This is a genomic window from Paenibacillus sp. R14(2021), assembly GCF_019431355.1.
GTDB lineage: Bacteria > Bacillota > Bacilli > Paenibacillales > Paenibacillaceae > Paenibacillus_Z.
Genome location: NZ_CP080269.1, coordinates 5,659,865 through 5,710,000, shown reverse-complemented (window position 1 = coordinate 5,710,000; position 50,136 = coordinate 5,659,865). Strand labels below are relative to the sequence as shown.

Genomic DNA, 50,136 nt, shown 5'->3' with positions numbered 1-50,136 from the left:
GAATTTATAAGTCACCGAGGCTCCCATTGCACAGGCTGTCCTTCGCGCTGCGGCAGGTCCGATTGAGCTGCGTGTAAGAATTGGGCCGCATCTGCTCCAATGCTATCGGAGAATGAATAGAACACACCAGTATGGGTCATATCCCCCAATCAGCCAGGAGCAAACAGCTACTGCTCCTTCGGTTGAATGATCTGCTGCTGCGCAACAATCAACTCTTTCTGGTAATAAACGTTCAATCTGCTGCGCAAGCATCGATACAAAAACTGTTATCCACGCAGTGTTCTTCCCGGACAAAGCACCTCCGTACTCATCCACAAGGAGCCAGGCGACAAATGTACCTCCGTACAGTTATCGAGCGCAGCTTCACGGTACAACATGATTGGCTTCAGCATGGACTCTAAGACCGCATCCCGCTCCAGCACGTAGCTTTGGCTATGGAATACGCCCCCGTTCACTTCGGGTCAGGATGAACCTTCGTGAACGATTGATTCGTGACGTAATAATGGGCGCTTTGCTGTACATCCCAATGGAACTCCTACTTGTCGCCTGTATTCATAACGATCAGCTCGATGATTTCTCGGCCTGCGTTAAGTTCGATTTCGCCGGGGACCGTGCGGTATTGACCAGGAACCATCGTGACCACCCTCTCGGGACGCTATTATTGTATGGGATGATGAATCGTAACAAGCTTAGTTCCATCCGGAAATGTTGCTTCTACCTGTACCTCGTGGATCATGTCTGCAACGCCGGTCATCACCTGTCCGCGACTCAGTATCGTTGTGCCATGCTCCATCAGCTCAGCGACGGTCATGCCATTACGCGCGCCTTCCATAATCTCCGAAGTAATTAAGGCGATGCTTTCCGGATAATTCAGTTTCACACCCCGAAGCAGACGCCTGCGCGCCAGGTCGGCAGCAATTGTTATAAGAAGCTTCTCTTTCTCACGTTCTGTCAACTGCATAGAGGCACCTCTTCTCGTAGTTTCACATAGTTACCAGCATATATCCCTGCTTGTCAATCAGCTTGCAATGTGAGTTTATTGCTATGTAACACTTCCTAATTATAGCGGGAGCAAAGAAGCAAGTAAATCATTTGCGTCACATTTACTTACACGTTATGAAAGGTAATTCGCATTTCTTCTAAAAAGCTAACTTATCTGTGTCACATTATGTCGAAATCCGTTCCTTTAAGCATCTCTGATCCCCGTATAATCCAACATCTTCAATGCGTTTCAACCGCCTCGTTCTACTGGTCTTTCCTACTTTAATGTGATAGACTACTCAATATTGAAATTACCATTAGGAGGTACCAATATGGCTTCAAGCAAGATGCGTTCTGACATGATCAAAAAAGGTTTTGACCGCGCTCCGCACCGCAGTTTGCTGCGTGCAGCCGGCGTCAAGGAAGAAGATTTCGGCAAACCGTTCATCGCGGTCTGCAACTCGTATATCGACATCATTCCCGGTCACGTTCATCTTCAGGAGTTCGGAAAATTGGTTAAAGAAGCGATCCGCGAAGCCGGCGGCGTTCCCTTTGAATTCAACACAATTGGCGTCGACGACGGAATTGCAATGGGCCACATCGGCATGCGCTACTCCTTGGCTAGTCGCGAGATCATCGCGGATTCTGTCGAAACCGTCGTGAATGCGCACTGGTTTGACGGCATGGTATGTATTCCGAACTGCGACAAAATCACACCCGGCATGATCATGGGCGCGCTTCGCGTCAACATCCCTACGATACTTGTCAGCGGCGGACCGATGAAGGCCGGCAAAACGTCCGACGGTCGCCCGATCTCGCTTTCCAGCGTATTCGAAGGCGTAGGCGCCTTCCAAGCAGGCAAAATCGACGAAGCAAGCTTGACCGAGCTTGAACAATACGGCTGCCCGACTTGCGGCTCTTGCTCCGGCATGTTCACGGCCAACTCCATGAACTGTCTAGCTGAAGGCCTTGGACTTGCGCTTCCAGGCAACGGTACGATTCTGGCTGTATCCCCTGAGCGTAAAGAGTTCGTTAAACAAGCGGCGCGTCAGCTGATGAATTTGATTGAAATGGATTTGAAGCCGCGCGATATCGTGAAGAAAGAATCGATCGATAATGCTTTCGCGCTCGACATGGCGATGGGCGGTTCCACGAACACCGTACTCCATACGCTTGCGATTGCTCATGAAGCCGGCATCGAGTATCCGATTGAACGCATCAACGAAATTGCCGCGCGCGTACCGCATCTGGCCAAAATCGCGCCTGCATCCGATTACCACATAGAAGATGTGCACAATGCCGGCGGCGTGAGTGCCATTATCAACGAGCTCTTCAAAAAAGAAGGCGCGCTTAACGGCGACGTGCTTACCGTTACGGGCAAGACGCTTCGCGAGAACGTTGCCGGTCACGAGATTCAAGATACGGATGTTATTCATACGCTGGATAATCCGCACAGCCAGCGCGGCGGTCTTGCCGTTCTGTTCGGCAACCTCGCTCCGCGCGGCGCTATCATCAAAGTCGGCGCAGTCGACAAGTCTGTCGGCGGCTACCACAAAGGTCCGGCGATCTGCTTTGATTCTCAAGACGATGCGCTTCATGGCATTGCTAATGGTAAAGTCAAAGAAGGACATGTGGTCATCATCCGTTATGAAGGACCAAAGGGTGGACCCGGCATGCCGGAAATGCTTGCTCCGACCTCGCAAATCGTCGGTATGGGCCTTGGCGCCAAGGTCGGTCTCGTGACTGACGGCCGCTTCTCCGGCGCATCGCGCGGCATCAGTATCGGCCACGTTTCTCCTGAAGCTGCCGAGGGTGGACCAATTGCCTTCGTTCAAGACGGCGACATCGTCGAGCTTAATCTGAACAATAATGAAATGAACCTGCTGATCAGCGATGAGGAATTCGAAGCTCGCCGTGCGAACTGGCAAGGATTCGAATCCAAAATCAAAAAAGGCTACCTGGCTCGCTATTCTCACCTCGTTACAAACGCAAGCACTGGCGGCGTATTGAAGTTCAACTAATATTGCAGTAATAACATAATAGCGGAGTGCCGGAGGATTCATCCTCCATACGGCACTCCGCTTTTCTAGTAGTACCAACTTTTCCACTCGAACGATTATACTGCCAAGTTAGGAAAGTTTGGCCGCAAGCAAAATAGGCTGCGCGGCTTATTTCCAAACATATCCGGCTCCTGAGTAATCCCAATCCGATGCTGATCATCCAACATTCGGAATGGTTTGCGTGAGAACGCGCTATAGCAAGGGGGCTGCTGCTCACTTTGCTGCACTTCGGCAGATTGCAGAACGTGGACAAGAATGCGCGATTTCATCCCCTACGGCGGCTCCACATCGTCAACGGCTGTTGGCAAATGATCCGTATTACACTTAGATCGTATACATCGCAGCGTCTGCTGAAACAAACTTCAATGCACAAACCTGATAATCAAAACGAATCCCTATTTAGCGCAAAAAAAGCTGCTAGGGGGTAAACTCCCTGGCAGCATTTGAGTGGTCATGAGGCGCCGGCGGCATGTCGGCCCTGCGCTCCTGACGGATGCTATTCTCGAATGATTTGGTCGGCTTCCACTTCGAATGCGATTGCGCTTCTTGCGAATCACTGCCAAACCGTTGCCAGAAGTCGTCAATGGAGATGGCCATAATGCGCGGCTCCAAGCGCGACCCCTGTTCGGTCAGGCGTTGCTTGCCGGACGGATGAAGCACCCGCAGCAGCAATTTTAGATAAATCCGGGATGTCGTGTCAAACAATCCTTTCGGGATCTGCAGCACGCTGAAGCCAAACTGCTCCGCCCCCCGATTGATCATACTGACGCCGTACACGCCCTTTGCCTGTTGAACCGCTTTGTCTGTAGCAAGCTGCTGGGCAAGTTTTGGCATCCCCTTCTGAACTTCACGGATGAGCATAATGGCGAGATGCATCATCGATCGTGAATCGGTCATCATTTTCAGCAGCTTCTTGTTATCAAAATGAAGTTCAACAACCGCATCCTTAGCGGCGATGTTTTTCCCGTCCGGAAGCTCAAGCGTCTTGCCGTGGTAAGGCACCACCCGGTAATGGAACAGAGTATCCGCTCCGACTGATTTTACGCGGAACATGACGTGGAATAGACGCTCCCAGCCCATCCAGCAAGCGATCAGCGTCCGTTTCATCCAGCCGAAGGAACGTTTAACGGCTTTGTTACCGTCAGTTAGAGCAATCATATCCGTGATATGAACAAATTTATATCCCTTAGCCTGGCCTGCAGCCAGAAACGGCTCCAATGCAAGCAGCATATTGGCCGGTGCATCGATATCCGCACCAAAAGTAGCTCCGCAGTCATGCAGCAGGATAACCTCGCCTGGCCGGAGCTTCTTCATCATTCGCTTGTGAAGCCGTTCTGCTCCTACCCGCTTGCGCCAATCGCCAAACAATGCCGACCACAGTATAATTTGCAGGTATCCCAAGTTGGAAAAATCAAATAAATTCACAATTCCCCACGGCGGTCGATAATAAGCGGAACGCGAGCCCGTTGCTTTGCGTATTATTTCTGAAGTACGGTGAATTTGTTTCTTGACCGTGCTTGGACGCATGAGCCAATTGGATTTATGCACATAATTATGAATCCCGATGACATGACCTTCATCATGCATTCTTTTCAGCAATTCCGGGTGCCGCTCGGCATGAACGCCAACAACGAAGAACGTTGCCTTCGCATCATAGCGTTTTAATAAATCAAGCACCCGCGGCGTATACACGGGATCCGGTCCATCGTCAAACGTCAGCGCAATTTCACGGTTCGCGTGCCCATGCTTAAATACCCGAAATCCGAATGTTCGACTGATCAGCCCCGGTAAGAAAGCGTAAAACGTTAAAAAATAAAAGCCCCAAAGCAGGAAGTTTTCCATGTTCTGATTTCCCACCACCCCTAGTTTCAGTCCTTGTCCGTCTGCGGAAGAGGGAGTGCCATTGCTGCCTAATGCCAGATGCCTCCATCCATTGTACCATAGCCCCGGGGAAAACGGGTATCTAAGTTAAAGTAAACCTAAAGTCCCCATTCTTACGATGTTGCTAAGATAAGTTGGGAAACACTGTCATTATATAGTACAATTGTGAAGATCATTCTTCGTATACATTGAAAAGGAGCCTGTACATGCTTTCTTTTTACCGCAAATACTGGCGCACCGCTTTTGACATTGCACTAATCGTATTAACGGTGTATCTCATCATGTTCGCGTTCAGCTATTTATACCGGATCGCAACGCCAATCTTCTTGTCCTTCCTTATTTTCCTGTTTATCGAGCCGCCCGCCAGGTGGCTGTGCCGTCTGGGGATGAAGAAATCCATCGCTGCCGGTATCTCCGTTCTCGTCTTTACTCTTGTTATCGTTGGGGCATTCGTCGGTGCGGGATTCATCATTACGTCGCAGGTGACGACGCTTGCGGACAAGCTGCCGACTTACCAGAAAATACTGGTAGAGCAGTTTCAGGTGAATGCGAGCTTGCTGGAGCAAAAGGTAGATGGACTGCCGCCGGGTGTCGTCGACAAGTCGCAAGAAGTAATCGGCTACATTACTAACTGGGGTAAGAACCTCGCCGTGATGTTCCTAAAATCACTCGGCGGTTACCTGATGTCCTTCTCTACCTTTATCATTAACTTCTCTGTAGGAATCATTCTGGCTTATTTTCTCAGCTTGGAAATCAAGGAATGGAAGCAGGTTGCGAGGGAAAAGACGCCTAATACGTTCAAGAAAGCTTTCGTGTTTCTGCGGGATAATGTGTTTTCCGGCATCGCCGGTTATTTGAAGGCCCAGGGCAAACTTATCAGCATCACATTTGCTGTTATTTTCGTTTCGCTGCTTCTGCTTCGCGTTTCGAATGCGTTCTCGATCTCCCTGCTCGCTGCATTCTTCGACATACTGCCGCTGCTCGGCGTCGGCACCGTGTTTATTCCGTGGATTATTTACTTGTTCATCGTGGGGCAGACCTCGCTTGCGATTTGGTTGTCCGTGCTCTTCCTCGTCGTCGTGCTGACGCGTCAAATTCTAGAACCCAAAATCACGGGCGATACGCTCGGTGTATCGGCGTTCACCATGCTGGCTTTTATGATTATTTCCTTGTCCATCTTCGGCATCTCCGGCGTCATTCTTTCGCCGATCCTCATGATTCTTTTGAAGGCTTTATACGATCAGCGATATTTTCACCGCTGGATACACACCCCCAAAGGGGAATTCGAGACACCGTCCTCTCCAGTCAAGGAGCCGGATTCCATCCCATGATGGCTCCGGCTTCTTGCTTGTTCGTTTCCTCCGCAAGAATGTCCATTACACCTCGAAACAGCTTCGTCGCTTGATTGGACGTACCCGTACACCGATTCTCCGCAAGAACCGCTACCGCATAACGCGGCGCTTTCACCGGTCCGTAGCCGACAAACCATTGATTCAACCGTTCCCGGCTTCCCTGCATGATTTGCGCAGTACCTGATTTGCCCGCCACCTGCCAACTGCCTTCTTGAATGCTTTGGCCTGTTCCGTAAGCCACCACGGCTTCCATACCTTGCAAGATCGTTTCCGCCGTCCTGGGCAAAATTCGTCCATATTGAGCCTGCACCGTTTGCTTGGGCAGCTTCGCCATCAGCCTCCCATCGCCATAGCGGATCTCATGAACAAGGCGAGGTTCTCTTACGACGCCTTCGTTTAACAAGGTAACAACGAGATTCGCCGCCTGCAGCGGAGAGATCTTCACATCGCGCTGACCAATGCCCGTTTGCGCAAGCTGACCGCCATCGCGTACAGTAGGCGGAACGGCAAATATCGTGCCTGCCTCCTCCTCAGGCAGCAGTCGCAGCGGTTTGCCCAGCGGCGCAAAAGCGCCAGTACTTACCCAGCCTACTTGATAGCCGATGCCCAGCTTAGCTGCAGTCACCGTCAACTGACTCGCGCTCAGCCGCTCCGCCAGCGAAGCAAAGACGACATTGCAAGAGCCTGCAAGGGCATCCTGAAGCGTGACATCACCATGTCCGCCTCCTTTCCAGCAATGCAGACCGTAATGTCCGTAATTTCCGTTACAGCGGAAAATCTCCCGCTCGTCCGTAACATGTGCTTCCAAGGCCGCCGCCTCTGTTACAAGCTTGAAGATCGAACCCGGCGTTGCCGCACGAACCGCATGATTCGCAGTATCGCCTTGTTTGCTTTCAAGTGACCCGGTTGGAAGCTGTGGTCTGGAGATCATTGCGACGATATCCGCTGTTGCCGCATCCAACACTACTACTGCGCCTTCTTTCAGCCCGTGGGAATCGACGTAATGCTCCAATTGGTTTTGAATCGGCAGAGCCATCGTCGTGTGTACCTGAAGCGGATAAGAGGGATTATGGGGGCCTTGGAGCCGCCAATTCAACCCTTGAAGCGGCTTATCCGCTCCGTCCGTGAAGTAAGAGACCGATGTCGGGCCTGTCCCCTGCAGGAGCCTGTCAAGTGATCGCTCCAAGCCCGCGCCGCCTGTCTGATCCGTCAGCCTCATCTTATGCGCGGAGAGCCGATCGCGGTAATCGATCTGCAGTAGCTCGGGGTGCTGGCTCACATAACCAAGGGCATGCTTGGCACGGAACCCTGCCGGGTAACGGTTATGATAGGGCAGGATGCGTACACCATTCATGTGCAGCCTGTTCACCTTCGCCAGTTGAGCAGGGGATAGCTTCAGCGGCGAGCGTTCCCCTTCCCGCTTCCAAAAAGCCGGTTCCTTCAGTGTGTTCATCCACCGGAGGAGCCGCTCAGGCTCCAGCCCGAGCACGCCGGCCAGCCTATGCAGATCAGCCGAATCCCCGGCAAGCCGCGCCTTCGGCTGCAGCGGAAAGACCGCCAACGCTTCATAGGTTTCTCCCGTCAATGCCGTCCCCTCCCGGTCGAAGAAATCGCCTCGCCCGCTGTCCAGCACCAGCTCCCGTTCACGCTGTGCGACTGACTCCGCCTTCCAATTCGCGCTGCTCGCCTCAGCTGACGCAGACGGCATTAACTGAAGCCACGCAAGACGCAGCAGCAAGAACACCATCCCTCCGCTCAAGCCGATCAGCACAATAAATACGCGCCGCTGTCTATCTCTTCGCCGCTCCTTGCTCATGGGGGATACCTCCGTTTATTGTTTTCATTAGGCAGATCTCCCCATTATTCCCTTCACCTGCGCGCTCCAATCCCACGTGTACCACAGGCCAGCAGAAGCACAAATAAAGCCTCATGCAGGACATCGCCCGCATAAGGCTTTCAGGAATTAAAGCTGTCATCAGCGCGTATTGGAATGGCTGCAATCAAAAAAATCAAGGAGGAAATGCTGAAATACTTTCGCGACTAACGGAAGCTTCTCGTTAGAACGATAGATCAATCCGATTGTCCGCGTCACCTGAGGTGATTTCACCCTCACTTTCGACGGCTGAAGCTTTCCAGAACCGTGCAGCGCCATCTCCGGAAGCAAGCTAACGCCCATTCCGGCGGCAACGAGTCCGCGAATCGTATCCGTCTCCTGGCCTTCGAAGCCGATTTGCGGCGTAAAGCCTGCTTCTTTACACGCATCCCATACAATCGGACGCAGCGAGTAGCCGTCGCTGAACAATACGAACAGCTCATCCTTTAATTGAATCAAATCGATCACTTCTTCATGCGACAAGGGATGTCCAGGCGGCAATATCGCGAACAGCTCCTCCGTCAGCACGATTTGACCTGTGACGTGGGGATGCATCTCCGGATAAGGAGACACGAAAGCAAGGTCCACCTCGCCTTTCATGACGTCTTGGATGAGCGAAGGATACATGCCCTGCTTGAAGCGGAAGTTAACACTTGGATTTACCTTACGGAACGCGGAAACGACTTCCGGGATAAGCGATATGCCAAGGCTATGCGGAAATCCGAGCCTGATCTCACCGCTCTCTGGGTCGAGAAACTCTTTGATTTCCACGACCGCACGCTCCAGATCACCCAATATGACCTCAGCACGCTTCAGAAATAACGACCCGACAGGCGTGAGCTGCAGGTTGCGCCCCTTCTGCAGAAACAGCTTCGCGCCAAGCTCCTCTTCGAGCTGGTGGATCTGCCGGCTCACGGCGGACTGCGCCACATGAAGCTCCTCCGCCGCTTTCGTGACATGTTCCCGTTTGGCTACCTTTACGAAATAATATAATTGACGAAGCTCCATGGCGTCTCCTTTTCTTAGCGACCCCGCCCAACATTCTGTTCGGTCTTCGAACTATCTTCTATAGCCGCTGTTCGACTTCGAGCCCAGGAAATAATCGTTCGCATAACCCAGTACGAATCCAGCTAAGAGACCGCCGAAATGCGCCCATATCCCGATATTCGGAATGATGAACGTATATAAGATTCCGAATACTAGAATCGTATATACCGTCTTGCGGGAGTTAATATCCAATGACCGCTTCATAAGCGCAAGGAATAAATAGGCACCGAAAACCCCATAAATTGCGCCGGATGCGCCCGCTCCTGCCGTAGACGTGTCTACAATGGCGCTGAGCAGATTCCCGAAGATACCGCAAAGCAGATAAAAGACGGTGTACTTGATATGTCCCAGCATGCGTTCAAGCGGCGGCGCGAAGATCAGGATGCTGAACATGTTATAGAAGATATGCTGCAAATTGAGATGCAGGAACACTGCCGTCACGTATCTCCAAGGCTCATCGAGCGAGAAATAATTATCATACTTATCACTGTAGAAGTACCCAAACTCCATTAATTGCCCGTTCAAGAACGTATGATCCGCGAAATAGACGAGTACGTTGATCGCAATAATGGCAGCCGTGACCGGAAACATTCGCAAGTATTTGCCAAAGCTTTCATAGCGAAGAAAAATCATAGCGCTACTCCTTTCACACTCGTTATTGGACAATGCTATTTCAAAATGATTATAATAATTTGGTAAGTACATATCCCATATTAGGAGGCTGTTTAATTATGGCACAAGAACGTACAGGCGTTGCGACGCTTAAAGGCAATCCGATTACACTCCTTGGTCCTGAACTGAAGGTCGGCGATAAAGCACCTGATTTTCAACTGAACAAATCATTGGTTGAGGTCGTCTCCTTGCAAGACTTCGCTGGCAAAGTAAAACTCATCAGCGTTGTTCCTTCCATTGATACAGGTGTATGCGATGCCCAAACGCGCCGTTTCAACGAAGAAGCAAGCAAGTTCGGCGACAACGTTGCCATCTTGACCGTCAGCGTTGACCTTCCAATGGCGCAAGCCCGCTGGTGCGGAGCGGCAGGCGTTGACAAAGTCGTCCTGCTCTCCGACTACAAAAACAACAATTTCGGCGAAGCTTACGGCGTGCTGATCAAAGAGCTTCACCTTGATTTCCGCTCCATCTTCGTCGTAGACAGCAATGATACGATCCAATACATCGAAGTACTGGGCGAAATGACGGAACATCCGAACTACGAGAACGCGCTTAACGCCCTGAAAAAGCTTGTTTAAGGTATAACGGCGACGCAATGAACAAAAGCGAGGTAAGGGACCCCCTTCCTCGCTTTTTTCTCGTTATTATATGCCGCTCGTTTTATATTGAGCCAGCTTCTTATCGAGAGTCCGATAAATCTCAAGTATAATTCGATAATTGGAGCCTAGATCACCAAAGGATCCGCGCGACGCGGAATAGATATCAACCGCTGCCGTAACAGGGTTGACACTTATGACGGAAACGGTAATGTCCATGGTTCGTCCCGTAACGGTACGTCGTTCCATAACGATTTCACCAACGGACTGCACTTCGTGAAGTATCTTGTAGCCTTGCATTTTCTTAAGTGTGGAGACGACTTCTTCCCACGCTCTCTCGCGTGATAGTTTGTAATAATGGGATTTCAGCAACGGATCTTTCGCTTTATCGCCAGTCAACTCATGACTGCGCAGCAACCCGATTAGGGTCCGCTTCAACAAAGGTAATCTCCCCCTCCAACGTCTATGTACGCTAAGAGTTATCATAGCATAGTTTGCACAATAAAAAAAAGGGGTTGCCCCCTTTTCGTTACAGATAGTAACCCGCCATGCCGTCCGACTTGCTTGTTTCTGAACCCGCTCTCGCAGGTGGGTGGCCGCAGAAACGTTTTTGAGATCCCTCCAATGGAAGGCTTGTCAGCCGCGTTTCGATTTTAGTCTCCCTTAAAACAGCCATTGGTTCAAAACAAGTGATAAGCCGTAACGTACACCGCAGGATGTATTGCTATTATAGACGGATTATCTGTAAAAGTAAACGTGACGACTGCCGTTATTTAATGGAGGTTTGCCCGTCTTCTGTATTAGGGAGCAGAATGGCAGCATCTTCTTCAAGACGCTTGCGCTCTTCTTCCTCTGCTTCGGCTTCGGCGGCTTTCTCGGCTTGCATCTGAAGCTTGGTATAGATGCCGTAGAAATTCCAGAATGCAATTGCCGCCACGACACTGCCCGTGAAGAATGGCAAAAGGAACATGAGCTTCGCCGAGCTAATGCTGATACCGATTACTGCACCGCACAAAATAACCGTCATAAGTGAACGCAGCGGACGTCCAATTGTAATCAGAAGCGCGTTCTTAAGCAGCTGAAGCGTCTTCATATGGTAATGGACGAGCATGGAGAAGAAGTTAAGCAACGATACGCCTGCAAGCACGATTAAAGCGATAAACAAATACGAAATGATACCCATCGAACCCAGCTTCACAAGGTAAACCCGGAAATCTACAATCAAAATTACAAAGAGCACCGCGTACAAAATACCGCCGAGCATCGCCTGTACATAGCTTTCTTTGTAATTCTTGAAGAAAGTCTTCAGGAGCGGCGCATCCACTTCTCCCATGACCCATTTGCGTGCAACGCCAAACATGGCCGCTGTCGCAGGGAACAGGGTGAACGGAGCAATGACGCCTGACAGAATTAAATAACCTACGGCTTGTCCAGGTTCTTGAATGACAAAAATCGGGAATAACGCAAACAAGCAAGGAATCGAGCAAATGATCCAAAGCACGTTTGTCACCGATAAACGCATGATCCATTCCGAGATTTTGTAAAACCCACCCATCATGCCTTTCATTTCCATTGTTGCGAATCCTCCTAGCAAGCGATTTCATTCTGTCCTACATTAACTATAATCCAGGCCGCACGATAAGCCAACGCCCATTTTTGGGTTTCTAGGCCGTTGTCTAGACGGCTAAGACCCATATGCATACCATATAGTGTTCAGACCACCCAGCTTCATGATCTTCCAGACACCCGCTAAAGGAGGTCGCCGCTAGTGAGCAATGCAGGTCATGGTCATGGCTTCGTAACGTCATCCGCTATTATCCTCGTGTTATTCATTCTGCTAGTCATCGTAACCAAATGCTTCATCTACTGAGCAGGTTTTAAAAAACGGGGCTTCTATTTATCCGATTGCTCGGTTAAACAGAAGCCCCGGTGTGTTCGTTCATCCCTGTCTATTCGTCAGCAGATGGGCGGGGACGGCGAGGTGCGTCTCCACGGCCTTCATTACGGCCTCTGTATTGTCCATCACGGTCACGGTCACGGTTGTAACCGCCGCCGCTAGTGCTGCCGCTAGTGCTGCCGCTGCCAGCACCACGATTGCCGTAGCCTCCGCGATTGCCGCTGCTTTCGCCGCGTCCGCGAGGGCCGCTGCCGGAACGGTTACCGCCGCCGAATGGACCGCCGGAGAAACGGCGACCGCTCGTGCGAACATCCGGTCTGCGTTTCTTAGCACGGATCGGATCTTCCGGAGTCAGTTCGATGTTGACATCTTTCTTCTCACCGGTGATCAGCTTAATCGCAGCAGCGATCACGTTGACGGAGTCGTATTGCTCCAGCAATTGAATCGCAATTGCTTTGAACTCGTTAATCGACTCGTCATCCATGGCTTCAAGGATACGTTCAGCCGTTACGCGCTGTTTGCCTTCGATCGCTTCTGCAATGCTTGGAAGCGGCTTCTTGGCGATTTTGTGGCGCGTTACTTTCTCAATGAAATGCATATGATCCAATTCGCGAGGCGTTACGAAGGACCAAGCTGTTCCTTCTTTACCCGCACGGCCTGTACGGCCGATCCGGTGAACGTAGCTCTCTGGATCCTGCGGCAAGTCAAAGTTAATAACGTGGGTTACGCCGGATACGTCGAGACCGCGCGCAGCAACGTCCGTTGCTACCAGCACATCGATGCTGCCGTCGCGGAATTTACGCATAACGTTATCGCGCTGATTCTGGGACAAGTCGCCGTGCAGACCGTCCGCGGAATATCCACGCTTCTGCAGCGCTTCGCTCAGTTCATCTACGCGGCGTTTCGTACGTCCAAAGATGATGGCAAGCTCAGGCGATTCCATGTCAAGCAAACGGCTAAGCGCGTCGAACTTCTGGCGCTCATGCACTTCGATGTAAGCTTGATCAATTGTCGGTGCGCTTACTTGCGTTGGAATAACCGATACATGCTCAGGGTTCTTCAGGAACTGGTCAGCCAGCTTCCGAATGTTGGTTGGCATTGTTGCCGAGAAAAGCATCGTGTGACGGTTTTCAGGCACCAGAGAAAGAATGGACGTGATATCTTCCATGAAGCCCATATCGAGCATTTCATCCGCTTCATCCAAGATGACCGTTTGTACATCGTCGAGGCGGATCGTTTTGCGGTTGATATGATCCAGCAAACGTCCAGGCGTACCGATGATGATCTGCGGTTTTTTCTTCAATGCACGAATTTGTCTGCCGATTTCTTGGCCGCCGTAGATAGGCAGCGAACGCAAACCTTTGTAGCGAGTAAGCTTTCCGATTTCTTCCGAAACTTGGATGGCAAGCTCACGGGTCGGCGTCATGATCAGAGCGACAATACGCTCTTCCGTCACTGGAATCCGGTTAACGAGCGGAATTCCGAAAGCAGCCGTTTTACCCGTTCCCGTTTGAGCTTGACCGATTAAGTCGGTACCGGTAAGCGCAATTGGAATGGCTTTAGATTGGATTGGGGTAGATTCCTCAAATCCAAGTTCAGTAATGGCTTGAAGAACTTTAGTCTCCAGGCCGAATTCAGCAAATGTTTTCAAACTGTTTCAATCTCCTTCTATCTGCATCCTACAGAAAATATACAGTTCATTATAGCACAAAGGCAATTCAGAATACCAGTAAGGACTATTTACATATACTAATTCTTCTTCTATTGTTAATCTTGAACCCAGAAACTTTCGAGGAGAACCTGAAATGCGAACTTCCAAAATTGCCGCAACAACCTTGTTCAGTTCACTGCTCATTGCATTCGGCTTCAATCAAATATTGATCCCCCATAAGCTGATCAGCGGCGGCGTATCGGGCATTACCATGATAGCCGGCTATGCCTCCGGCCTCAACATTGGCTGGCTATATTTTATTCTAAACGTCCCGGTTTTAATCTGGGGATGGCGCGAGCTTGGCATGCGGTTTATCAGTTGGAGCCTAGTATCCGTAGTCGCTACAACGATTTTCATGCAGCTCATACCCGTTAGACCCATGGTCAGCGACTTGATGCTCGGAGCTGTTTTCGGCGGCGTTACGGTCGGCTTCGGAAGCGGCATTGCCCTCAGGGGCGGATCCTCTTCCGGGGGCTTCGACATTATTGCGGCCATCGTCACGCGGAAAAGGGATATTTCTATCGGCATGCTGATCTTCGTTCTGAACGGCACGGTCATCGCGGCGCTCGGTTTCTTGACGAAGAACTGGGACATCGCGCTCTACTCCCTGCTGTCCATTTTCACATCGGGAAAAATCATCGATCTTATTCACATCAAGCATGTCAAAATGACAGTTTTTATCGTAACGACGCAAACCGAGGCGATGCGCGCGGCCCTGATTCCTCTGTACCGGGGAGTGACCGTCATTCGCACTCGCGGCGGCTATACGAATGCGGAGAACGACATGCTTATGACGGTGACTACACGCTTCGAGCTGAACGAGCTCCGGAAAATCATTGCAGCCACCGACCCCAAGGCGTTCGTCAATATCGTCGAAACTGTTGGCGTTATGGGTGATTTTCGCAAACCGGTTCTATAGTCCTAACCTGCCGGAGTTCCCGTTAATTCGGGCGGCGGCAAACATGGAATTTCGTAAAGGAGCACTAGGTTTTTCAAGATGCTGCTGTTATAATATACATATCCCGTGCAATACAAAGTTTCGTGCCATACGTTTTACCCTCCATTTTAAGATGAAAGGGTGATGCTTCATGGATATGGAAACGGTCAGATTGTTGCAGATTGTGGAGAAGTTAGCACCAGAATTAGTGCCTTTCCTCACGGAGCGGGAATTGAATTTGAATATCGTGCTTCGGGATGGACTGGCAGTGCTGGAACCAGAAGACGCAATGGAAATCGTACAACACAGTATTTGCGAGCACCAAAGAGAAGTGCTTTTGCAATAGATGATGAGAGCGGGAACAACTTGTTGTTCTCGTTCTTTTTTTGTTTATACATAACTATGCGGACGGGACGAATCCTTGCATTTATTTTCACGATCCGGAAAAATAACGCTGTGCCTTCACCTGAAACTGATTTATAATTTTACTGACTTCGCATGCGGGGAGAGAGCATAATGGACGCAATTATTTCGACTTTATTACTGTTGTTTCATGTTTTGACAGGATCTACTTCCGGAGCCGGAACACAAACCGCCTCCACCCATCAACTGCTGGCCGACTTGTTAACCGCGCCGGCCGTTAAACTTCAGCCTGGCGCCCTCGCGCTCTCTGGAACCACGACCGACACAGGAAAACCGGCAGTTGCCCCGACGAACGGAAATACCGGCAATGCCTTCGTCAAGCATGACCCACAGCCTGACGCGCCCAAAGTCAAGGGCATTTACGTGACCGCGCACAGCGCAGGCGGTACCCGCATGGATTCGCTGCTCAAGCTGCTTGACGACACGGATCTCAACAGCATGGTCATCGATATCAAAGACGATAACGGTTATATTACGTACCCTACTGCGAACCCAGAGCTGCTCAAGCTCGGCAAACCGCAGAAGTATATTCGCGATATGCCCTTATTAATGGAACGGTTGAAGAAGCATAACGTGTATCCTATCGGCAGAATTGTCGTCTTCAAAGATACCGTGCTTGCCCGCAGTCATCCGGAACTGTCGTTCCGACGCAAGGACGGCTCGGTCTGGGCGAACGGTAAAGGCGACAGCTTCGTCAATGCCTACAAGAAGGAAGTATGGGACTATAACATTGCCGTCGCTAAAGAAGCTGCCAAAATGGGCTTCAAGGAAATTCAGTTCGACTATGTGCGGTTTCCCGAAGGTTTCGAGAAAAAGGCGGACTCCCTCATCTTCGACAAAACGAAAGCTTCCCGCGTGGATACGATTGCAGCCTTCGTCGACTATGCCAAGTCAAAGCTTGAGCCTCTAGGCGTGCGGGTGTCCGTCGATATCTTCGGTTATGCAGCATCGGTGCCTGCAGCGGAAGGCATCGGTCAGGATTTCGTAAAAATCTCCAAACATGTTGACGTGATCTCGCCGATGATCTATCCGAGCCATTACAGCACCGGCTGGTTCGGCGTGAAGGACCCGGATACGAACCCCTATGCGACGATTCAAGGCGCAATGAAGGATACGCACAAGAAACTGGATCCGATCGGTTCGTTCAAGCCGGTCATACGGCCATGGATTCAAGACTTTACGGCAAGCTGGCTCGGTAAAGGCCATTATATCAAATACGGCAAACCGCAAGTGGACGCTCAGATTAAAGCGCTTCAAGACGCCGGCGTACAGGAATACTTGCTATGGAACGCAAATAATCATTACACGGCTGATGCAAAATTCTAACGTCAGACCAAAAACGCTCTGCCAAGGAAGAATCTCTTCTCCCCCGGCAGAGCGTTTCTCATTGTTTAACTGCGCTGTTTGGATGCTAGCTGCAAGAAATACGATACCGTACGGTTCACCCGCTTCTGCACATCCGGCAATGCAGGCGTGCCGTCGCCATTGAATTGACGCTGCGCCCCGCCGATCGATATCCACTCCGGGCAGTTAATACCATGTAAGTTTCGAACAATCGTTTGCAGATGTTGTAAGGAACTGACCCCTACGGATCCGCCGGCAGCGCTTATCGAGAGCACCGCTTTGCCGTCAAATTGATCCGAACTTAAGTGGTCCAGCGCATTCTTCAACACGCCGCTCATGCTTCCGTGAAATTCCGGCGTGCTGAGCACGACCGCATCGCTGTGAAAGACCGCATCCTGCAGCTCCGACGTAAAGGGATGCATCTCCTCGATATCGTCGTTGTACAGCGGCAGCGGCTTCACGCGCAAATCGAACACCTCGGCCTCATGACCTTCAGCTCGCATTAAGGCTGCAATGTAATATGATAGCATGGCGCTTGTGGAATCGCGCCGAGTGGCTCCGGCTATGATTGTAATTCGCATGTGGAAAATCCCCCCGATTTAGTCACTTTACATACATTTTAGTATGTTTTGTTTATCGGGTCAATACCACTTTCACCATTATTTACTAAAGACCGACGCAGCCTCCGCGTTTACTGCTGCGGGATCAAATACCCCGAGCCTGCTTCCGTACGCTTCTTTTCTACAATGGCTACGGATTTCAAAATCGGCATTTTTATGTAATGTCTGGCGACATGGCTGTCCACGACGGAGAACGCCTTCTCGTCGGTCTCGGCAAGGAGAATCAGATGGGCTGAGGTGTCTTCCATTTCAATTTCAATCTTGTACAGAAACATTATTCGTACACGCTCCTCTTTCTTTTTCGTATTCACTGATTCACTGCCCGCTGCAGACCCTTTTGACAAAACGAAAGCCTTATTCAAGAGCAGGTCAGCCAGAAAGCAACATCCTGGTTTTCTCTTGGATAAGGCCCATGTTTACTTATAGCGATAAGCGAAGTGCCAAATTGTACAAGTCCATATTAAACGGCTTCTTCGTATTGACGACTGTGTCGATGTCCGTAAGAGTAAGCTCGCCTTTGATAATGCCGCAGGCTTTGCCGGAATCGCCTTCCATCAGCTTGCGAACCGCAAAATCGCCGAGCTGGCTCGCGAGCACCCGATCGTTATGCGTCGGCGATCCACCGCGTTGAATATGCCCGAGCACCGTCACCCGCGGCTCCATGCCACAGCGCATCGTGATGCCGCGGCCGATTTCGTCGCCTGAACCGGCGCCTTCGGCGACAACGATAATACTATGGCGTTTGCCGGACTGGAAGTTTTCTTCCATCCGCTTCGCGACCATATCGAGATCATAAGGAACTTCAGGAACGATAATCGTCTCGGCGCCGCTTGCAAGCCCCGCATAGAGTGCAATGTCGCCGCAATGACGGCCCATAACTTCCACGATCGAGGAGCGCTCATGCGAGGTCATCGTGTCGCGGAGCTTGTTGATGGCATCAACAACGATACTAACAGACGTGTCAAAACCGATCGTATAATCGGTGAACGGAATATCGTTATCGATCGTGCCTGGAAGACCCATCGTTTTGATGCCGAGCTTGGACAGCTTGTTCGCGCCTTGATAAGAGCCGTCTCCGCCAATAACGACAAGTCCGTCGATTCCGCGCTCGCGAAGCACGTCGGCGCCTTTCTGCTGGCCTTCAGGCGTCAGAAATTCCTTGCAGCGTGCCGTTTGAAGAATTGTGCCGCCGCGCTGAATAATGTCGCCTACGCTGCGCAGATCCATCTGGCGCAAATCATTATTAATCAGGCCTTGGTATCCGCGCTGTACGGCGTAAACATCAAGACCATGATATAGCCCGCTTCGGACAACTGCACGAACTGCGGCATTCATCCCTTGCGAATCTCCGCCGCTTGTTAGAACGGCAATCGACTTTACTGCTGACATACCTATCCACTCCTTATCTTATCTGTGTATGCATTGATTCAGTTCGAAGATTGACGCAAACGAATAACGACGCTGTTCCCCCAGAAGAATAAGCGCGTCAATGGACTTCTTCGCATAAGCCGTTTGGATACAAGCTGTACATCCTGCTGTCCGCGCACTTTGGGATCCGACAGGTACAAGGCCAGCAGTCCTTCTATAACCATGCGGTGAAATCTAGGTACGGGCAGTCTATTGACATCCTGCCGGGCACGCTCGACGATATCGCCGATTCGTTCGACAAGCTGGCTCTGACTGCTATAGTAATTACAGAAGTTCAAATCGCCTCCGATTCGATCTTCCTCCTGATCAATCAAATAATCGAGCATAATATGAAGGCCGCAAACATGCGGAAAATAAGCACTCCGGATTTCAAGTGCTTCCTCGGGCGAACAGCCCTCTACGGAAGCAGCGAGAAACAGCATGAACATCCCGAGCGTCGAACCGGTCGCAGCCGCAAACTCATTCCAATGCAGATGCGGCACGGTATATCCGTGCTTGCCCCACCATTCCAGCAAGGCGGGCTCGCGCTTTTCCTTCACAATATGTTTGTACACCTGCAAATCCCCGTACAGACCAACCAACTCCGACACATAGGGCTGGACGGCAGAATAAGAAGGCAGCTGCCGTATGGAGGCTTGGCAAGTGCGAACAAGCTCATGCAGATAACCCCCGTCGTCCCGTTCCGTCCGAAGCGCGTAATAATCTCGCAGCGGCGCATCGGGATCAACAGCATCCAGCATGGATTGATGCAGCAGCCGGAAATCATCCGGATCGAGCGACGTGCTGCGATCGCACAGATTGTCCAAATAATCGCTGATCGTTTGCAGGCATACAATTAGCGGAATCAAGATATGTCTGCTGTTTAAGTTGGCAGCCGCATAAATGCCGCCGCCCTCACAATGGAACTGCTTGCTAGTCATACTAGCGATCGCTTGTATGCGTAATTCATCGTCAGGAATACGTTCGGCGATGACTCTTAACCGCCCCAGCTCTGCACGCACTTCCGGCAACACATATTTGTATACCCTGTACATAAGGGTAACGGGTGTCTTTGGCACTTGGCGGGCCTGCGCTGAAATAAGCATTAGTGGGCGCCCTCCTTTATTCCACTCCGCTGCTCAGGAATGGCGCTTCGATTCGATCTCTTGATTCATGCGGTACCAGATATGCAGATCGTTGATCCGGCTGGCAAACTCCGCAATGTCCAAATTAATGTCGCAGGAGCGTTCGAAGTCTTCTTCCTCGAACAACTGCGCCTGTTTCGCATTAATAACGCGTTCAAATGCGATAACTCGGTCTGGAATGGACCCGCGGATGTCTTCCCATTGTGTCACAATGTACGTACGCTCCGCTTCACTGAAGGCTTCCCATTCCCGTTCGATCGTCGGGAGCGAGATTCCAAGCCGGTCATTCCAGGTAAAGTAATGATTCACGTCTCAAAACCTCCATCCAATAATGTACCATTTCATAGAGTACAAATCCAGCGCGAAAACTTGTTCCCCATATGCTATACTTGGGTACATATTGCCAGCAACGGATTTGGAGTGACTGTCATAATGGAATCGTTACAATCACAGGTACGATCGGGCTCCAAGCAAGCGCCGACAGGCGCTTCTGCCAGGCTCGGGAGCGGACGCGAAGTGCTCATGCTTCGTATTTTCATGTACATGGTTTATACCAGCCAAGCGTTGGTCGTTTCCTACTTTCCGCTCTACTTTTTGGACAGGGGCTATACCGCCTCCCAGATCGGCATCATCTATTCCATCGGGCCGTTCATCTCGATCTTTGCCAACATCTTATTCGGCACCGCCAGTGACAAGTTCCGAACGATCAAGAAAATCATGACCCTGCTCATGTTCGGCCAATTAATCATGGTGTCGCTGTTATTTACGACGGATGCATTCATCATCGTCTGCCTCATAATGCTGGCGTTCTACTTCTTTCAGACACCTGTCAACCCGCTGAGCGACAGCCTTATCCTGCTCTCAAGCCAGTTTACGTCGAAGCCCTACGCACTCATCCGTATCTTCGGTTCACTCGGCTTCGCCTTCTCGGCCTTCCTCATCGGACAGCTGTTGAAGCTAACCGGCACAGGGGCAACGGTACCGCTCGCCATCGTCTCTATCGGTCTCTCGTTGATGATGACCTTCATGCTGAAAGACTATCAGGGCGCCAGCCGAAAAATCGACTTCTCCGGCTTCTTCAAGCTCATCCGCAAACCAAGCATTATCGTTTATTTTGCCATCATTCTAGTTGTTTCCATATCGCACCGGATGTACGAAGGCTTCCTGGCTGTCACGATGCGAGAGATGGGCGCCAGCGATTCGCTCGTCGGCACGGCTTGGCTAACCTCGGCCATGAGCGAAATACCTGTGCTCTTCTTCCTCGGCAAATACGGACACAAGTTCAAGGAGCTGCCGCTGCTTGCGATCGCCAGCTTGATGTATGCCGTCAGGTTCTGGCTGCTCAGCGAAATTACGTCGCCGATTTGGATCATCCCGATTCAAGCGATGCACAGCATTACGTTCGGCATTTATTTCGTAACGGCGCTGCGTTATCTAACCTCCATTATCCCGGACGAATACCGGTCCTCCGGGCAAGCGATCTACGCCGTGGTATGGAGCGGATTTGCCGGAGTCGTCAGCGGAACCGTCGGCGGCCCCATCTTCGAGCATTTCGGTAAAACGGCCTTTTTCCAGCTGGCTATGGCACTCGCACTTATTGCGTCTGCGTCATTTTTGATCAAACACTATACCACCCGAAATTAACGGCTGATTTGATAAAAAGCCCCTTATGACGAATCTCCGCTCGGAAAGCAGGACACTTGAACGGAAGTGATCTGCTAGCGGAGGGCATTCATGCGAGGGGCTTTTTGATTTCAAGGCAATAAAAAACCCGACAACGAATTGTCGGTCAATGATTTTGCAGCCTTTGCTTCATTATTTAAGAAGCTTCCACGGTGGAAACCTCGCTCTTACAGTTTGGTGACGTTAGCGGCTTGCGGCCCGCGGTTGCCTTGTGTAATGTCGAACTCGACGGACTGGCCTTCGTCCAATGACTTGAAGCCTTCGCCTTGAATGGCGGAATAATGAACGAACACGTCTTCGCCGTTCTCCACTTGAATGAATCCGTAGCCTTTTTCTGCATTAAACCATTTTACTGTTCCTTTCAAAATAACAACCTCCTAGAAATGAACACCGTTTAACCGGCGGCTTCCTTTAGTATATGCCTAGAAACAGGGTTTTGCAATTAAAGGTTGACAAATAGTCCAAGCTCTGATCCTGGTATAAAAGGGAGCTTGGATCGAAAAAAACCCGGAGAACCGCCGCGTTCGCGAATCGCCTGCAGCAGCTCTTCCATGTAAGTGTACGGCTTCCATTGCAGTGTCACGACGGGATAGATTCGTATGCAGCCACCGGGCTTGCAGATTCGCATCATTTCAAATAGCGCGTGGCGATGAAAGGCATAGTCAAACTGCTCTTCGTACAGAAACAGAAAGTGACTGCAGAATACAACATCGAATTGCGCATCCGCGAAGGGCAGATTCGGCAATTTGCCGGCCAAGTAACGTTCCGCTCGCACTGATGCATCGGCGTAATGCGCGGCAAAGCGCTGCAGCGATGCCTCTCTTCCGGCACGGTGATTTGCCATCGAGCCATAATAGCTCAAGTCGAACTTACCGCTCAATCGCTGCAGCTTTGCGCTGGAATCGGCAATCTCCTGCTTCGCCTCGTTCGTCAGCTGCTCATGATCGTAAACAAACCTCGGATCTGCCGCATAAGCATCCAGCCCCTTGGCAGCAGCATCGGCCGTGAAGGAAGACGCTCCTCCCGCGATATCGAGCAGCCTGCCGATCAGCTCGTTTTCCTGCAGATCGAACATCCGCACATACTCCTCGAAGCTGCGGCAGGTCACCGCAACGCCGATCTGTTCATACCCTTGATTCATCCTCATCTCTCCTCGGCTCTCGCTCGTCTCGATTCAATCTAACTCAGCTCATCTGCGGCAAAACGGAAATTTACCGCTCTGCCTCTTGAGGTTTCCACATTTTAACATGGTATCCATTTGATTTCTACCCCTGTTTTTGGCTATCATTGGAGGATACAACTTGCTTCACCGAAGGGATGGTCCTTATGTTTAAAAAAGTCCAAATTTATAAGACCGACAAATACAACATGCTTAACGTGGAAGTGCAGGGCAAGACGCTCATCGTTCGGGAAATTTCCGATCAATGGGGCGAAGAAAGCCATACGTTCGTCAGTCGTCCGGAAATGCTGCACTGGGCGGAGAACCGCTTCCGCAAAGAAGACTTCGTCGGCCGAGAAGAAGAATTGGCCGCTATCATGGAAAACTTCCGCGAAGTGTAACGCAAACCAATCGTCTTTGAGACGAATGCTGCACTCCCTGGCTTCCGCCTGTGAACGCAAACCAATCGTCTTGAATGCAGGAATTTCCATGCTGCTTATCGAACATAACCCTATGTAAACGTGCATAGGTTGTGCGGAGGGGAGCTCTTAGTCAGGTGGATAAGACATCTACGATTATTTTCATCATTGCGGCTTTTTCGCTGGGCGGCATCATTATTATGCAGCGGAACAACATTCCCGCGAACTTGCGCAGAGGCCTTGCCCTCGCGGCGATCGTATTCATCGCCTTCGCATTCTTCTTGATTGTTTACAGCTTAGCCACGATGGGGTCATAACGAGCGGGCAGCCGGGTCAAACTAAGAGGCACATTCTGTAAGGAGCGTGACCTCTGTTTTGAAATGGATGCCTCTCGTATTGTCGTTGTCGCTGCTGCAAGGCAGCGCCGACTGCTTGTTCACGCAAGAAACCCATGCTGCTCATACCGAAACACCAACCAACATTCAGGCGAGGAGGGTTCCTATGAACCAAGTACCAAAGCGTTCCGAAACTGCACCCGAAGACCGCTGGAAGCTAGAGGATTTGTTCGCCGATCAATCCGCATGGGACAAGGAATATACGCAGGCGAAGGAACAAATGAAGCAGGCTGAGGGTTTCCAGGGCAAGCTTGCCGATGCGTCGCAGCTCAAAGCCTGCTTCGAGCTCGAAGACAACCTGTCGCTCAAAGTCGAACGCCTCTACGTATATGCCAACATGAAGCATCACGAGGATACGGCAGAGCCTTCCTTCCAGGCCCTCTCCGATAAATCGAAAAAATTGAGCGTGGAGACCGGTGAAGCCCTTTCCTTCATTACGCCCGAGGTACTCAGTCTGTCCGATGAAGCGTTGAATGGTATGATCGAGAACGCGGAGCTGGCGAAATACAAACAGACGCTCGAGGAAATGCGCCGCCAGAAAGCCCATGTACTGTCCAAAACGGAAGAAGCGCTGCTGGCGCAGGTCGGCAACATCAGCCAGGCACCTGGCACGATCTACAGCATGCTGAACAACGCCGATCTCAAATTCCCGAAAGTCAAGGACGAGAACGGCGAAGAGGTTGAATTGACGCAGGGCCGCTACATACAGTTTCTGGAAAGCAAAAACCGCGAAGTGCGCGAAGGCGCGTTCAAGGCGATGTACGATACGTACGGCAAACTGAAGAACACGATTGCCTCCACGCTGAGCGCAAACGTAACGAAAAACATGTTCTATGCCCGCGCCCGCAAATATCCGTCGACGCTCGAAATGTCCCTATACGGCGATAATATCCCCAAAGAGGTATATACGAATCTGATCGGCACGATCCATAAGCATCTTCCGCTCATGCACCGCTATATGGAGCTTCGCAAGAAGCTGCTGAAGGTTGATGAGCTGCATATGTACGATCTGTTTGCGCCGCTGGTCGACGAGTTTAAGATGGACATTACGTTCGAACAGGCCAAAGAGACGGTCAAGGCAAGCTTGAAGCCGCTCGGCGAAGATTATCTGAACGTGCTGCAGGATGGGTTCGACAAGAGCTGGATTGACGTCTACGAGAACGAAGGCAAGCGCAGCGGTGCTTACAGCTGGGGCGCTTACGGCACGCACCCTTACGTGCTGCTGAACCACAAAGACAACTTGAACAGCATGTTCACGCTCACGCACGAAATGGGCCACGCCTTGCACTCGTACTACTCCGACGGCAATCAGGATTACCGCGACGCGCAGTATACGATCTTCCTCGCCGAGGTCGCTTCGACGCTGAACGAAGCCCTTCTCATGGATTACATGCTGAAGAAGTCGACGGATCCGAAGGAGAAAATGTACCTGCTTACCTACTATGCGGATCAATTCCGCACGACGGTTTTCCGCCAAACGATGTTCGCCGAGTTCGAGAAAATCATTCACGAACGCGCCGAAGAAGGCGGATCCCTCACACCGCAGGACTTCAGCAAAATCTACTATGACCTCAACAAGCTTTACTACGGCGACGGTATGGTCATCGATAAGGATATCGAGATGGAATGGGCGCGCATTCCGCATTTCTACACGAGCTTCTATGTGTTTAAATACGCGACGGGCTTCTCCGCAGCGACGAGCTTCTCCAAGCAGATCCTCGAAGAAGGCGCGCCTGCCGTGGAGCGCTACCTCGGCTTCCTGAAGAGCGGCGGAAGCGACTACTCCATCAACATCTTGAAGAAGGCCGGCGTCGACATGTCCTCGCCTGCGCCGATCGAAGAAGCGATGAGCGTATTCGAGAGCCTCATTGAGCAGATGGAGAAACTTACGCAGTAAACAAAGAACGAACGAAAAAGCAGCGGGTGCCGCCACGATCGAATCGTGCGCATCCGCTGCTTTTTTTGTGGGCAGTCCAGCTAAATGATATAACCTTGACCGATACCCGCATGCCGTTCCTCCGCCGACTTCGTCATCACCCGGTCCAAAATGTGCCGTTCATAGTAGGCAAAGCTCTGATCGCGCTCTCTCGGCCTCGGCAGCGATACGCTCACGTCGAGCGAAATCGCGCCGTCCTCCACGAGCATGACGCGGTCGCCGAGCGCGACGGCCTCGCTGACGTCATGCGTGACGAGCACGGCGGTAAACCGGCGCTCCCGCCACAGCCGCTCGATCAACTGCTGCATCTCGATGCGCGTCAACGCATCCAAGGCGCCAAGCGGCTCGTCGAGCAGCAGCAGGCGCGGGCTGCCGGCAAGCGCGCGGGCCAGCGCCACGCGCTGCCGCTGGCCGCCCGAGAGATCGGACGGCCAGCTTTTTGCGAATGACGCGAGCCCGACCAGTCCCAGCGCTTCCTCCGACTTGGCCCGGTCGCCGCCCGGCGCGCCAATGCGCACATTGTCGAGTACCGATTTCCACGGCAGCAGACGCGCCTCCTGAAACATGACGCGGACGTCCGGTCGCAATCCCGCGGAAGGAACGCCGTCCAAGGCGATGCTCCCGCTCCCCGGCTCCTCCAATCCGGCAATGAGACGAAGCAGCGTGCTCTTGCCGCTGCCGCTTCGCCCAACGATGGAGACGAATTCGCCCTCACCGATCTCAGCACTCAATTGCCGGATAATGGGCTTCTCACCAAAGGAGAACGACACGCGGCCGAGCCCGACTTGAGCGCCAAACGGCTTCCCGCTCTCATCCTCGGAGAAAGCAGGCGCCGGCTGCGGGAAATGTCCCTCCCGGGACTCCTTCTCCTCTACGGCCGCAAGCTCGTTCAATTCGCCGATCAACGGCCTTGCCGGAAGTGCGGATGCCATTTCAGCCAGCTCCTTTCCATCCATCTCGCGAGCCAGTCGGATAGCTTACCAAGCAGCGCGTAAAGAATAATGCTAAGGACGACGACGTCCATTTGAAAAAATTCGCGTGCGTTCATCGCCATATAGCCGATCCCGGAATCGGCGGAAATGGTCTCGGCTACGATAAGCGACAACCACATAATGCCGAGCGCGAAGCGGACGCCGACTAAAATGGACGGCAGCGCCCCCGGCAAAATGACGTTCCGGAACAGCTGCCACCCGTTTAACCCATAGGTTCTTCCCATCTCAATCAAGCCTGGGTCGACGGAGCGAATGCCGTGCAGCGTATTCAGATACACCGGGAAGACGGTGCCAAGCGCAACCAGAAAGATTTTGCCTTCGTCGCCGATGCCGAACCATAGAATGACGAGCGGGATCAGTGACAGATGCGGAACGGTTCGCAGCATCTGCATGCTCGTGTCCGTCAGCTTCTCCGACACCGGAATCATGCCGTTCAAAAACCCGAAGAACAAACCGACTGCACCGCCGATGACGAGCCCGATCAGCGCCCGCTGCGTACTGGTGCCAATATACTGAAACAGCACACCGCTTTCCGCAAGCGACCACCCTGCCCGCCCGATCGATAACGGCGTCGGCAGGATGCGATCCGACATAAATCCTAGTTCGCCGAGCAGCTGCCAGACCACGACGATAACGGCAGGCAGCAGCCATGGCAGGCCGTGCTTGGACCAAGCACTAGACTTGGAAACAGCTTGAGCACGCATAGGTCCATCCCTCCATCATCGCGCCGAAGAGAGCTCGGTGGGCTTGATCGCGTTTGCGATGATTTCGCCGTAAGGCGCGCCCTCCGGTCTGCTCCCCGCGGAAGAATGCGACAGCGGCAGCAGCGGGAACAGAAGCTCCGCAACGCGGTACGACTCTTCCAGATGCGGATAACCAGACAGTATAAACGTATCGATACCGAGTTCGCTGTATTCTTTGATCCGCTGTGCAACCGTTTCCGGGTCACCGACAAGTGCCGTTCCGGCACCGCCCCTGACAAGACCGACGCCGGCCCACAAATTCGGCGAGATCTCGAGCGAGGAGCGGTCGCCTCGGTTCAAGCGCGTCATCCGCTGCTGGCCGACGGAATCGTACCGCGCAAACACGCGCTGCGCCGCCTCAATGGCTTCGTCATCGACATAACGAATCAAATTGTCTGCCGCTGCCCACGCTTCCTCCGCGGTCTCCCGAACAATCACATGCAGCCGGATACCGAAGCGGACGCTCCGCCCGCGGCTTGCGGCAGCTTCTCGGACGCGTTTGATTTTGGCAGCCACTTCGCCCGGAGGCTCCCCCCAGGTTAAATACACATCGATATGCTCGGCCGCCACATCGACCGCGGCTTCCGACGATCCGCCGAAATACAATGGCGGATAAGGTCTTTGGACAGGGGGATAGATTGCCCTCCCGCCTTCGATACGCAGATGCTTGCCCTGAAAGTCGACGACCTCGCCGGACAGTTCTCTTCGCCAAACTTCTAGAAATTCCGAAGTGAGCGCATAGCGGTCATCGTGGCTGAGAAACAAACCGTCGCCGGCTAATTCGACGGGGTCGCCGCCGGTTACGACATTGACGAGCAGCCGCCCTTCCGACAGCCGGTCGAACGTAGCCGCCATGCGAGCGGACAGCGAGGGCGACATCAAGCCCGGGCGGACGGCGACGAGAAACTTGAGCCGTTCCGTCGCCGATATGAGCGACGATGCGGCTACCCAAGCGTCTTCGCAGGAAGTTCCCGTTGGGAGCAGCACGCCGCTGAATCCTAAACTGTCCGCCGCTTGAGCAATTTGCCGCATATAAGCGCCGTCGACCTGCCGGGCGCCTTTACTGCTGCCCAGATAACGTCCGTCGCCATGCAAGGGAATAAACCAGAACAATTCCATATTGTACACATCCTTCTCGGGTAGTTGAGGGGGAAGCGGTGTCTCGTTCACATCTTACTTCAGCTGCGCGTCTTTAACCTGAATGGCCTTCGGAATCAGCTTAAGGTCGAAGAACGTGTCGGCAATGCGCTGCTGTGCCTCGATCACGGCATCGTCGATGGCCACGACGCCGTAGGGTCTGCGGCCGGCCGCCAGCTCCAGCGACGGGATGTCGATGCCGAGCTGCGGCGAGAGCTGCTTCGCGACTTCTTGCTGATTGGCAGCAGCCCAATCGTCTACCTTCGTCAGCTCACCGAGAAACGCTTCGACAATCGGCTTGTTCGCTGACGCGAAGCTGCGGGAAGCCAGATAAAACTCCTGGTTCGCGACCAATTCCTTGCCGTCAGCGAGCAGCTTGGCACCCGTTGCGGTTTGTGCGGCGGCGAGGAAGGGGTCCCAGATGACCCAGGCATCCACATCGCCTTTCTCAAATGCGACGCGGGCATCGCCGGGCGGCAGGAAGACGGTCGTAATATCGCCGTAGCTCAGTCCTGCCTTTTCAAGCGCTTTGACGAGCAGATAGTGGACGTTGGAGCCTTTATTCAGCACGACCTTCTTGCCTTTGAGATCCGCGAGCGATTTAACCGGCGAATCTTTCGGTACGAGAATGCCCTCGCTGGTCGGACTCGGTGCTTCATGCGCCAAGTAGACCAAATCGGCGCCGGCCGCCTGCGCGAAAATAGGCGGTGCTTCTCCCGTATGTCCGATGTCGATGCTGCCCACATTCAGCGCCTCCAGCAGTTGAGGACCGCCGGGAAATTCCGTCCATGTGACCTTGTAGCCTTCCTGCTCCAGACGCTTATCGAGCGTCCCCTGCGATTTCAAAATATTAACGGTACCGTACTTCTGGTAACCAATATGCACTTCCTTCCATGCCTTCGGTTGATTGCCGGCATCAGCGTTTGTGCCTGCCGCCGTATTGGCCGCGTTCGTCTTCGCACCGTCCCCGCTGCCGGCCGATGAACCGGAATTGGACGAGCAGGCCGAAACAAGAAGTGCGAGAAGAAGCAGACTTACCGTAATAAACGTTTGTTTTGCAGAATTGTTGGACATGAATGAAACCTCCGATGGCAATGAAATGGCGACACTACGAGCTTGAAATGACAGACGGCCTCGCAAATAATTTCGTCGATTCCGCGAAAGCAGCGATGGATGCATCCAGCCGCTGGGTCAATGCTTCGTCAAGCACGAACTGACCGTCCTCCGACCGGATAATTTGCGAATCGACGGCGTAGGCACCTTGTTCCACATGGCGCGCTTGCAAGGCTGATAACAGCGGCTTCAGCGCGAAATCGATCGCAAGCAGATGGGAGGGCGTTCCACCGATAAGAAGAGGCAGCACGACTTTGCCGGCCAGCCCTTTCTGCGGCAGCAGGTCAAGGTAGGTTTTGAGAACGCCTGTGTACGCGGCTTTATAGACAGGACTTGCGATAATGACGGCATTTGCTTCTTCAACCAATCGGTTCGCCTCCACGATGGCCGGGCTGTCGAAACGGGCCTGGATCAAGTCGTCCGCGGGCAGCGACGCCACCTGCAGGCTGGTTGTCTCCCAGCCGAGCTCCGTCAGCTTCTTCTCGGCATAGTTCAGTATGCCGGTCAATCGAGACAGCGGATTGGGGCTCCCGGAAATCAATATCGCTTTTGGCATAACACTCATTCCCCTATCATTCAATTTGAAGTGCTTCAAGCCCTTAGAAATAGCGCACAGCAAAAAGGAGGCTCTCCTAATCCAATCTTCCGCAGAAGTATCGGTTGGAGAACCTCCAGTTTGCTGGTCGGTCCTAACAAGGCAACGCCTTGATGTTCATGGCCCCATTATACAACCATTATTCCGACCTGTAAACTAAGATTTAAAAAGTGGTTGATAAATAGCAAGCCAGCCGTCATCATACCGGCTGGCCAGCTGCAGCAAAAAGCCCGCTATGTCGCGGGCTTCTGCTTGTTGGTGTACGCGGCTTACATCTCGGGCGGATACAGAATGATCCGACCTTCTTCTTTCTCGACGCGCACTTTATTCTTTTCCTTGAACTCATCCGCCTGTAGATAGGAGGACGGAATTTGCAGCCGCCCCGCCTTATCGATAACAGCATACTCCACATGACTCTCTTCCGCAGCGATTGCCGCCCCGCTTTCAAGCGCGGCCAGCTCCTCCGCGTACGATTGCCGCCGGATAATTTCCGAGGACGTCTTGCCGTCGCGAATGGCTACGACGCGGTCCACCTTCCTCGCAAGCAGCGGGTCATGCGTAACGATAACGATCGTAATGCCGATACTTCGGTTAAGCTCTCGGAACAAATCCAGAATTTGATTCGACATCCGAGTATCGAGCGAGCCTGTCGGCTCATCCGCAAGCAGCAGCTTCGGCTCGTTGGCAAGCGCAATCGCGATGGCGACCCGCTGCTGCTCGCCGCCGGACAGCTCGCTGAGCCGGTTCTTGATCCGGTGGCTCAGCCCTACGGCATCCAGCAGCTCAAGCGCCCGAAGCCGTTTGCCGCGGCCTTTCAGCAGAATAGGCAGCTCCACGTTCTCAAGCGCGGTCAAGTAGGGAATCAGGTTGCGCGCGTTGTTCTGCCATACGAACCCGACAGTCTCCCGCTTGTATTTAACCAAATCGCGCTCTGTGAATTTCAGCAGGTCCTTCTCGTCTACGAGCAGCTTGCCTGCGGAGGGACGGTCAAGACCGCCCAGCATATTCAGCAGGGTCGATTTGCCGCTGCCGCTGTTGCCGATAATCGCCATCAGCTCGCCGGCTTCCACATGCAGATCAAGCCCCTGCAGCGCAACGACCTCCAGATCGTCGGTCTTGTAGATTTTCACGAGTCCGTCGCAATGTATCATGGTCTATTCCTCCCCAAGCTTCAGCGCTTGCGTAATCTTCATGCGCGAAACCCGAATGCCGAGCACCGCAAGGCCGATTGCCAGCATGAACCCGACGACGCTGTACAACTGCACATAATCGCTCAGCTGTCGGACGATTTCAAACGGAGGCACCTGGTCTTTGGCGCTGAACGATAACTGGAAGAGCGGCACGAACAGGCTGCTCACCGTGTTCCCTATAATTACGCCGAACAGAATGGCTGCCGCAGAGGTCAACAGCTGCTCGCTTAGGAGCATTCCGATAATTTGCCGGAACGATATGCCCATCGCCCGCAGAATGCCGAACTGCAAGGTCCTCCCAGACAAGGTGAGCACCCAGAACAGCAGAAAACCGAAGAAGCTGATCAGCATGGAGATGACAAACCCAAGCGTCATAACCCCGTTGATGGCAAGGCGGAACGGATCATTCTTGGAGCGGATCAGCAGCTGTCCGGCATCCACGAGCTTCTCAATCGGAATCTCTTTCTTGATCAGATCCTCGTAGATGACTTTGCTGGTTGCACCCGCCTTCAGCTTGATCCATACATCGTACGGCTCAAGCGCCAGATGATTCTGAATGTAAGAGAGATGCCCAACAATCAAATTCGGCAGCTGTACCTCCGGATTATCCGCATCGCCGGACTCTGGCAGCGGACTCCAGCCCGGCCAATAATCCACAATGCCGTACACGATGAAGTTCGCACTGTCCAGCCCTTCCCATTTGGCCGAAATCGTATCGCCTGTCTTGACGCCGTATTTCTTGGCCATCGATCTCGAGACAAGAACGGCCTTTGGATTGGAGGCCAGCAGGTTCAAATAGCTGTTAAGCGGATACTGCAGCAAGCTGCCGCGAATCCAAGCCACTTTGCCGAAATCGAACGTATCGATGCCGTAAAGTGTTACGGCTCCGTTTTGCCCGCCCGCCGCGAAGCTTGCGTTCTCCTTGCGGAACACGCGTGCAGCCGTATCCACGCCCGCAAGCTGGGTCATCGTCATGAACGACGGCTCCGTATACGTGACTACCTTAGGCTTCATCACAGCGGTATCAGCGTCGCCTCCATCAGGAGCGCCCTGCGGCATCGAGGGCGAGGGCGGCGGCTTGTCATTGTCCCAGTGGACGGCTAGCTGAATGTCCGAGCCGGTCGAATATTGAATACGGTCTTCCATGTTCCCGTTGATCGTACGGGCTGCGTTCGCGCTGAACAGCCCCGTTGCGACCGTCATAATGAGAAACACTTTAATCGTCAAATATTGCGACGACGAGCGGCTGATCTGCAGCAGCGTAGAGTAAAGCGCAGGCGTCCACCATCTCCTGCCGATCCAGAACACGAGCTTGATGAACCACGGATAGATGCGAAGCAGGAACAGACCTGCACCCAGCGAGAAGATCGCGGGCATGAAGAACATTAGCGGATTCACATGAATCGAATTGGGATCCAGCGCCAAATCCTTCAAATTCGATTGCTGCCCATTAAACAGGTAAAGCAGATAGATCGCGCCGCCAAGCAGCAGGATGTCGATGCCTGTTTTATGCCAGAACGACATTTTGGTCAGGCGCGCCATGGCCTGCTTATGCCCGACAATCGTAATCCTCGTCGCCAGGAAGGCAGGTACGAGAATGAGAATGATGGATCCCGCGACAGCCGCACCCGCGATTTTGTACGAGGTGCTGTTCAGGACGACATCCAGGGATGCACGCTGGACGAATTCCAGGAAGCCGCTCGACGCGCCTAGCATTTTGGTGAAATACACGCCGACGAATGGGCCTGCCGCCAGTGCCAGAAGGCCGAGCAGCACGCTCTCTATGAAGAAAACAGACATAACCTGGAGCCTGCTGGCCCCGCGGCTGCGAAGGACGGAAATTTCCGTTTTCTGCCGCTCAATAATGAGATTGGCTGCCATGTATAGGTAGAATGCAAGCATGAACATGACGGGCGAATACAGCGACCAGAGCATGAGGTTCAGCTTCTCTTTCTTCTCCGTGTACGTGGCAATCGGCGTTTTGGCCGGCATGTCGACGGAACCGATGCCAATGCGCGTATTAAAGTAATTGTTCATCGTTGCATATTGCGACATATAGCTATCGATGCGGTCGATGTTCATTTGCTCGTAGTTGAGCGAATACTGCCAGATGAGCACCGACAGCTTCAGCGGACCGGGATTGTCCACGAAATCATGGTTGAATTGCTTAAACGGAATGTAGAAGGACGAATTGTATGACTCCACATAGAACTGATCATAATCGTTCGCCTGCTTGGTTTCCACGATGCCGACGGGTATGATTCGCAGCTGTTTGCCTGTGTCTTTGTTGGTGTAGATAAACTCATGACCGATATCCCGCTTCAGGTCGATGATGAACTTCTGAGTGACGAGCGCTTCATAAACGCCGTCGCTGCGGTTCGGATCCGGCAGACGTCCGTCGATGACCTTCACCCGCTTCTCCAGCTCGGAGACCGTGCGGAACGTGCCTGTCACGTTCATACTCCGCTTCTCTTCCGTGGATGCGTCGGCAGGCAAAATCCGGAACGACTGCGTGCCTCGCGATATAATATAGGACTGTGCGTCAAGCCCGAGCCGCCCAGGCGCCGCCGCCATATACCGGTCGGCCTTCACAATCTGCGAATGCATCGCTTCGAACGTACGCCCGCCGGAGACGGATGTCGATGCTCGGAGCGTGCCGGGATATATACCCTGATCCTTCTGAAGCTGTTGAAGCTCCTTAAACAATGTGCGCTGCAGAATCGCATGCGAGTAAAGCGGCATGGAGCTGAAAAGTGCAACGCATAACGTAAGACCAAACCAAAGGTTGAGCTGAAGCCAACGATTCTTCGCCATTTTCCGAAAAATCATCGTCCATAATGCCATTGTTTCACCTCTTCTCTCCTGAACCGCCGGGATTAGTTATTCAATACAACCTTCATGCCTGCTTCCAATCCCTTCACGATCTCTACCTCGGTCTGGGTCATAACGCCCGGCTCTACGTCAACTTCCTTGCGGCGGTCGCCGTCGACAATTTGCACATAGGTCCGGCCCAAATACGTTCGCAGGCCGCTTCTCGGGATAACGATGACGTTCTCCTTCTTCTCCAGCCCTATTCGGATATCCGCGGATGCACCGAGCGGAAGCTTGGCGGCAGGATCCGAAAGTCCGATGTACAGCAGCTTCATATTCCGCTCATCAATATCCTTATTGCCCGTTAAGGGTGCGTCAAGCGGCGCCTGAAGCACCTTGCCCGCTAATTTCTTTCCGTTAATGCTTACTTCAACAGCCATTTCCCGCTCGATTGCGGAGATTTGCTTCGGATCATCGGCCGTATAGACCAAGCGCGTCTGCGTAGGGTCGGAAATCACCACCAGCGGGGTATAGCCGTTCACGCCGTCCCCCGGCGATTTCGTGTCCGAATACGAGATTACGCCGCTCATTGCGGCGGTAAGCTTGGCGGTCGCCAGCTGCTGGAGCATCGATTCCAGAACAAGCTGCTCTCGCTCCAGATCAATCTCTTTCATCCTGAGATCGGTTCCGGTTACGCCTTCCTTCTTAGCTCGGTTATATTCGATTTGGACGCGCTCCATGGCAAGCTTCTCCAACTGTACCCGTAGATCCAAATCGCCGCGGTCCAGCTCCGCGATCAGCTGTCCGGCTTTCACCTTCTCGCCCTGCGTGACGAACAATTCCTTCAGCCTGCCGCTTTCTTTATAAAATAACGGTACGTTGTGGCTGGAGGCGACAACGGCCGTGCCGGAAAAATACCGTTCGATGTTCCCCTTCTTCACGTCAACCGCGTCCACCTTCTCGGCGGCCGGTTTAATTAGCGGCGGCTGAATCGTTGTTCCTTTCGTCGGCACCAGCGAACAGCCCGAGAGCAGCGACACGGCAAGCAGCGCGGCAGCCGCTTCTTTCACATACAACTTACGACGGCGGTTACGCGTTTGGCTCTGCGACAATTTCTCCATCCTCCAATGCAATAACGTGATCGACGATTTCCATAATGCCAGGGTCATGCGTTGTCATCACGATCGTCATCCCCAGGTTCTCGACAAGATCGCGGAATACCTTGATCACCTGCAGTCCCATCCGGCTGTCCAGCTCGGCTGTCGGCTCATCCGCCAGCAGCAGCATCGGCCTGTGCGCGATTGCCCTTGCAATGGCGACGCGCTGCTGCTCCCCGCCGGACAGCTCCGGCGGCCGATGCTTCATCCGGCTCTTCATGCCGACCCAATCCAGGGCAAGCTCCGCGCGCTCCTTATGCAGGGCAGGGTCGCTGCCCGCAATGCGAAGGCCGAACTCCACGTTCTCGTAGGCGGACATTAACGGAATCAGGCCGAACGCCTGGAAGACAAGCCCCAGATGCGTTCTCCGCCAAGTGCTTCGCTGCTTCTCCGGTAATTTGGAAATGACTTGTCCGTTGAATAGTACCTCGCCCTCCGTCGGCTGATCTAGTGCTGCCAGCAGGTTCAGCAGCGTCGTCTTCCCCGAGCCGGAACGTCCCTTGAGTGCGATCATTGAGCCCTGATAGATGCTGAGATTAATATTCTTGACAGCGGTTACAGCAGTGTCGCCGCGTCCGAACACCTTCTTGACATTCGCAGCCCGAAGCAGAAGCTGTCTGCTCGCGAACGGCGATTGTGCCGGCTGATTCGTCACAATCGGTCATTCTCCTTCCGATTCTATGAATTCGCTTTCATTAATACACGACGATTTGTAAATTATTTCTATCAGAGTTAGGATACTAGGCGATTCTATGCCTGTCAACCTGCACGGAATGGTTATTTCCTTGCCCAACTTGTAATATTGCGACCATCTTGGTTTTACGCGCAGCGGGCTGGCTGCAGCCTGCCACGAAGAGCTGCCCGCCGGCGCTGGATAAGCGGCCCTGGGAAAGTGCGGCGCAGCCGTTCGAGCGCCTGAAAATCCGCGCCAAGCGCCTTCAGCTGAAGGCACAGCCGATGGCCCACGCCAGCAAGCCGGCGATAGCCGAGGACGCGAAATTAACCGCGTCATTCGTCATGACGGCGAAGCCGCGGATCCGCTCGGCAGCAGCGCCGCAGTGCTCGGCGCGCTCCGTTTCGCTGCCGCAGCTGCGGCAGCGGTACATCGCCTGCACGGTCGCGCCGAGCAGCGAATCCGCGAAGGCACCGGCCGTGCCGGCAATCGCGGCGGCGGCAAGCAGCGCGCCTGGCGAGACGCCCGCCGGCGCTAGCGGCGCGCCGAGCAGCAGCGCAGCCGCTGCGCCGATGAATGCGGCCCCGGCCAGCGCGGCGGCGCTGCCGAGCGGCGTGATGCCGCCGCTCGTGCCGGCAGCGACGCGGCGGCCGGTGAGCAGCGAGCGCGGCAGACGGCGGCTGAGGGCGCCGATCTCCGTCGCCCACGTATCCGCGTTCACCGACGCCATTACGCCAATGAAGGCGTAGGCCCAGGCGGCGGAATCCGGTTGCAGCGCGTGCCCCGCACACAGCAGCAGGCCCAGGCCGCCGTTTGCCCATACTTGTACGGCATCGCGCCGCCCGCTCTTGGCGTAGTTCGCCTCGGCGGTTTCCTTGCGCGCGTGCCGCCGTTTCCATTTGGACCACATCGAAGAAGAGATGAAGAAAGCAAGCAGCGATCCGAACCAGAACGAACCGCCAAGCAGCACGAAGCCTGTCCCCATAATCACGGCAGCCCAAGCTCCCGATCGCGAGAGCGAGCGTACCCGGTAGGCTGCACCTGCAATGAGCCCGCTTCCCAGCAGACCTGCAGCTGCGCGAAGCCATAATTCCATTCCTTTATCCCCCGTTTATCCTTGCTGGCATCTTACTGCCGCGGATGAAAGCTACCCGGCTCACCGCCGAAAGCAGAAAATATGTCCTTGGCGTTGTACTCGTATCGTCAGGCTGCGATTTATAACCGGCAGTGTTTGCTTACAACCTCGATTATACCGCGAAAATAAGCGCCGAACGCTATTTAAATAACGTGCTGCTGCTCATGGCCAATTTGGGCCGCGAGATGGTTCTCGCGTCGGCACGGAACAAGCGTACAGGACGGCCTAACTACCCGATCTGTACGCTTTTTTATACAGTAAAACAGGCCGGCGCCCTGCAGCCGGCCTGTCGGTTATTGTCCCGCTTCCAAGAAGCGGTCCGGATAATTCGTGCAAATCATAAGCGAGCTGCTCATAGCCGCCAGGCGCTTGATCATTGACGTATCGTTCACAGTCCATGCCATCACCGTGACATTCGCTTTGCTCATATCCTCCAGCAGCGCTTCGGAAACGCGGGTGTAGCCAATTGACAAGAATGAGGCATCCATACGTTTGAGCTCCTCCGCGAGCGTCCATGGCAGCGCATCGATGATAAGTCCGGTCCGAACGTCCGGCGAAATCTCCCTCACCCGGCGAAGCGCCTCGCGATCGAAGGACGTAATGACCGCATCATGCTGCAAGCCGCTGCGATACAGCAAGTCGACGACCTTCTGCTCCATCCCGGGATAGCGTCCGCCGTACGTCTTCAGCTCGATGTTGAGCCGGCACCGGCCGATCGTTTCCTCCATGACCTGCTGGAGCGTCGGAATACCTTTGCCGGCAAACGATTTAGCGAACCAGCTCCCCGCATCCATCTGTCCCAGCTGCTCTGCTGTGTAATCGTTGACGCGGCCGGCTGTATTGGCTGTGCGCCGCAAGGTGTCGTCATGAATGACGACGGGAATCCCGTCCTTGGACAGCTGTACGTCCAGCTCCATCCATTGCACGAATGGAAACGCAAGCGCGGCATGGAATGCCGCCATCGTATTTTCCGGCGCCAGGCCGGATGCTCCGCGATGGGCTACGCATGGGTTTAACAATGAGCTCACTCCTTTGGCTTCACATCGCCGTTCGAATTAATCGAAGCATGAATCGATATCGCTGATAGTCGCTTCAGTAATGCTGATGCATCATCGCCGGCCAGAGGTGCTGGCTGCGATTGATCCGCCCGCATGGGATGAAACTGCAGGCTGCACCGGCCAGCGGCGTCGCATGCCGCATCCAGCACGCCGGTATCTTTTGTCTTCTCATTCGGCATGCCGGCGAAAATAAAATTGCCCAGGCTGTATGCGATCCATTTGCCCTTGTAAGACTCCATGCCCTGCAATACGTGCGGATGGCTGCCGATGACCAGGTCTGCTCCGGCATCGACATAGGTGTGCCCAAGCCGCGTTTGATCCGGGTTCGGCGAATCGCTGAGCTCCGTCCCCCAATGAACCATGACGACGACGAGATCCGCCTGTTCCTTTGCCTGCTTGATTGCAGCAACCGCCCGTGTCGGATCGTACGACTCCGCCAGGCCGGGATGCGCCTTGCCTGCTTTCCAGGAGCCGGTCGGAATAACCCGGGATAGTCCGATATACGCAACGCTGATGCCATTTGCCTTCACGATCACCGGTTTGTACGCCTCGATGTCATCACGTCCTGCCCCCATGTTCGCGAGGCCCGCTTTGTTCAAATAATCTATCGTATCCAGCAAGCCTTCCTCGCCTTGATCCATGGAATGGTTGTTCGCCAAATTGACAAGGTCGATGCCGGACTCCTTAAGTGCAGGCAATGCATCCGGCGAAGATTTGTACACATACTGCTTATCCGCAGCCGGCGTGCCCCGAAGCGTAACAGGCGTTTCCAAATTGGCCGCCATGAAGTCCGCCTTGTTCAGAAACTTAAGCACCTTGGCATATGGATATTCGAATCCGTTCTTCAACATGAGCTTCTCCACGGAAGCCGCCAGCAAAATATCGCCTGCGAAAGAGAGCTTCACCTGCTTCTCTCCACTCGGCGCAATCGCCCCGCCGCTTGGCTGCTCCTCCTCCGAATGACCGCCTGAGCCGCCGTCGTTCGCATTCTCCGCTTGAGAGCTCGCCCCATCGTTCGAGGCTGAAGCGGCATCGTCTGTCGATTCGTTCCCGGCTGGAGCATCGTTAGCAGCGCTGCCTCCGCTGTTACCGTTCTGATTCGAAGCGGCGCCGTTCTCATTCCCGGCAGGTGCTGTATCAGCAGCCTGCGAGCCTTCGGCATTCTTGCCGCCTTGGTCCTGTGCGCCGTTATTCGCAGTTGTGTCCAGCTTTTTGCCGCTGTCTTGAAGCTGCACGACGTACACGACGACCAGCACGCCGATCAGAAGGAGCATAACTGCGTTGACGACCAACAGGCGTCGCAATCGGTTTGACCGCTGCTTCTTGCGGCGTTGGCGGGATTCCGAGCGTGACAATGCCATAATCTAAGGGCTCCTTTGCTTCATGCGATCTATTCGTTCCTTCATTATTCATGCCCCGAGGTGCGGAACGTGCTTCACTCATTCCTGCTCTGCGGTCCCCGTGCAGAAAATCACTTTCCCGTCCTGCAAGCGTCTCGCAACACGTCCTCGCTGCTCCAAATAGTAGAGATGGGCTAACGTCTCCGACATTGCAAATCTTAAATTATGTGTATTCCCCGCAATCCGCTCACCGAAGAATCGCATGCAGAGGCTGTAGCCCGAGCAAGGCTCCTCTCGAACCATCTCCACCATGCGATCCAGCCTGCGAACATGATGAGCAGCCAGCTCCTCCGTACGTCCCTTGAAGTCCGTGAACGGATCCCTATGGCCGGGAAACGCCAAATCTACCTCAACCTGCGCCAGATGCGCCAAGCTTGCCAGAAACTGCTCCAGCTGTTTATCGTCTTCTCCCGGAACGACGCTGATGTTCGGAGTAATATCCGGGAGCACTTGGTCACCGCAAATCATCCAACGGGCAGCAGGAGCATAGAAGCACAGCTGCCCGCCTGCATGACCGGGTGCATCAATGGTCTGCCATTCAATGCCCGCCATCTGCACGGTTTGGCCCGCTTCCAGAAACTGAACCCGGGGCTGAGGCGAGACCTTCGCTATAAAGCTGGCCAAATGCGGAAGAATTTCGGCTTCAATCTCCGGCGGCATGCCGTGCAGCGCATACAATGCCGTCAACTCCGAAGCAAACTGCGCGCCCTCGTCCGTTCCCCATAACCGCTGTGTGTAGGCGTAAGACTGCGCCGATATCCATACCGGCGCCCCGCAGCGCTCTTGAAACCAACCCGCAAGTCCATAGTGATCGGGGTGCTGATGCGTCAACAGAATGGTGTGAATGTCCGAGAAGGACACGTCATGCGCTTCCATCGCTGCTTCCCATGCTTCGACAGCTTCGGGCGTATGAAGTCCCGGATCGATCAGCGTATATCCCCGTTCATCCTTCAACAGGTAGCTGTTAACCCATTTCAATGCGAACGGCAAAGGCACTTTAATTTGCAAGATGCCGCCAGGCCATGTTGTTGTCGTTAATTTCTTCCCGCTCAAATTGCGGCCCTCCCTGTCAGAATCATTGTCATTAAAGCATCCTTATCCTATGGACTGCCTTCATAATTACAGCAAATACACTACTAACAATTGTACTTCACGACCGCAATTCTGGCAAAACACTGCTGAAGGAGGCATATTTTTCTTCTTAGGTTCCCATACTAAGCCATGCTGCCCAGCTGTTTCCATAAGCAGCCTTCATTTCATACGGACAAGGAAGTGCAGACATGCTGAACCGAATCGAAACGTTATTTGCCGAAGCACGGGATTTGAACTTGAACCGTCTGCACAACGACACGATGACGATTGAGGTTGCTTATATCAAATCGCTTTGCGATGAGAGTAAAGTCAGCGACTTCATCCTTGTCCCTTTCACGAAACAGGAGCATCCCTTTGAACAATTGGTCAAAACCAATCCAGTCTTTATAGAGCTAAACGATCCCGCTAAGTGGGCCCAGACGATGCTGCATGGATTTGTGCTGCTGCAAGTCAACCAAACGATCTATATGCTGGACGCGGCGCGGATCATTCGCAACGAGAACCCGCAGACGATGGTGGAGACCGTCATCATGGGACCGCAAATTTCGCTCAGCGAGGATCTAATCGACTCCGTCAACATCATTCGCAGCCGTTACCCGAGCGAAGAGCTCGCGATCGAGGAGCGTACGGTCGGGACGATTTCCAAGACCAGAATCCATTTGCTCTTCGACAAACACCGGGTAGACGCCAACATCTTAAGCAATATAAGATGCAAGCTGGATCGGATTTCCGACCCCTTCTATACCGCGACGGGCGAGCTGGTCCGCTCCTTAGGCGACCGGTATCGCTTGTTCCCCTCGATGATCGTGACGGAGCGTCCAGACCGCGTATGCACCGGACTCGAGGGAGGCAAGGTAGTTTTGCTGCTTCAAGGCTCGATGTTCGCCACCATTTTGCCTGCGACCTTCTTCGACTTCATGCATGCGGTGGACGATGACTATGATTCCTTCTGGATGACGCGGGGCATGATCGTGCTGCGCTATCTGGCCGTTATTCTGACAATTACCCTTCCCGCGCTCTATGTTGCGATCGTGTCCTATAATCCGGAGTTGTTCCGCGTGCAGCTAACCTTTTCCATTGCCGGAAGCCGCTCGGCCGTACCGTATCCTTCCTTTGTCGAGGTGTTCATTATGCTGTTCATGATTGAATCCTTGATCGAGGCCAGCGTAAGGCTGCCCAAATATATCGGCTCTACGGCTACAACCGTCGGCGGTCTGATACTCGGACAAGCCGCCCAGCAAGCCGGGCTTGTCAGCAGCATCATGATTATCGTCACCTCCGTCGTGGCCATCTCGAATTTCGTCATTCCCGTCAACAATATGTCGACGGCGATTCGGTTTCTAAAATATCCGCTGATCGTGCCGGCGATCTTCTTCGGCATCTCCGGCGTCACGATGGGCATCTTCTGCTACTTGGTTTACTTGGCTGACCTGCGCAGCTTCGGCAAGCCGTATTTCCGGATTTTCGGCAAGTCTCCTTCACAAAACAGCGACATCGGGCAGGTGAATCAGGAATGAATCGATATTTCTACTACAACATTATTATGGTCAGCATGCTGAACCTGATGTTGTTCGTCCCCTATCTGCTTTTGCAGTACCGGTATACAGGAGCAATCATGTCGATGCTTTGCGCCGTTATCGTAGGCTCAGCCGTCTCGATCATATTCACCTTCGTCATGCAAGCCTATCCGGGCAAAGGCATGCCGGAAATATTGGCGCTCTATTTCCGTCCATATGTCATCATTCCGATCATGCTGTTCATGGCCTTCATGTGGTTCACAGCATCATCGATCACGCTCTATGCGTACGCCGTGCTGATCAACCGCTTCTTAAATCCCGATACAAGCTCGCTCGTCGTCTTGGGATTTCTCGTAATCGTATGCGTGTACGGCTCCACCCGCTCCATGCTGACGATCATCTTCGTCCTGGAGATGGGGCTGCTACTGAGCGCGCCGCTCATACTGTTCATCTTGTTTAAAGCTGCGCGTAATCCACTTCTGGATTGGGATGCGATTCAAACGATAGGCCACTACTGGAACCAGACGCCCAAAATGAAGCCGTTCGCCGCCGCGACGTTCCTGTTCACCGGCTATATCAATTTCATCATGTTCAACAGGCTTCATGCGCCGAACTTCAGATTCCGTTTCCGCTGGATCATTCCGATCTTCTGCAGCGGCATCATGCTGATCTCGTTCTTCATTCCGATCGGTCTGCACGGCACGGAAGCCGCCGGGTCTTATTTGTATATTTGGAGCGTCACCTCGGACTCGCTCGTGATGAGCTACGGCTTCATAGAACGGGTTATTTTCGTGTTTCTCATTCTTTATTTGAATCTGACGCTTATATTCGCGACCGTCGGCTGGCACTTGGCGATCGAGATGATCAAAAGCTGTCTGCCGAAGTCGAAGCCGCGGATCGACCCTCCGCGGACGCCGAAGGCCAAATGGGTCATTGCCTGCTTGTTCGCCTGCTTGACATTGCTGTACTCTTATTTATTTGACGAGAAGCAGAACTTGGAGATTACGGGCTATTGGCTCGTTTTCCGTTTCTATATGGAGATCATTCTCGTCATCTTCCTAACCATACTGACCATTAAAAACCGTCGAAAGAAGCTTCCCTCATGAGCTGCATCCGGCTGTTAGCGCTGCTGCTGCTTATATCCGTAATGTCCGCGTCCGTCAGCGGCTGCGGATTCAAGGACATCGACAAACGGTTCTTCGTGGTCATGATGGGCATTGACCGTGCTGACGGCGGCGCGAAGGGGTACAAAATTACGCTTCGTCTCGCCATACCCTCCCCGAAGATCGAGCCGGGAGCCGGCAAAAGCCTTGTCCAAACCATTCAGGCCACATCGATTGCCGAGGCCGTCCGATTAATGAAGTCGCATGTCGACAAAGAAATCGATTTTGGCCATTGTAAGTTGTTCGTCGTCGGCGAACAGCTCGCCCGCAATAACTATACGGATATTCTGAGATGGCTTTCCCGCCGCCGAGATGTACAGAGCGTTGCCTATATGGCTATTGGCAAGCCGGACGCGAAGACGATCCTCAACGTCATGCCAACGACCGAGCGATATCCGGGGAATACGATCTTTCTGATGTACGGCAAAGACGGCACGCAGTCCTCGTACCTCATTACCGTCTATTTGTTTGACTTTATTCGCCGTTTCCAAGAACGCGGGATGGATCCCATCCTGCCGGTGATGCGGGAGGAGCATGACGGCTATGTCGTCACCCGCCTCGCCCTGCTCGATAAATCCAAGCTGGTCACGGTCTTAAGTCCTGCCGAAACCGAGACCTATAACCAGGTTCGCAACAAATTCACCAAATCGACGGTGACCGCAGTGAAAGACGGCATCACGATGGTCATTTCCGTTGACAGGATTACCTCCAATTACCGGATCGTTAAGGAAGAAGACGGATACGTGCTTAAGCTTAAATTCAACGTCAGCGGGATTTTCGAAGAGGCGCCGATCGGCATCTACAATGAAGATTGGAACGCGATCGAAGCTCTGTTCGACAAGCAGGTGGGCGACGAGGTGTTGAAGCTGCTGAAAAAGGTGCAGCAGAGCGGCGTCGACCCGTTCGGCTTCGGGCTGCATTACCGGGCGACGCATGCCGGCAATGCGCAAACCTGGGCAGACTGGGAGCGGATTTACCCAAAGCTGAAATTTGAGGTAACGACGCATGTCAAAATCGAAGGCTCCGGGCTGATCCGCTGACTGCGGACGTACGCAAAAGAGGGCAGCACCTGCCAGCAGGGTCTGCCCTCTTTCCTAAGCCGTTCAGATCTGCTCGACCAATCGATTCGTAGAACGAAGCTCATGCAGATTCTCCGAACCGATGCCGAACATGGCTGTCCGCAGCTCGAATTCGATACGCTCCATCTGGCGCTGCAGCAGTTCCGTGCCGTCGACGCCCGATTCCGCAGCGCCGGCAAGCAGAGAGCGACCATAGCCGGCGATATCTGCGCCCAGCGCAATCGCCTTGGCGGCATCGACCCCCGAAGTCAGGCCGCCGCTCGCTATAAGGGGCACTTCCGGCAGCGCTTCGCGCACTTCGCGGACGCATGCGGCCGTCGGATTGCCCCAGCCTGCGAACGCTGCGGCCGCTTCAGCGCGCAGCGGATCGCGCGCGCGGTATTTCTCGACCTGGCTCCACGAGGTTCCGCCGGCACCGGCAACATCGATGAAGGAAACGCCGGCTTCAACGAGCACGGCAGCCGTCTCTGCATCGATGCCCCAGCCGACCTCCTTCACGCCGACCGGCACGCCGATCACCCGGCACACTTCGCCAATTCGGCGAAGAAGACCGCGAAAATCCGTGTTGCCTTCCGGCTGAAATACCTCCTGCAGACTGTTCAAATGAAGAACGAGCGCATCTGCTTCCGCAAGCTCGACCGCGCGGCGGCACTGGTCAACGCCGTACCCGTAATTGAACTGGACTGCGCCTAGATTGGCAATAATCGGAATAGTCGGCGCATAGGCTCTCATTCGAAAAGTGCCTGCCAGCGCTTCATTCTCAATGGTGGCGCGCATGGAGCCAAGGCCCATGGCCCAGCCTCTTGCTTCCGCAGCCGCAGCCAGCCTTGCATTGATGCGCGCCGTCTCATCCGTTCCGCCCGTCATCGAACTGATAAGCAGCGGAGCTTGTATGGGCTTGCCCAGAAATACGGTGGACAGCTGTATGTCTTCATAAGCGATTTCGGGAAGCGCCCGATGGCGAAACCGGTACCGGTCGAAGCCGGTAACCGTACCGACGCTCTGCACCTGTTCCTCCAGGCAGATGCGGATATGCTCGCCTTTGCGCCTCGCGGTAGTGGAATGCGCCTTGTCCAGTCTGTCTGTCATGCTGACGTGATACTCCTTCCATCCCGTACGGTTTTTATCCATCATGTCATAGAGACGGCAGTATGAGCAAGTCTGACTGACAGTCCAGCCATTTCGAATAACTTTTGATTATTTATTTCGTTAAAATGAATTTTATAATCATTTTTATTGTGGATACTTCCAAAGTCATCTATAATAAAGGTATCTCAACCACTTAGGAGGCACTTAAGATGCAGCTGAAAAGCTTTGATAACACCGCAGACCTCGATTTGTACGCCGCACAGCTGTTCGCGGATGCCTTGAAGAAGAACCCCAAAGCAACGCTTGGTTTGGCGACGGGCTCGACACCCATCGGCATTTATGGAAAAATGATAGACATGTACCAGAACGGCGATGTCTCCTTCAAATATGCAACGACCTTTAATTTGGACGAGTATGTGGGATTGACGCGCGATCATAAACAAAGCTATGCGCATTTTATGCAGCAGCACCTGTTCAATCATATCGACCTGCCGTCCGAGCAGACGCATCTCCCCAGCGGGAACGCTGCAGATCTGGCAACGGAATGCTCGAACTATGACCGGATGCTCGAAGAACAGCCGGTGGACATTCAGCTTCTCGGCCTCGGGCACAACGGGCATATCGGATTCAATGAGCCCGATCATTCCCTCCAGGGCGGCACGCATGTCGTTGAGCTGGAAGAAGCGACGAGGGAAGCCAATGCCCGCTTCTTTGATTCCATTGACGAGGTGCCAAGACAAGCCATTACAATGGGCGTAGGCTCTATTCTCAAAGCCTCAACCATCCTGCTGGTGGTCAAAGGCGCGGATAAAGCCGAGATCGTTAAACAGGCGCTCCAAGGTCCAATAATGACGGAATGTCCCGCATCGCTGCTGCAGACGCATAAAAATGTCATCGTTCTGGTTGATCGAGAGGCTGGGAGGTTGTTGTAAACATGCAAACATCCAAACAAAAGTGGCTGATAAGCCCTATTCGCACCGTTGTCGGCGAGCACGAGCTCACCGGAGCAGTTCTGATCGAGAACGGCCTTATCTCGCAAATCATTCCGGAAGGCAGCGAGCTTCCATCCGGCGAAGACGTGAACGTTATCGACGGCAAGGGCGGCTGGCTGCTGCCGGGCTTCATTGACATGCATGTGCACGGCGGATTCGGCTCCGACTTCATGGATGCGGCCAAAGAAGCCTATGATGCTATTACCGGCTTCCACGCCTCCAAAGGCACGACGCGCATGCTGGCGACGACCGTCACCGCTTCACCCGAAGCCATCGAAGCCGTGCTCGATGCTGCCGCATCGTACATGGAGCAGCTGATGCCGCATGCTGCGCTGGCAGGCGTCCATCTGGAAGGCCCCTTCATCAGCGAGCTCTGGCCCGGGGCGCAGAACCCGAGCTTTATCTCCCCGCCTCGGCTTGACTGGGTGAAGGCTTGGACTGCGCGTCACCCCGGCCTTATCAAACAGCTGACGCTGGCGCCGGAGAAAGAAGGCGCAGCTGCCGTCATCGCTTATTTGACCGGGCAAGGGATCGTTGCCGCCGCTGGGCATACGGATGCTCTGTACGCACAGGTAGAATCCGCGGTCGAGGACGGATTGTCGCAGGCGGTCCATACGTTCAATGCCATGCGCCCGCTGCATCATCGTGAGCCGGGCACGGTTGGCGCCGTTCTTACCGATGACCGGATTTATGCGGAGCTCATTGCAGACGGCCATCACGTTCACCCGGGAGCCGTTAACCTGCTGCTGAGCGCCAAGCCGAAGGACCGCGTTATCCTCATTACGGACGCGATCTCGGCAGCCGGCCTCGGGGACGGCGTGTACGACCTCGGCGGGCTCGCCGTCGATGTGCATCAAGGTGTCGCACGCCTGAGCGAAGGCGGCGCCTTGGCAGGCAGCACGCTGACGATGATCGATGCCGTTCGTTATGTGCTGACGCATACGAATCTGAGCGTTGCGGCGGTCAGCCGCATGGCAAGCGGCAATCCGGCAAGGCAGCTTGGCTTGGAACAAGTCACCGGCAGCATGACCGTCGGCAAGTATGCCGATGTGGTGCTCGTCGACGAATCGCTCACGCAGGTGAGCCATACGTGGGTACAAGGCAGGCTCGTGCATCAGCCGAGAGCATAAAAAAAAAGGGTTATGCCGCGGGCAGCCGATATTCGGCTCCATGCGTCATAACCCTTTTCTATGTTGACTACCCGGCCCGGTTTACTGCCCGGTTACTTCTGTCTGATCAGCTTCGTGATTCGTCCGTCGAAAATCCACTCCGCGACGTACACATTGCCCTGCGAATCCACGCATACGCCGTGCGGCGAGCTGAATTTATCAGGACGGTAATACGACTTCGGCAGATTCGGCCAGCCCTGTTGTTTGTAGGCCTGCTGGTCCTCGCCCAGATGCGTAATTAAACGGTCTTCGCTGTCAAGCACGGTAATGCGGCTGTCCAAGTCCGGAATGTACACCTCGTCGCCGAAGAAATAGAAGCTGCACGGCAAATCCAGATTATGCTCGACGAACCGTTTATGCTCGCCTTCGAGCGTAAACACTTGAATGCGGCTGTTGCGGCGGTCTGCAACGTACACTTCCGGCTCGGCGCCGCGAAGATTGATGGAGATGCCGTGCGGCTCGATCACCTGCCCAGGTTCAGATCCGCGTCCACCCCAAGTACGGATGTACGTGCCCTTGGCATCAAAATGATGAATATAATATTGGCCGTAGCCGTCCGAGACATAGATATCTCCGTTCGGCGCAACGCACACATCCGTCGGCACATAGCGGCGCTCCGCATCGTAGAGATCAGGACGGTCGGGACGACCGATTTCAAGCAGCACCTTGCCTTCCAGCGTTGTCTTCACAACAAGCGCGCGGTTCGTATCGGCGAAGTACAGGTACTCGATGCCGTCCGCATCGCGGTGCAGGTAGAAGCCGTGGGCGCCGCCCTCGAACTCAGCGCCCCACGAGGTTTTGAATTGGCCTTCTTTATCAAAAACGATGACGGCATCCTTGCTTGTGTTATGTACGTAAACGTTATCATTTTCATCCACTACAATGCCGTGCGTATAGCCGTAAGCTATTCCTTCCGGAAGCTTGCCCCAGCCCTCTGCAACTTCATAGGTGTGCGATGCATTCCCAATGATCAGCTTTTCAGTCACGTCGCATGTCCCCTTTTCAAATAAGATCTATCCCAGTATACCAAATTTTATAAGAAGCTGAACCACGAATATAGTCCCTATTATCGTCGACACTGCTGCAATAAAAAAATGCCTGCCGTGCGAAGCGCACAGCAGACATTTCGAATGAGAAGATAAGGAAGATGGCCTGCAGACCCGGCTACAAGCTCTGTTCGCGCTCTTCCGAGGCGATCACCGTCTGAATGCCGTGGTGACTCGCTATCGAAGCAAGCTGCTGCGGCAGTGCCTTATCCGTAATGAAACCTTGCAGCTCCGCAAGCGGCGCGATGGAGAACAGCGAGGTCCGGCCGATCTTGGAATGGTCGAACATTGCGTAGGTCGCCTGCGAACGGCGAATCATCGCTTTGGCAATTTGCGCCTCTTGCTCGGAGTAGGTCGTAATGCCGCCCGTCGATGAAACGCCGTCGACGCCAAGAAACATTTTGCCGATATTGAGCTGCTCGATCATACCTTCGCCGAGCGGACCGCACAGCTCGAAGCTGTTATGCCTCATCATACCGCCGGTCACCACGACGTTGAGGTCGCTTCCCGCAAGCTCCATCGCTACATTGACGGTGTTCGTGACGACCGTAATGCCGCGGCGCGTCTTGAGCAGCTTCGCCAAATAATAGTTCGTCGTGCCGCCGGATAAGCCAATGACGTCGCCTTCGGTTATGAGACCGGCAGCAGCCGCGGCAATCCGCTCCTTCTCCAGAAACGACAGCCCTGCCTTCTCTGCAAACGGCAGCTCGCGCACCGCGTTCATCCCGTCATACATCGCTCCGCCAATCGTCCGGATCACCGGCTCTGCCTTCTCCATCAGCTCCAAGTCCCGCCGCACCGTCGCCTCGGAAATGCCGAACCGATCCACGGCCTCTTGGATCGTAATCCGTCCCTGCTGCTTCAGCACGTTCAGGATTTGTTCCCGCCGGCGCTGGCCCTTCGACGATTGCACGTCAGCCATTTAACGTTCCACCCAGCCTTTATCCGATAATCGACTGTTCGCCGTCGTCCAATCAGGAAGCGCTTCCCAGTCGCCGCGCATCTGTACGACCAGCGAGCCCGTGATGCTTCCAAGACGAACGGCTTCTATCGGACGCATGCCTTTGAGCAATCCGGTCAGGAATCCCGCGCAGAAGCCATCTCCCGCCCCGACTGTATCCACGACCTGATCTGCAGGATAAAACGGTATTTCTACCGCTTTGCCCTCTTCCAGCACAACGGTCGTGTCACCCACGCCTTTAATGATGCTGACAGCCTTCAATTCAGACAGCTTTGCCTTCACAACATCGAAGTCGCCGGTATCGTAAAGCAGCCGCAGCTCATCCCAGCCTGGCAGGAAGTAATCCGCCTGTTCGGCCAGCGGCAGCACAACGCGGCGCGCCTCTTCGATGGACCACAGCTTCAAGCGAAGATTCGGGTCGAAGCTGATCAGCACGCCCGCTTCCTTTGCAGCGGCCACAGCGGCCAGAACCGTCTCGCGGCTGCT

At 53.7% G+C, this 50,136-nt stretch carries 49 protein-coding genes and 1 other RNA gene (1 of these 50 running past the window's edge); 16 read left to right on the top strand and 34 right to left on the bottom strand.

The window, feature by feature from the left end; all coding sequences use genetic code 11:
• Nucleotides 1–266 precede the first annotated feature (266 nt).
• A complete protein-coding gene (locus tag KXU80_RS28570) occupies nt 267–377 on the bottom strand; it encodes a hypothetical protein (protein ID WP_374987808.1) in 111 nt (36 codons plus the stop codon).
• Between the two features lie 281 nt (nt 378–658).
• Nucleotides 659–961 (bottom strand): urease subunit gamma, encoded by a 303-nt coding sequence (locus tag KXU80_RS26485; protein ID WP_219836069.1) that lies wholly within the window; start codon nt 959–961, stop codon nt 659–661.
• A 352-nt stretch (nt 962–1,313) separates the two neighbouring features.
• Here KXU80_RS26485 and ilvD point away from each other — a divergent pair, with 352 nt between their 5' ends.
• Entirely contained in the window at nt 1,314–3,002 is a 1,689-nt protein-coding gene (ilvD, locus tag KXU80_RS26480) for a dihydroxy-acid dehydratase (protein ID WP_258171161.1), read from the top strand.
• 456 nt (nt 3,003–3,458) lie between these two features.
• Here the strand turns inward: ilvD and KXU80_RS26475 are convergent, their stop codons facing one another.
• Nucleotides 3,459–4,883, bottom strand: a complete 1,425-nt coding sequence (locus KXU80_RS26475; RefSeq protein ID WP_219836068.1) for a polysaccharide deacetylase family protein — start codon at nt 4,881–4,883, stop codon at nt 3,459–3,461.
• Nucleotides 4,884–5,128: 245 nt separating this feature from the next.
• On the opposite strand from KXU80_RS26475, the gene KXU80_RS26470 reads away from it, so the two are divergent.
• Nucleotides 5,129–6,253: an AI-2E family transporter gene (locus KXU80_RS26470; RefSeq protein WP_219836067.1), complete on the top strand. Its 1,125-nt coding sequence runs from the start codon at nt 5,129–5,131 to the stop codon at nt 6,251–6,253.
• Here the strand turns inward: KXU80_RS26470 and KXU80_RS26465 are convergent.
• The 3 genes from KXU80_RS26465 to KXU80_RS26455 all read right to left on the bottom strand — a co-directional run bounded on the left by KXU80_RS26465 (nt 6,228) and on the right by KXU80_RS26455 (nt 9,827).
• Nucleotides 6,228–8,090, bottom strand: coding sequence for a peptidoglycan D,D-transpeptidase FtsI family protein (locus KXU80_RS26465; RefSeq protein WP_219836066.1), 1,863 nt, complete (start codon nt 8,088–8,090; stop codon nt 6,228–6,230). The two genes, KXU80_RS26470 and KXU80_RS26465, sit on opposite strands and share 26 nt — an antisense overlap.
• A 159-nt stretch (nt 8,091–8,249) precedes the next feature.
• Nucleotides 8,250–9,155: a glutamate biosynthesis transcriptional regulator GltC gene (locus tag KXU80_RS26460; RefSeq protein WP_219836065.1), complete on the bottom strand. Its 906-nt coding sequence runs from the start codon at nt 9,153–9,155 to the stop codon at nt 8,250–8,252.
• Between the two features lie 51 nt (nt 9,156–9,206).
• Nucleotides 9,207–9,827: a rhomboid family intramembrane serine protease gene (locus tag KXU80_RS26455; protein WP_219836064.1), complete on the bottom strand. Its 621-nt coding sequence runs from the start codon at nt 9,825–9,827 to the stop codon at nt 9,207–9,209.
• A gap of 98 nt (nt 9,828–9,925) precedes the next feature.
• Between KXU80_RS26455 and tpx the strand changes: the two genes are divergently transcribed.
• On the top strand, nt 9,926–10,444 hold the full coding sequence (gene tpx, locus KXU80_RS26450) for a thiol peroxidase (RefSeq protein ID WP_219836063.1): 519 nt from the start codon (nt 9,926–9,928) through the stop codon (nt 10,442–10,444).
• Between the two features lie 66 nt (nt 10,445–10,510).
• Here the strand turns inward: tpx and KXU80_RS26445 are convergent, their stop codons facing one another.
• The 3 genes from KXU80_RS26445 to KXU80_RS26435 form a co-directional block, all read right to left on the bottom strand.
• Entirely contained in the window at nt 10,511–10,903 is a 393-nt protein-coding gene (locus KXU80_RS26445; protein WP_219836062.1) for a DUF1499 domain-containing protein, read from the bottom strand.
• 95 nt (nt 10,904–10,998) lie between these two features.
• Nucleotides 10,999–11,183, bottom strand: a non-coding RNA gene (gene ssrS, locus KXU80_RS26440) — 6S RNA.
• 48 nt (nt 11,184–11,231) lie between these two features.
• On the bottom strand, nt 11,232–12,035 hold the full coding sequence (locus KXU80_RS26435) for a YesL family protein (RefSeq protein WP_219836061.1): 804 nt from the start codon (nt 12,033–12,035) through the stop codon (nt 11,232–11,234).
• A gap of 195 nt (nt 12,036–12,230) precedes the next feature.
• Between KXU80_RS26435 and KXU80_RS26430 the strand changes: the two genes are divergently transcribed.
• A complete protein-coding gene (locus tag KXU80_RS26430; protein ID WP_219836060.1) occupies nt 12,231–12,332 on the top strand; it encodes a YjcZ family sporulation protein in 102 nt (33 codons plus the stop codon).
• A 79-nt stretch (nt 12,333–12,411) separates the two neighbouring features.
• Here the strand turns inward: KXU80_RS26430 and KXU80_RS26425 are convergent, their stop codons facing one another.
• On the bottom strand, nt 12,412–14,010 hold the full coding sequence (locus tag KXU80_RS26425) for a degradosome RNA helicase CshA (RefSeq protein WP_219836059.1): 1,599 nt from the start codon (nt 14,008–14,010) through the stop codon (nt 12,412–12,414).
• Nucleotides 14,011–14,164: 154 nt separating this feature from the next.
• On the opposite strand from KXU80_RS26425, the gene KXU80_RS26420 reads away from it, so the two are divergent.
• From KXU80_RS26420 to KXU80_RS26410, 3 genes are all read left to right on the top strand, one after another.
• Nucleotides 14,165–14,989 (top strand): YitT family protein, encoded by an 825-nt coding sequence (locus KXU80_RS26420; protein ID WP_219836058.1) that lies wholly within the window; start codon nt 14,165–14,167, stop codon nt 14,987–14,989.
• A 169-nt stretch (nt 14,990–15,158) separates the two neighbouring features.
• Entirely contained in the window at nt 15,159–15,353 is a 195-nt protein-coding gene (locus tag KXU80_RS26415) for a hypothetical protein (protein WP_219836057.1), read from the top strand.
• Nucleotides 15,354–15,523: 170 nt separating this feature from the next.
• Entirely contained in the window at nt 15,524–16,756 is a 1,233-nt protein-coding gene (locus KXU80_RS26410; protein ID WP_219836056.1) for a putative glycoside hydrolase, read from the top strand.
• A gap of 65 nt (nt 16,757–16,821) precedes the next feature.
• Here KXU80_RS26410 and KXU80_RS26405 read toward each other — a convergent pair whose 3' ends face one another.
• The 5 genes from KXU80_RS26405 to KXU80_RS26385 form a co-directional block, all read right to left on the bottom strand.
• A complete protein-coding gene (locus KXU80_RS26405) occupies nt 16,822–17,355 on the bottom strand; it encodes an NADPH-dependent FMN reductase (protein ID WP_219836055.1) in 534 nt (177 codons plus the stop codon).
• Between the two features lie 110 nt (nt 17,356–17,465).
• Nucleotides 17,466–17,669, bottom strand: a complete 204-nt coding sequence (locus tag KXU80_RS26400) for a DUF3906 family protein (RefSeq protein WP_219836054.1) — start codon at nt 17,667–17,669, stop codon at nt 17,466–17,468.
• 145 nt (nt 17,670–17,814) lie between these two features.
• Entirely contained in the window at nt 17,815–18,783 is a 969-nt protein-coding gene (pfkA, locus tag KXU80_RS26395) for a 6-phosphofructokinase (RefSeq protein WP_219836053.1), read from the bottom strand.
• A gap of 38 nt (nt 18,784–18,821) precedes the next feature.
• Entirely contained in the window at nt 18,822–19,907 is a 1,086-nt protein-coding gene (locus KXU80_RS26390) for a tetraprenyl-beta-curcumene synthase family protein (protein WP_219836052.1), read from the bottom strand.
• 33 nt (nt 19,908–19,940) lie between these two features.
• A complete protein-coding gene (locus tag KXU80_RS26385; RefSeq protein WP_219836051.1) occupies nt 19,941–20,255 on the bottom strand; it encodes a hypothetical protein in 315 nt (104 codons plus the stop codon).
• 123 nt (nt 20,256–20,378) lie between these two features.
• On the opposite strand from KXU80_RS26385, the gene KXU80_RS26380 reads away from it, so the two are divergent.
• Nucleotides 20,379–21,590: an MFS transporter gene (locus tag KXU80_RS26380; protein ID WP_219836050.1), complete on the top strand. Its 1,212-nt coding sequence runs from the start codon at nt 20,379–20,381 to the stop codon at nt 21,588–21,590.
• 206 nt (nt 21,591–21,796) lie between these two features.
• Here the strand turns inward: KXU80_RS26380 and KXU80_RS26375 are convergent, their stop codons facing one another.
• Both KXU80_RS26375 and KXU80_RS26370 read right to left on the bottom strand, forming a co-directional pair.
• The gene (locus KXU80_RS26375; protein WP_090981718.1) at nt 21,797–21,994 is read right to left on the bottom strand and encodes a cold shock domain-containing protein; all 198 of its coding nucleotides are present in this window, start codon (nt 21,992–21,994) and stop codon (nt 21,797–21,799) included.
• 77 nt (nt 21,995–22,071) lie between these two features.
• On the bottom strand, nt 22,072–22,770 hold the full coding sequence (locus KXU80_RS26370) for a methyltransferase domain-containing protein (RefSeq protein WP_258171160.1): 699 nt from the start codon (nt 22,768–22,770) through the stop codon (nt 22,072–22,074).
• 185 nt (nt 22,771–22,955) lie between these two features.
• Between KXU80_RS26370 and KXU80_RS26365 the strand changes: the two genes are divergently transcribed.
• The 3 genes from KXU80_RS26365 (at nt 22,956) to pepF (ending at nt 25,499) form a co-directional block, all read left to right on the top strand.
• Entirely contained in the window at nt 22,956–23,189 is a 234-nt protein-coding gene (locus KXU80_RS26365; protein ID WP_219836048.1) for a hypothetical protein, read from the top strand.
• Between the two features lie 155 nt (nt 23,190–23,344).
• Entirely contained in the window at nt 23,345–23,524 is a 180-nt protein-coding gene (locus KXU80_RS26360) for a hypothetical protein (protein ID WP_219836047.1), read from the top strand.
• A gap of 184 nt (nt 23,525–23,708) precedes the next feature.
• A complete protein-coding gene (gene pepF, locus KXU80_RS26355; RefSeq protein WP_219836046.1) occupies nt 23,709–25,499 on the top strand; it encodes an oligoendopeptidase F in 1,791 nt (596 codons plus the stop codon).
• A gap of 80 nt (nt 25,500–25,579) precedes the next feature.
• Here pepF and KXU80_RS26350 read toward each other — a convergent pair whose 3' ends face one another.
• The 13 genes from KXU80_RS26350 to KXU80_RS26290 form a co-directional block, all read right to left on the bottom strand.
• Nucleotides 25,580–26,470: an ABC transporter ATP-binding protein gene (locus tag KXU80_RS26350; RefSeq protein WP_219836045.1), complete on the bottom strand. Its 891-nt coding sequence runs from the start codon at nt 26,468–26,470 to the stop codon at nt 25,580–25,582.
• Nucleotides 26,440–27,234, bottom strand: coding sequence for an aliphatic sulfonate ABC transporter permease SsuC (ssuC, locus tag KXU80_RS26345; RefSeq protein WP_219836044.1), 795 nt, complete (start codon nt 27,232–27,234; stop codon nt 26,440–26,442). The genes KXU80_RS26350 and ssuC overlap by 31 nt, the downstream gene beginning before the upstream one ends.
• Before the next feature lie 15 nt (nt 27,235–27,249).
• Nucleotides 27,250–28,392: an FMNH2-dependent alkanesulfonate monooxygenase gene (gene ssuD, locus KXU80_RS26340; protein WP_219836043.1), complete on the bottom strand. Its 1,143-nt coding sequence runs from the start codon at nt 28,390–28,392 to the stop codon at nt 27,250–27,252.
• 54 nt (nt 28,393–28,446) lie between these two features.
• On the bottom strand, nt 28,447–29,484 hold the full coding sequence (locus KXU80_RS26335; RefSeq protein ID WP_219836042.1) for a sulfonate ABC transporter substrate-binding protein: 1,038 nt from the start codon (nt 29,482–29,484) through the stop codon (nt 28,447–28,449).
• Nucleotides 29,485–29,518: 34 nt separating this feature from the next.
• Entirely contained in the window at nt 29,519–30,079 is a 561-nt protein-coding gene (gene ssuE, locus KXU80_RS26330) for an NADPH-dependent FMN reductase (protein ID WP_219836041.1), read from the bottom strand.
• Nucleotides 30,080–30,387: 308 nt separating this feature from the next.
• Nucleotides 30,388–31,269, bottom strand: coding sequence for an ABC transporter ATP-binding protein (locus KXU80_RS26325; RefSeq protein WP_219836040.1), 882 nt, complete (start codon nt 31,267–31,269; stop codon nt 30,388–30,390).
• A 3-nt stretch (nt 31,270–31,272) separates the two neighbouring features.
• Nucleotides 31,273–34,152, bottom strand: a complete 2,880-nt coding sequence (locus KXU80_RS26320) for an ABC transporter permease (protein WP_219836039.1) — start codon at nt 34,150–34,152, stop codon at nt 31,273–31,275.
• A 32-nt stretch (nt 34,153–34,184) separates the two neighbouring features.
• On the bottom strand, nt 34,185–35,231 hold the full coding sequence (locus tag KXU80_RS26315) for an efflux RND transporter periplasmic adaptor subunit (protein WP_219836038.1): 1,047 nt from the start codon (nt 35,229–35,231) through the stop codon (nt 34,185–34,187).
• Entirely contained in the window at nt 35,209–35,931 is a 723-nt protein-coding gene (locus KXU80_RS26310) for an ABC transporter ATP-binding protein (protein ID WP_219836037.1), read from the bottom strand. Before KXU80_RS26310 ends, KXU80_RS26315 begins: the two co-directional genes overlap by 23 nt.
• A gap of 283 nt (nt 35,932–36,214) precedes the next feature.
• Nucleotides 36,215–37,045: a DUF92 domain-containing protein gene (locus KXU80_RS26305; protein ID WP_219836036.1), complete on the bottom strand. Its 831-nt coding sequence runs from the start codon at nt 37,043–37,045 to the stop codon at nt 36,215–36,217.
• 332 nt (nt 37,046–37,377) lie between these two features.
• Nucleotides 37,378–38,112: a glycerophosphodiester phosphodiesterase gene (locus KXU80_RS26300; protein WP_374987729.1), complete on the bottom strand. Its 735-nt coding sequence runs from the start codon at nt 38,110–38,112 to the stop codon at nt 37,378–37,380.
• Nucleotides 38,109–39,503, bottom strand: a complete 1,395-nt coding sequence (locus KXU80_RS26295; protein ID WP_219836034.1) for a CapA family protein — start codon at nt 39,501–39,503, stop codon at nt 38,109–38,111. Before KXU80_RS26295 ends, KXU80_RS26300 begins: the two co-directional genes overlap by 4 nt.
• Before the next feature lie 78 nt (nt 39,504–39,581).
• The gene (locus KXU80_RS26290; protein WP_219836033.1) at nt 39,582–40,595 is read right to left on the bottom strand and encodes an MBL fold metallo-hydrolase; all 1,014 of its coding nucleotides are present in this window, start codon (nt 40,593–40,595) and stop codon (nt 39,582–39,584) included.
• A 227-nt stretch (nt 40,596–40,822) separates the two neighbouring features.
• On the opposite strand from KXU80_RS26290, the gene KXU80_RS26285 reads away from it, so the two are divergent.
• Genes KXU80_RS26285 through KXU80_RS26275 form a run of 3 tightly spaced genes read left to right on the top strand, consistent with a single transcriptional unit; the run spans nt 40,823 to nt 44,354 of the window.
• Nucleotides 40,823–42,151, top strand: a complete 1,329-nt coding sequence (locus KXU80_RS26285) for a spore germination protein (RefSeq protein ID WP_219836032.1) — start codon at nt 40,823–40,825, stop codon at nt 42,149–42,151.
• Nucleotides 42,148–43,257 (top strand): hypothetical protein, encoded by a 1,110-nt coding sequence (locus KXU80_RS26280; protein ID WP_219836031.1) that lies wholly within the window; start codon nt 42,148–42,150, stop codon nt 43,255–43,257. Before KXU80_RS26285 ends, KXU80_RS26280 begins: the two co-directional genes overlap by 4 nt.
• The gene (locus tag KXU80_RS26275; RefSeq protein WP_219836030.1) at nt 43,254–44,354 is read left to right on the top strand and encodes a Ger(x)C family spore germination protein; all 1,101 of its coding nucleotides are present in this window, start codon (nt 43,254–43,256) and stop codon (nt 44,352–44,354) included. The genes KXU80_RS26280 and KXU80_RS26275 overlap by 4 nt, the downstream gene beginning before the upstream one ends.
• A 63-nt stretch (nt 44,355–44,417) precedes the next feature.
• On the opposite strand, the gene fni is transcribed toward KXU80_RS26275, so the two are convergent.
• Nucleotides 44,418–45,482: a type 2 isopentenyl-diphosphate Delta-isomerase gene (fni, locus tag KXU80_RS26270; RefSeq protein ID WP_219836029.1), complete on the bottom strand. Its 1,065-nt coding sequence runs from the start codon at nt 45,480–45,482 to the stop codon at nt 44,418–44,420.
• Between the two features lie 209 nt (nt 45,483–45,691).
• On the opposite strand from fni, the gene nagB reads away from it, so the two are divergent.
• Nucleotides 45,692–46,414 carry a glucosamine-6-phosphate deaminase gene (nagB, locus tag KXU80_RS26265; protein ID WP_219836028.1) on the top strand — a complete coding sequence of 241 codons (723 nt, stop codon included), beginning with the start codon at nt 45,692–45,694 and terminating at the stop codon, nt 46,412–46,414.
• 2 nt (nt 46,415–46,416) lie between these two features.
• Complete coding sequence (nagA, locus tag KXU80_RS26260; RefSeq protein ID WP_219836027.1) at nt 46,417–47,604, top strand: N-acetylglucosamine-6-phosphate deacetylase; 1,188 nt, start codon at nt 46,417–46,419, stop codon at nt 47,602–47,604.
• Nucleotides 47,605–47,696: 92 nt separating this feature from the next.
• Here the strand turns inward: nagA and KXU80_RS26255 are convergent, their stop codons facing one another.
• The 3 genes from KXU80_RS26255 to KXU80_RS26245 form a co-directional block, all read right to left on the bottom strand.
• Complete coding sequence (locus tag KXU80_RS26255) at nt 47,697–48,629, bottom strand: NHL repeat-containing protein (protein ID WP_219836026.1); 933 nt, start codon at nt 48,627–48,629, stop codon at nt 47,697–47,699.
• A 178-nt stretch (nt 48,630–48,807) separates the two neighbouring features.
• Nucleotides 48,808–49,611, bottom strand: a complete 804-nt coding sequence (locus tag KXU80_RS26250) for a DeoR/GlpR family DNA-binding transcription regulator (protein WP_219836025.1) — start codon at nt 49,609–49,611, stop codon at nt 48,808–48,810.
• Nucleotides 49,612–50,136, bottom strand: partial view of a sugar kinase gene (locus KXU80_RS26245; protein WP_219836024.1) — the 3' portion only. The gene runs 435 nt beyond the window's last position; 525 of the gene's 960 nt are visible here — the last part of the coding sequence; its start codon lies beyond the right edge, outside the window; the stop codon is at nt 49,612–49,614.

Bases quoted from the DNA above. Each gene is read 5' to 3' on its own strand.
- KXU80_RS26275 (WP_219836030.1), top strand. From the start codon at position 43,254: ATGAGCTGCATCCGGCTGTTAGCGCTGCTGCTGCTTATATCCGTAATG.
- KXU80_RS26285 (WP_219836032.1), top strand. From the start codon at position 40,823: ATGCTGAACCGAATCGAAACGTTATTTGCCGAAGCACGGGATTTGAAC.
- ssuD (WP_219836043.1), bottom strand. From the start codon at position 28,392: ATGGAATTGTTCTGGTTTATTCCCTTGCATGGCGACGGACGTTATCTG.
- KXU80_RS26455 (WP_219836064.1), bottom strand. From the start codon at position 9,827: ATGATTTTTCTTCGCTATGAAAGCTTTGGCAAATACTTGCGAATGTTT.
- pepF (WP_219836046.1), top strand. From the start codon at position 23,709: ATGAACCAAGTACCAAAGCGTTCCGAAACTGCACCCGAAGACCGCTGG.
- KXU80_RS26305 (WP_219836036.1), bottom strand. From the start codon at position 37,045: ATGGAATTATGGCTTCGCGCAGCTGCAGGTCTGCTGGGAAGCGGGCTC.
- KXU80_RS26470 (WP_219836067.1), top strand. From the start codon at position 5,129: ATGCTTTCTTTTTACCGCAAATACTGGCGCACCGCTTTTGACATTGCA.
- KXU80_RS26390 (WP_219836052.1), bottom strand. From the start codon at position 19,907: ATGCTTATTTCAGCGCAGGCCCGCCAAGTGCCAAAGACACCCGTTACC.
- KXU80_RS26465 (WP_219836066.1), bottom strand. From the start codon at position 8,090: ATGAGCAAGGAGCGGCGAAGAGATAGACAGCGGCGCGTATTTATTGTG.
- ssuE (WP_219836041.1), bottom strand. From the start codon at position 30,079: ATGCCAAAAGCGATATTGATTTCCGGGAGCCCCAATCCGCTGTCTCGA.
- KXU80_RS26380 (WP_219836050.1), top strand. From the start codon at position 20,379: ATGGAATCGTTACAATCACAGGTACGATCGGGCTCCAAGCAAGCGCCG.
- ilvD (WP_258171161.1), top strand. From the start codon at position 1,314: ATGGCTTCAAGCAAGATGCGTTCTGACATGATCAAAAAAGGTTTTGAC.
- pfkA (WP_219836053.1), bottom strand. From the start codon at position 18,783: ATGTCAGCAGTAAAGTCGATTGCCGTTCTAACAAGCGGCGGAGATTCG.
- KXU80_RS26435 (WP_219836061.1), bottom strand. From the start codon at position 12,035: ATGGAAATGAAAGGCATGATGGGTGGGTTTTACAAAATCTCGGAATGG.
- KXU80_RS26410 (WP_219836056.1), top strand. From the start codon at position 15,524: ATGGACGCAATTATTTCGACTTTATTACTGTTGTTTCATGTTTTGACA.
- KXU80_RS26350 (WP_219836045.1), bottom strand. From the start codon at position 26,470: ATGGCATCCGCACTTCCGGCAAGGCCGTTGATCGGCGAATTGAACGAG.
- KXU80_RS28570 (WP_374987808.1), bottom strand. From the start codon at position 377: ATGTTGTACCGTGAAGCTGCGCTCGATAACTGTACGGAGGTACATTTG.
- tpx (WP_219836063.1), top strand. From the start codon at position 9,926: ATGGCACAAGAACGTACAGGCGTTGCGACGCTTAAAGGCAATCCGATT.
- KXU80_RS26320 (WP_219836039.1), bottom strand. From the start codon at position 34,152: ATGGCATTATGGACGATGATTTTTCGGAAAATGGCGAAGAATCGTTGG.
- KXU80_RS26335 (WP_219836042.1), bottom strand. From the start codon at position 29,484: ATGTCCAACAATTCTGCAAAACAAACGTTTATTACGGTAAGTCTGCTT.
- KXU80_RS26415 (WP_219836057.1), top strand. From the start codon at position 15,159: ATGGATATGGAAACGGTCAGATTGTTGCAGATTGTGGAGAAGTTAGCA.
- KXU80_RS26400 (WP_219836054.1), bottom strand. From the start codon at position 17,669: ATGTTTCTGTACAAGATTGAAATTGAAATGGAAGACACCTCAGCCCAT.
- KXU80_RS26280 (WP_219836031.1), top strand. From the start codon at position 42,148: ATGAATCGATATTTCTACTACAACATTATTATGGTCAGCATGCTGAAC.
- KXU80_RS26405 (WP_219836055.1), bottom strand. From the start codon at position 17,355: ATGCGAATTACAATCATAGCCGGAGCCACTCGGCGCGATTCCACAAGC.
- KXU80_RS26485 (WP_219836069.1), bottom strand. From the start codon at position 961: ATGCAGTTGACAGAACGTGAGAAAGAGAAGCTTCTTATAACAATTGCT.
- nagA (WP_219836027.1), top strand. From the start codon at position 46,417: ATGCAAACATCCAAACAAAAGTGGCTGATAAGCCCTATTCGCACCGTT.
- KXU80_RS26365 (WP_219836048.1), top strand. From the start codon at position 22,956: ATGTTTAAAAAAGTCCAAATTTATAAGACCGACAAATACAACATGCTT.
- KXU80_RS26420 (WP_219836058.1), top strand. From the start codon at position 14,165: ATGCGAACTTCCAAAATTGCCGCAACAACCTTGTTCAGTTCACTGCTC.
- fni (WP_219836029.1), bottom strand. From the start codon at position 45,482: ATGACAGACAGACTGGACAAGGCGCATTCCACTACCGCGAGGCGCAAA.
- KXU80_RS26460 (WP_219836065.1), bottom strand. From the start codon at position 9,155: ATGGAGCTTCGTCAATTATATTATTTCGTAAAGGTAGCCAAACGGGAA.
- KXU80_RS26295 (WP_219836034.1), bottom strand. From the start codon at position 39,503: ATGGCATTGTCACGCTCGGAATCCCGCCAACGCCGCAAGAAGCAGCGG.
- KXU80_RS26370 (WP_258171160.1), bottom strand. From the start codon at position 22,770: ATGAATCAAGGGTATGAACAGATCGGCGTTGCGGTGACCTGCCGCAGC.
- KXU80_RS26250 (WP_219836025.1), bottom strand. From the start codon at position 49,611: ATGGCTGACGTGCAATCGTCGAAGGGCCAGCGCCGGCGGGAACAAATC.
- ssuC (WP_219836044.1), bottom strand. From the start codon at position 27,234: ATGCGTGCTCAAGCTGTTTCCAAGTCTAGTGCTTGGTCCAAGCACGGC.
- nagB (WP_219836028.1), top strand. From the start codon at position 45,692: ATGCAGCTGAAAAGCTTTGATAACACCGCAGACCTCGATTTGTACGCC.
- KXU80_RS26325 (WP_219836040.1), bottom strand. From the start codon at position 31,269: ATGATACATTGCGACGGACTCGTGAAAATCTACAAGACCGACGATCTG.
- KXU80_RS26475 (WP_219836068.1), bottom strand. From the start codon at position 4,883: ATGGAAAACTTCCTGCTTTGGGGCTTTTATTTTTTAACGTTTTACGCT.